This window comes from Hydrogenophaga sp. 2FB (genome assembly GCF_005503365.1).
GTDB lineage: Bacteria > Pseudomonadota > Gammaproteobacteria > Burkholderiales > Burkholderiaceae_C > Hydrogenophaga.
The window spans coordinates 57,672-113,581 of the sequence record NZ_SCML01000002.1 but is presented as its reverse complement, the minus strand read 5'-3'; the positions used below and the strand labels follow the sequence as shown (position 1 = coordinate 113,581).

At 58.5% G+C, this 55,910-nt stretch carries 62 protein-coding genes (1 of these 62 only partly in view); 34 read left to right on the top strand and 28 right to left on the bottom strand.

Annotation, left to right across the window (positions count from 1 at the left end):
- Nucleotides 1–83 precede the first annotated feature (83 nt).
- From FFS09_RS01565 to FFS09_RS31480, 9 genes are all read left to right on the top strand, one after another.
- Entirely contained in the window at nt 84–722 is a 639-nt protein-coding gene (locus FFS09_RS01565; protein ID WP_137917110.1) for a hypothetical protein, read from the top strand.
- A 154-nt stretch (nt 723–876) separates the two neighbouring features.
- On the top strand, nt 877–1,857 hold the full coding sequence (locus tag FFS09_RS01560; RefSeq protein WP_137917109.1) for an Ivy family c-type lysozyme inhibitor: 981 nt from the start codon (nt 877–879) through the stop codon (nt 1,855–1,857).
- Between the two features lie 33 nt (nt 1,858–1,890).
- A complete protein-coding gene (locus tag FFS09_RS01555) occupies nt 1,891–2,535 on the top strand; it encodes a hypothetical protein (RefSeq protein ID WP_137917108.1) in 645 nt (214 codons plus the stop codon).
- Nucleotides 2,536–2,833: 298 nt separating this feature from the next.
- Nucleotides 2,834–3,637, top strand: a complete 804-nt coding sequence (locus FFS09_RS01550) for a hypothetical protein (RefSeq protein ID WP_137917107.1) — start codon at nt 2,834–2,836, stop codon at nt 3,635–3,637.
- A gap of 490 nt (nt 3,638–4,127) precedes the next feature.
- Nucleotides 4,128–5,045, top strand: a complete 918-nt coding sequence (locus FFS09_RS01545) for a nucleotidyl transferase AbiEii/AbiGii toxin family protein (RefSeq protein WP_137917106.1) — start codon at nt 4,128–4,130, stop codon at nt 5,043–5,045.
- Nucleotides 5,042–5,683, top strand: a complete 642-nt coding sequence (locus FFS09_RS01540) for a hypothetical protein (protein WP_137917105.1) — start codon at nt 5,042–5,044, stop codon at nt 5,681–5,683. The genes FFS09_RS01545 and FFS09_RS01540 overlap by 4 nt, the downstream gene beginning before the upstream one ends.
- On the top strand, nt 5,683–6,021 hold the full coding sequence (locus tag FFS09_RS01535; RefSeq protein WP_137917104.1) for a hypothetical protein: 339 nt from the start codon (nt 5,683–5,685) through the stop codon (nt 6,019–6,021). The genes FFS09_RS01540 and FFS09_RS01535 overlap by 1 nt, the downstream gene beginning before the upstream one ends.
- A gap of 256 nt (nt 6,022–6,277) precedes the next feature.
- The gene (locus FFS09_RS01530; protein WP_137917103.1) at nt 6,278–7,078 is read left to right on the top strand and encodes a hypothetical protein; all 801 of its coding nucleotides are present in this window, start codon (nt 6,278–6,280) and stop codon (nt 7,076–7,078) included.
- Between the two features lie 137 nt (nt 7,079–7,215).
- Nucleotides 7,216–7,509 (top strand): SWIB/MDM2 domain-containing protein, encoded by a 294-nt coding sequence (locus FFS09_RS31480; RefSeq protein ID WP_354595860.1) that lies wholly within the window; start codon nt 7,216–7,218, stop codon nt 7,507–7,509.
- A 55-nt stretch (nt 7,510–7,564) separates the two neighbouring features.
- On the opposite strand, the gene FFS09_RS01520 is transcribed toward FFS09_RS31480, so the two are convergent.
- From FFS09_RS01520 to FFS09_RS01490, 7 genes are all read right to left on the bottom strand, one after another.
- Nucleotides 7,565–8,404, bottom strand: coding sequence for a PLD nuclease N-terminal domain-containing protein (locus FFS09_RS01520; RefSeq protein WP_137917102.1), 840 nt, complete (start codon nt 8,402–8,404; stop codon nt 7,565–7,567).
- A gap of 52 nt (nt 8,405–8,456) precedes the next feature.
- Nucleotides 8,457–8,816, bottom strand: coding sequence for a hypothetical protein (locus FFS09_RS01515; RefSeq protein WP_137917101.1), 360 nt, complete (start codon nt 8,814–8,816; stop codon nt 8,457–8,459).
- Nucleotides 8,817–8,851: 35 nt separating this feature from the next.
- A complete protein-coding gene (locus tag FFS09_RS01510) occupies nt 8,852–12,454 on the bottom strand; it encodes a class I SAM-dependent DNA methyltransferase (RefSeq protein WP_252374190.1) in 3,603 nt (1,200 codons plus the stop codon).
- 97 nt (nt 12,455–12,551) lie between these two features.
- Nucleotides 12,552–12,983 (bottom strand): PH domain-containing protein, encoded by a 432-nt coding sequence (locus tag FFS09_RS01505; RefSeq protein ID WP_137917100.1) that lies wholly within the window; start codon nt 12,981–12,983, stop codon nt 12,552–12,554.
- 71 nt (nt 12,984–13,054) lie between these two features.
- Nucleotides 13,055–14,296, bottom strand: coding sequence for an NYN domain-containing protein (locus FFS09_RS01500; protein ID WP_171019823.1), 1,242 nt, complete (start codon nt 14,294–14,296; stop codon nt 13,055–13,057).
- 26 nt (nt 14,297–14,322) lie between these two features.
- Nucleotides 14,323–15,138 carry a ubiquinol-cytochrome C chaperone family protein gene (locus FFS09_RS01495; RefSeq protein ID WP_137917098.1) on the bottom strand — a complete coding sequence of 272 codons (816 nt, stop codon included), beginning with the start codon at nt 15,136–15,138 and terminating at the stop codon, nt 14,323–14,325.
- Nucleotides 15,139–15,167: 29 nt separating this feature from the next.
- Nucleotides 15,168–15,785, bottom strand: a complete 618-nt coding sequence (locus tag FFS09_RS01490; RefSeq protein WP_137917097.1) for a hypothetical protein — start codon at nt 15,783–15,785, stop codon at nt 15,168–15,170.
- 369 nt (nt 15,786–16,154) lie between these two features.
- On the opposite strand from FFS09_RS01490, the gene FFS09_RS01485 reads away from it, so the two are divergent.
- Nucleotides 16,155–17,303, top strand: coding sequence for a Fic family protein (locus tag FFS09_RS01485; protein ID WP_137917096.1), 1,149 nt, complete (start codon nt 16,155–16,157; stop codon nt 17,301–17,303).
- Between the two features lie 153 nt (nt 17,304–17,456).
- Here FFS09_RS01485 and FFS09_RS01480 read toward each other — a convergent pair whose 3' ends face one another.
- The 5 genes from FFS09_RS01480 to FFS09_RS01460 all read right to left on the bottom strand — a co-directional run bounded on the left by FFS09_RS01480 (nt 17,457) and on the right by FFS09_RS01460 (nt 21,097).
- Entirely contained in the window at nt 17,457–18,029 is a 573-nt protein-coding gene (locus FFS09_RS01480) for a hypothetical protein (RefSeq protein WP_137917095.1), read from the bottom strand.
- Between the two features lie 317 nt (nt 18,030–18,346).
- Nucleotides 18,347–18,859, bottom strand: a complete 513-nt coding sequence (locus tag FFS09_RS01475) for a protein-tyrosine phosphatase family protein (protein ID WP_137917094.1) — start codon at nt 18,857–18,859, stop codon at nt 18,347–18,349.
- An 86-nt stretch (nt 18,860–18,945) separates the two neighbouring features.
- Nucleotides 18,946–19,773, bottom strand: a complete 828-nt coding sequence (locus FFS09_RS01470; RefSeq protein ID WP_289509286.1) for a nucleotidyl transferase AbiEii/AbiGii toxin family protein — start codon at nt 19,771–19,773, stop codon at nt 18,946–18,948.
- Nucleotides 19,760–20,257 carry a hypothetical protein gene (locus FFS09_RS01465; protein WP_137917092.1) on the bottom strand — a complete coding sequence of 166 codons (498 nt, stop codon included), beginning with the start codon at nt 20,255–20,257 and terminating at the stop codon, nt 19,760–19,762. The genes FFS09_RS01470 and FFS09_RS01465 overlap by 14 nt, the downstream gene beginning before the upstream one ends.
- Nucleotides 20,258–20,344: 87 nt before the next feature.
- Nucleotides 20,345–21,097 carry a hypothetical protein gene (locus FFS09_RS01460; protein WP_137917091.1) on the bottom strand — a complete coding sequence of 251 codons (753 nt, stop codon included), beginning with the start codon at nt 21,095–21,097 and terminating at the stop codon, nt 20,345–20,347.
- Nucleotides 21,098–21,287: 190 nt separating this feature from the next.
- On the opposite strand from FFS09_RS01460, the gene FFS09_RS01455 reads away from it, so the two are divergent.
- Nucleotides 21,288–22,256 carry a hypothetical protein gene (locus tag FFS09_RS01455; RefSeq protein ID WP_137917090.1) on the top strand — a complete coding sequence of 323 codons (969 nt, stop codon included), beginning with the start codon at nt 21,288–21,290 and terminating at the stop codon, nt 22,254–22,256.
- On the opposite strand, the gene FFS09_RS30525 is transcribed toward FFS09_RS01455, so the two are convergent.
- A complete protein-coding gene (locus FFS09_RS30525) occupies nt 22,242–22,379 on the bottom strand; it encodes a hypothetical protein (RefSeq protein WP_171019821.1) in 138 nt (45 codons plus the stop codon). The two genes, FFS09_RS01455 and FFS09_RS30525, sit on opposite strands and share 15 nt — an antisense overlap.
- Nucleotides 22,380–22,634: 255 nt before the next feature.
- On the opposite strand from FFS09_RS30525, the gene FFS09_RS01450 reads away from it, so the two are divergent.
- On the top strand, nt 22,635–22,937 hold the full coding sequence (locus tag FFS09_RS01450; RefSeq protein ID WP_252374189.1) for a DUF7673 family protein: 303 nt from the start codon (nt 22,635–22,637) through the stop codon (nt 22,935–22,937).
- Between the two features lie 8 nt (nt 22,938–22,945).
- On the top strand, nt 22,946–23,188 hold the full coding sequence (locus FFS09_RS01445) for a hypothetical protein (RefSeq protein WP_137917088.1): 243 nt from the start codon (nt 22,946–22,948) through the stop codon (nt 23,186–23,188).
- A 29-nt stretch (nt 23,189–23,217) separates the two neighbouring features.
- On the opposite strand, the gene FFS09_RS01440 is transcribed toward FFS09_RS01445, so the two are convergent.
- From FFS09_RS01440 to FFS09_RS01420, 5 genes are all read right to left on the bottom strand, one after another.
- Nucleotides 23,218–23,961 carry a hypothetical protein gene (locus tag FFS09_RS01440; protein ID WP_137917087.1) on the bottom strand — a complete coding sequence of 248 codons (744 nt, stop codon included), beginning with the start codon at nt 23,959–23,961 and terminating at the stop codon, nt 23,218–23,220.
- 128 nt (nt 23,962–24,089) lie between these two features.
- The gene (locus tag FFS09_RS01435; RefSeq protein WP_137917086.1) at nt 24,090–24,851 is read right to left on the bottom strand and encodes a hypothetical protein; all 762 of its coding nucleotides are present in this window, start codon (nt 24,849–24,851) and stop codon (nt 24,090–24,092) included.
- 72 nt (nt 24,852–24,923) lie between these two features.
- Nucleotides 24,924–25,700 (bottom strand): hypothetical protein, encoded by a 777-nt coding sequence (locus tag FFS09_RS01430; RefSeq protein WP_171019820.1) that lies wholly within the window; start codon nt 25,698–25,700, stop codon nt 24,924–24,926.
- 124 nt (nt 25,701–25,824) lie between these two features.
- On the bottom strand, nt 25,825–26,184 hold the full coding sequence (locus FFS09_RS01425) for a hypothetical protein (RefSeq protein WP_137917084.1): 360 nt from the start codon (nt 26,182–26,184) through the stop codon (nt 25,825–25,827).
- A 31-nt stretch (nt 26,185–26,215) separates the two neighbouring features.
- On the bottom strand, nt 26,216–27,781 hold the full coding sequence (locus FFS09_RS01420; protein WP_137917083.1) for a hypothetical protein: 1,566 nt from the start codon (nt 27,779–27,781) through the stop codon (nt 26,216–26,218).
- A gap of 274 nt (nt 27,782–28,055) precedes the next feature.
- Here FFS09_RS01420 and FFS09_RS01415 point away from each other — a divergent pair, with 274 nt between their 5' ends.
- The 4 genes from FFS09_RS01415 (at nt 28,056) to FFS09_RS01400 (ending at nt 32,767) form a co-directional block, all read left to right on the top strand.
- Nucleotides 28,056–28,874, top strand: a complete 819-nt coding sequence (locus tag FFS09_RS01415; protein WP_137917082.1) for a hypothetical protein — start codon at nt 28,056–28,058, stop codon at nt 28,872–28,874.
- 364 nt (nt 28,875–29,238) lie between these two features.
- Nucleotides 29,239–31,254, top strand: a complete 2,016-nt coding sequence (locus FFS09_RS01410; RefSeq protein ID WP_171019819.1) for a hybrid sensor histidine kinase/response regulator — start codon at nt 29,239–29,241, stop codon at nt 31,252–31,254.
- 270 nt (nt 31,255–31,524) lie between these two features.
- Complete coding sequence (locus FFS09_RS01405; RefSeq protein WP_137917080.1) at nt 31,525–31,956, top strand: hypothetical protein; 432 nt, start codon at nt 31,525–31,527, stop codon at nt 31,954–31,956.
- Between the two features lie 100 nt (nt 31,957–32,056).
- Nucleotides 32,057–32,767, top strand: a complete 711-nt coding sequence (locus tag FFS09_RS01400) for a hypothetical protein (RefSeq protein ID WP_137917079.1) — start codon at nt 32,057–32,059, stop codon at nt 32,765–32,767.
- A 43-nt stretch (nt 32,768–32,810) separates the two neighbouring features.
- On the opposite strand, the gene FFS09_RS01395 is transcribed toward FFS09_RS01400, so the two are convergent.
- Nucleotides 32,811–33,317, bottom strand: coding sequence for a hypothetical protein (locus FFS09_RS01395; RefSeq protein WP_137917078.1), 507 nt, complete (start codon nt 33,315–33,317; stop codon nt 32,811–32,813).
- Between the two features lie 164 nt (nt 33,318–33,481).
- On the opposite strand from FFS09_RS01395, the gene FFS09_RS01390 reads away from it, so the two are divergent.
- On the top strand, nt 33,482–33,853 hold the full coding sequence (locus FFS09_RS01390; protein WP_137917077.1) for a hypothetical protein: 372 nt from the start codon (nt 33,482–33,484) through the stop codon (nt 33,851–33,853).
- 37 nt (nt 33,854–33,890) lie between these two features.
- On the opposite strand, the gene FFS09_RS01385 is transcribed toward FFS09_RS01390, so the two are convergent.
- Nucleotides 33,891–34,820, bottom strand: a complete 930-nt coding sequence (locus tag FFS09_RS01385) for an AcrVA2 family anti-CRISPR protein (RefSeq protein ID WP_137917076.1) — start codon at nt 34,818–34,820, stop codon at nt 33,891–33,893.
- Nucleotides 34,821–35,017: 197 nt separating this feature from the next.
- The gene (locus tag FFS09_RS01380) at nt 35,018–35,368 is read right to left on the bottom strand and encodes a hypothetical protein (RefSeq protein WP_137917075.1); all 351 of its coding nucleotides are present in this window, start codon (nt 35,366–35,368) and stop codon (nt 35,018–35,020) included.
- A gap of 198 nt (nt 35,369–35,566) precedes the next feature.
- Here FFS09_RS01380 and FFS09_RS01375 point away from each other — a divergent pair, with 198 nt between their 5' ends.
- Nucleotides 35,567–36,085, top strand: a complete 519-nt coding sequence (locus FFS09_RS01375) for a helix-turn-helix domain-containing protein (RefSeq protein WP_137917074.1) — start codon at nt 35,567–35,569, stop codon at nt 36,083–36,085.
- Nucleotides 36,086–36,137: 52 nt separating this feature from the next.
- Nucleotides 36,138–36,827, top strand: coding sequence for a nucleotidyl transferase AbiEii/AbiGii toxin family protein (locus FFS09_RS01370; protein ID WP_137917073.1), 690 nt, complete (start codon nt 36,138–36,140; stop codon nt 36,825–36,827).
- A 26-nt stretch (nt 36,828–36,853) separates the two neighbouring features.
- Here FFS09_RS01370 and FFS09_RS01365 read toward each other — a convergent pair whose 3' ends face one another.
- The 5 genes from FFS09_RS01365 to recJ all read right to left on the bottom strand — a co-directional run bounded on the left by FFS09_RS01365 (nt 36,854) and on the right by recJ (nt 41,937).
- Nucleotides 36,854–37,708: a hypothetical protein gene (locus tag FFS09_RS01365; protein WP_137917072.1), complete on the bottom strand. Its 855-nt coding sequence runs from the start codon at nt 37,706–37,708 to the stop codon at nt 36,854–36,856.
- A gap of 181 nt (nt 37,709–37,889) precedes the next feature.
- A complete protein-coding gene (locus tag FFS09_RS01360; protein ID WP_137917071.1) occupies nt 37,890–38,837 on the bottom strand; it encodes an NUDIX hydrolase in 948 nt (315 codons plus the stop codon).
- Complete coding sequence (locus FFS09_RS01355) at nt 38,838–39,188, bottom strand: Rap1a family protein (protein ID WP_137917070.1); 351 nt, start codon at nt 39,186–39,188, stop codon at nt 38,838–38,840.
- A gap of 75 nt (nt 39,189–39,263) precedes the next feature.
- Entirely contained in the window at nt 39,264–39,581 is a 318-nt protein-coding gene (locus FFS09_RS01350) for a hypothetical protein (RefSeq protein WP_137917069.1), read from the bottom strand.
- A 16-nt stretch (nt 39,582–39,597) separates the two neighbouring features.
- Nucleotides 39,598–41,937, bottom strand: a complete 2,340-nt coding sequence (recJ, locus tag FFS09_RS01345) for a single-stranded-DNA-specific exonuclease RecJ (RefSeq protein WP_171019815.1) — start codon at nt 41,935–41,937, stop codon at nt 39,598–39,600.
- Between the two features lie 1,986 nt (nt 41,938–43,923).
- On the opposite strand from recJ, the gene FFS09_RS01340 reads away from it, so the two are divergent.
- The 7 genes from FFS09_RS01340 to FFS09_RS01305 all read left to right on the top strand — a co-directional run bounded on the left by FFS09_RS01340 (nt 43,924) and on the right by FFS09_RS01305 (nt 48,008).
- Entirely contained in the window at nt 43,924–44,808 is an 885-nt protein-coding gene (locus FFS09_RS01340; protein ID WP_137917067.1) for a zinc ribbon domain-containing protein, read from the top strand.
- Between the two features lie 793 nt (nt 44,809–45,601).
- On the top strand, nt 45,602–45,964 hold the full coding sequence (locus FFS09_RS01330; RefSeq protein ID WP_137917065.1) for a hypothetical protein: 363 nt from the start codon (nt 45,602–45,604) through the stop codon (nt 45,962–45,964).
- Nucleotides 45,965–46,132: 168 nt separating this feature from the next.
- Nucleotides 46,133–46,417, top strand: a complete 285-nt coding sequence (locus FFS09_RS01325) for a hypothetical protein (RefSeq protein WP_137917064.1) — start codon at nt 46,133–46,135, stop codon at nt 46,415–46,417.
- Nucleotides 46,418–46,434: 17 nt separating this feature from the next.
- Complete coding sequence (locus FFS09_RS01320) at nt 46,435–46,707, top strand: hypothetical protein (RefSeq protein WP_137917063.1); 273 nt, start codon at nt 46,435–46,437, stop codon at nt 46,705–46,707.
- 14 nt (nt 46,708–46,721) lie between these two features.
- The gene (locus FFS09_RS01315; protein WP_137917062.1) at nt 46,722–47,219 is read left to right on the top strand and encodes a hypothetical protein; all 498 of its coding nucleotides are present in this window, start codon (nt 46,722–46,724) and stop codon (nt 47,217–47,219) included.
- Complete coding sequence (locus FFS09_RS01310; protein WP_212745032.1) at nt 47,216–47,686, top strand: A1S_2505 family phage non-structural protein; 471 nt, start codon at nt 47,216–47,218, stop codon at nt 47,684–47,686. Before FFS09_RS01315 ends, FFS09_RS01310 begins: the two co-directional genes overlap by 4 nt.
- A 4-nt stretch (nt 47,687–47,690) precedes the next feature.
- Complete coding sequence (locus tag FFS09_RS01305) at nt 47,691–48,008, top strand: hypothetical protein (protein ID WP_137917061.1); 318 nt, start codon at nt 47,691–47,693, stop codon at nt 48,006–48,008.
- Between the two features lie 76 nt (nt 48,009–48,084).
- Here FFS09_RS01305 and dinG read toward each other — a convergent pair whose 3' ends face one another.
- Complete coding sequence (dinG, locus tag FFS09_RS01300) at nt 48,085–50,481, bottom strand: ATP-dependent DNA helicase DinG (protein ID WP_137917060.1); 2,397 nt, start codon at nt 50,479–50,481, stop codon at nt 48,085–48,087.
- 149 nt (nt 50,482–50,630) lie between these two features.
- Between dinG and FFS09_RS01295 the strand changes: the two genes are divergently transcribed.
- Together FFS09_RS01295 and FFS09_RS01290 are read left to right on the top strand one after the other, a co-directional pair.
- Nucleotides 50,631–51,035 carry a hypothetical protein gene (locus FFS09_RS01295; RefSeq protein ID WP_137917059.1) on the top strand — a complete coding sequence of 135 codons (405 nt, stop codon included), beginning with the start codon at nt 50,631–50,633 and terminating at the stop codon, nt 51,033–51,035.
- 87 nt (nt 51,036–51,122) lie between these two features.
- Nucleotides 51,123–51,380: an SWIB/MDM2 domain-containing protein gene (locus FFS09_RS01290; RefSeq protein ID WP_137917058.1), complete on the top strand. Its 258-nt coding sequence runs from the start codon at nt 51,123–51,125 to the stop codon at nt 51,378–51,380.
- A 42-nt stretch (nt 51,381–51,422) separates the two neighbouring features.
- On the opposite strand, the gene FFS09_RS01285 is transcribed toward FFS09_RS01290, so the two are convergent.
- A complete protein-coding gene (locus tag FFS09_RS01285; RefSeq protein WP_137917057.1) occupies nt 51,423–52,055 on the bottom strand; it encodes a hypothetical protein in 633 nt (210 codons plus the stop codon).
- Nucleotides 52,056–52,237: 182 nt separating this feature from the next.
- Between FFS09_RS01285 and FFS09_RS01280 the strand changes: the two genes are divergently transcribed.
- The 5 genes in view from FFS09_RS01280 to FFS09_RS01260 are tightly spaced (at most 33 nt apart) and all read left to right on the top strand, a layout consistent with a single transcriptional unit that may run on beyond the window.
- Complete coding sequence (locus FFS09_RS01280) at nt 52,238–53,188, top strand: hypothetical protein (RefSeq protein ID WP_137917056.1); 951 nt, start codon at nt 52,238–52,240, stop codon at nt 53,186–53,188.
- 13 nt (nt 53,189–53,201) lie between these two features.
- The gene (locus FFS09_RS01275) at nt 53,202–53,918 is read left to right on the top strand and encodes a hypothetical protein (RefSeq protein ID WP_137917055.1); all 717 of its coding nucleotides are present in this window, start codon (nt 53,202–53,204) and stop codon (nt 53,916–53,918) included.
- A 2-nt stretch (nt 53,919–53,920) separates the two neighbouring features.
- The gene (locus FFS09_RS01270; protein ID WP_137917054.1) at nt 53,921–54,751 is read left to right on the top strand and encodes a hypothetical protein; all 831 of its coding nucleotides are present in this window, start codon (nt 53,921–53,923) and stop codon (nt 54,749–54,751) included.
- Between the two features lie 13 nt (nt 54,752–54,764).
- Nucleotides 54,765–55,736 carry a KfrB domain-containing protein gene (locus tag FFS09_RS01265; RefSeq protein WP_137917053.1) on the top strand — a complete coding sequence of 324 codons (972 nt, stop codon included), beginning with the start codon at nt 54,765–54,767 and terminating at the stop codon, nt 55,734–55,736.
- Nucleotides 55,737–55,769: 33 nt separating this feature from the next.
- Nucleotides 55,770–55,910 carry the beginning of an ATP-dependent helicase gene (locus tag FFS09_RS01260; RefSeq protein ID WP_171019814.1) on the top strand. 3,348 nt of this gene lie beyond the right edge of the window, so only the first 141 of its 3,489 coding nucleotides appear in the window; its start codon is at nt 55,770–55,772; the stop codon falls past the right edge of the window.

Here is a 55,910-nt window from a genome sequence, read left to right as displayed (position 1 = left end):
CCCAAGCTTCACGCGCACGCACAGTCTTCCCCGCGGCCACTTCGGAGCGGGATGCTGCGAAGCATGAGTATGACCAGGCCCACTTGCACCACGAACTCTTCTTCAAGGTGTTCAAGGCCGGCTACAGTGCCGCCGACATTCACGGCATGATGCCGCGGTTGATGGGCTTCATCGACAGGCGCATCCCGATCTTCTACCCGACCACGCTTCGTGACATCACGCAACGGTCCATGAGAAAGTTTTTCACTGATGAGTGGAAGCCTGGTGCCGAGGAGGACGTGAGAACCTTGTTCAAGGCATACGTCACCGCCGGATACATCTCGCTCGCTGACACCAACTTCTCTCGCACCGGTGATGGGCCGAACACCAAAGAGTGCGGCACCGTGCTCCAGCAGGCGATCGAATACAAGCACACGTGGTCTTCATCGATCATCACCGCGCTCCTCGAGGCCGGCGCCGACCTCGACAACGTCCCGATGACGGACCAGCCAGGCGTGATCTGTCGAGTATTCGGGGAAACCTCGGTGACCGATGTCAGCAAGGGAGACATCCTGGGGTTTACCGCAGCTGTGCACGGGTCCGCAAGCTTGATTGGCGACCTGGTGAAGGAGGCCTTGATGACCCGGGCTGTGGCCAGTATTCAAGCCGGGCGCGCCGCATTGGTGCCAACAGGCTCAAATTCGGCGGACACTCCTGCGCGGTCTCGCCGTATTGGTCTCTGAAAGAGTTGGAAATGACGCCGGCCTGAAACATTGGGAACGCCACCCCTCGCCGCCCAATGCAGAATACGGCATCTAAATCTGCTCAGGAGGAAGCGTGGGGAAAACGACGACAGGACTCTCGAAATCGCTCATGCACGTCGCGAGGCGGCTTGCAATGGCCGTATTCCTGGCTACAGGCGTTGGCATCGTCACGCTGACACCAGTTCATGCCCAGGCGCTGCCCAAGGCGGATTTCAGCTGGAGTCCCAATGTCGGCGAGTACCAGTCGATCGATGCAGTGACATTCGCCAATGGCGCTGAGATCCGCAGCGAGCGCGACTCGACGTCACAACGCTGCGATTTCTCGCGACTGGTCTCTCGATCGCCGACATCGACCTCATTCAACGACACCAGCATCTGCGACTCCATCGTGCACATCAACGCCGCATGGCCGAGCGCGAAGAACGCGAAAGTCGCGATCGTGTCAGCCAACTGCGGGGGCTCCATCTGTCACACCTACAGCGACTACTATGTCGTGCTTATCGACCAGAAGAACCTCAGAATCTCCCAGGTGGGCACGGCTTTTATCGGTCCGAGGGGGAAGCCAACCACCTTCGGCTTCACCTTCCAGGGCAGTGAGATCAAGCAATCGGTCATCAGCAACCTCTACGGCGGTGATGTCAACGACCTCGGTGACCTGACGGCCACGAAGCGCACGTATTTCAAAGGCAAGGGCTACGTGCACGACAAGTTCAACTCACGGTTTCTCAGCTTTGTCGGCGAGCACCCAGAGAGCTTCATGGAAGATGAGGTCCAAAGAAAAGGCCTGGTTGCGAGCACTGGCCCGAACAACTTCCGCGCCATTCGCGCCGCCCTCAGTGGCCCAGGATCCTCTGGACTCGTCGACGGCCGCTTCGTGCTGATGGAAGCCTGCCAGAAAAGCAACTGTGACTCGGTCTGGGGTGCGGTGGTCCTCGACGGCTTCACAGGGGACGCCTTTGCCGTCGTCCTGCAGGACCGAACCACTGAGGTCTTTCACTACGGCACCAGGCCACTGGACTCGGGGGTAGATCGCAGATGGATCGACATGCTCGAGGCCGGCGATGGTCGGTACCTTTCGCTCAAGGACGGGCGCCTCCTGCTGAATCGCCCTTGATCACGGGCCCGCAACAGAAACCGGTGGCCACCGATGACCCACGGGACAGATCCATCACCATGGCAGATCCAGAAGACCTGCGACATCGCCACGGTTGAGCAAGCCGATGAGATCGAGCGCATGGTGGCGGAATCAGCCCACCAGGCGCTCAGGGCGCTACGGAGGTGCGAGCATGCCGAGGAGAGCCTTTCGCTGCTCTGGAAGCTCAAATCGGGCCTCGGCGGCCTGGATCCGATCGATCCCAAGAGGCCATTGAACTTCATCGAGCAGCTCAACCAGTCGTTCACATACCTGGCCAGTGCGCGAGCGGCCAAGTGGCTCCTGCAGCATCACCCTGAGCTCGGACCTTTTTCGGTGAACCTGGGAACGATGAAGGGCCGCGATATCTACAGCAAGGCCGATCCCACCAAGCTCCATGGCGAAGTCTTTGCCGCGGCGAATGTCACCAACAACCAGAAGCTCAAGCGGGACATTGCCTACTTGAAAAAGAACGGCTCTGAGCTCCAGTACGCGTTCTTCATGGCGCCGCAACACGTCGAGGGCCGTCAGCCAGCACTGGAAGCGCGGTTCAGCTCTGAAGGCGTTCGAATCGTGGCGCTCAGGGCCCCTGAATGGACGGCTACGCCACCCGGACTGGCCGAGGTCAGATCAGGCCGGGAAAGCGCGGCGTCTACTTGACGATCTCACCTGTAATCTTCCACTCGCCGGCGTCGAGAAAGCTGTACGGATCCTCATCCGCATTGGCAATGTCAATCTTCAACATGCTTTCGCTGTCCTACTGCCCCTCGGGGTAGTTCACGGGATCGGCGTCGTACTCAACCGTGACCGTGAACGTCAGTTTGAGTTTGGTTTTGTCTGTCATGTGGAGCCCGCGTTCAATGAGTTGTGCTGCCTATAAAATATCCCATAGGCAGCTTTTCGACACACCGCCCGACTGGCTGGAGCTCACCTTTCGGTTCGCGATTCCAGTTCACCTATGGCAAAAGACTTCAACCACACCACCTGGCATCACGACGCTGATTTTCTGAAGTCGCTGCTTCGCATCAAGCCCACCAGGCGCCTCACCTTCGCGAGGATGGCGGTTCATCACCATCGCCTGCTCACGCACTGTTTCTCCCTCGCCAAATTGAATGATGGCTTTGGTCCTTGGGGATCTCTGTATGGGTCTGACATCGAGGCCGTGACAGCTCGACTCATGCGAGTCATTGAACTAAGGATTCCATACTGGAGCAGTGAGACCGACACTTCACACGGGATTCCGAGCGAGATTTTTCGCCGTCGCAAACACCTCAAGGACTTCACCAGAAACTGGGAGTCGCTTCCCAAAGGTGTGATCACAGATCGGTTTGAACTGGTGCTCCGCGCCTACCTGTCGAACCTCTTCTTTGACTTGGATGACCACGAAGCACTGCGCGACACTGGAGAGGAAGCATGCGCTCCGCTGGAAGTGCTTCTTTCCCGCGGTCCACTGATTCCCTTGGCCATGCACTTCATCGAGTTCGGCGCTGACACACAGGGCATTCCCAAGCATCGAAGAATGGGCCCTGGCAACAGTCATATCGAGGCAGGAGATTTCGATCGCTTCGTGATCTCGAAGATGGGCAGCGACCCCAATGCCCACCGGCGAGTGCTTGCACTTCAGATGAAAGGCGCCATCGCTCGCGCTTCATCTGCACCCCCTGTCGCAACGCCACCGGGGTCTCACGAGACTGACACGCCAAGCACAGCGGCCACGCCGCGGCCGCCGTCCCAAGCACGTCCGCGGCGCGCGGGGATCTGACATGTGGCTCACAGCGTTGCGGACTCAGGGTTTTGGTCTAAGCGCCGGAAATTGCGCGTTTTGGCACAACGGAACATGGCGAATGCCGTTTTCGCACGCAAGCGTAGTTCGATTGCCTTATTTCGGTGCTCAGTACCGGCATCGGATTCGCGATCTTTCGAGCATATGAAGACCCATTACATGTCAACTGTCGAAATCTCTCTGGCTGCGAATACCTTTTGCCTCACCTGCATCTCCGCAGCCTCATGCGCATGCATGTCGGCCACCCTCATCCGATATTAAGTTAATCATTCTTGGCGCAATGTTGTGACATGGTTTTCAGATGAATGTCGAAAATGCAGCGCGAGCTTCAACCTTCCTCCTAACGCCGCCCACATGTCTGCCCGTTTTTTCAGCACTTCTGCAGTGGTTTCCACCGAATCCAGGAACACCAAGGTGAAGTCGCGCTTTCCTATTGATATTTTGGTTAACTTATAAGATAATCACAATCATGACGACGATGCTGCCACCTGGCCGAAAACGCGAAGCACTGAGCGCCGACCTCTCCACTCAGTGGGCGCAGACTGCGCACCTGCTGTTCCTGGACGCGCTGATGAAGGCCGGGGGCTGGAACCAGGGCGACCTGGCCTTTCACGGCGGCACCTCGCTTCACCTCTCGTGGCAGTCGACACGCTATTCCGAGGACCTCGACTTCCTTCTGACGCGCGCCGATCGCGACATGGCCAAGGCCGTCGGCACCGCGGTCAAACTCATGCACGAGCAATTTCGCCGCATCGACCCCGGCTTCGAGGTCACGCTGCGCGACAAGACGAAGGACGCCGATCGCATGCTGGTCTATCACCTGGTGGTGTCACACCCCCGGGTGGTCGGCAACACGATGGTCAAGGCCGAGTTCTGGAAGACCGATCGTGAGTACCTCATGAGCTACCCCACGGAGCTGCGTGCGCCGCGCGCGCCTGGCGACTTCCTGGGCGTCGTGTCCTACCCCGTGCCGGCGGCAAGCCTTCAGACCGCATTCGCCGACAAGCTGGTCGCATTTGCCACCCGCCCTCACCTGAAATGGCGCGACATCTACGACCTGTGGTGGCTGGGCACACAGTCCACTCTCAAGGTCGATCGTGATGCCGTGGCCAAGCAGTTCCTGCACAACGTCTCCGCCTACACCACCCTTGGTGGAAGGCCTGCCCATGTCGCCCTTCTCGGCCTGCTGGATCGCGATCGCAAAGAGGTGATTGCCCAGGCGGACCCGGACCTGAAGACCTGGCTGCCTGCAGATCTCTGGAAAGCGCTCCATCCCGCCGGCGTCGAGCAGATGGTCGACTACGCACGCGCGACCCTGCAGGCGATGCACGACCACATCGCTCAAGCCGACAACACCTCGAAGCCCATCAAGAGGCGGCGGCCATGAAGGCGTTACCGGTGCAGCGCACATCCGTCATCGAGCACCTTCAGGCGATGCCCGATGTCTTTGACCTTGGGCTCTTCCTCCTGACCACTGGCGTTTCGCGCGGCTCAGCCAAGGTCATGATCTCCCGCTGGGCGAGCAAAGGGTACGTCGAGCTGGCCGGTCCGAAGGCGGGGCTCTACCTCAAGCGCCTCGGCGCCACCATGGACCGAAGCCAGCAGATTGAAGCCGCGGTGCTCCACCTGTATCCGAGTGCCACGATCTGTGGCGCCACGATCCTGCACCAGGCAGGCTGGACCACACAGATCCCGCGCGAGCTCCATGTGGCCATCGAGGAGCGGCCCAGCGTCACACAGCTCACCGGCGTCACGCTTTTCCAACGGCCGCTAAGCTGGTTTCGCACCGTTCACGATCACAAAGGTTTCGACGTCGATGACCGCGCGTCTCTCCTTTCGTTGCGCATGCTGCAGCCGCATTGGGCGTTGGCGGACATGATGAAGCACCGAGACGGATGGGTCCCCGATGAGGATGACCTGGACATCCCTGACCAGAAGGCAGAAAACGCCGTCGAGCTGGCCAAGCAGGCGCTGATGGGGCCGTTACCGGTGAGCAAGACGCGCGCGCGGCCGCGGATGCGGTGATGGATCTCGAACATCGAAAGCTCGCCCGCGAGCAACAAGTGCAGGTTGAGGCCGATCGACTACGGCGGCATGCAGACCTTGCCGCGGCATTGCTTTCTGCATCACCCGACGTCAGAGATGCAGTCATCGGGGAAGCGAAAGCTCGGGTCAACCGGTGGCGTGAGAAATTACTGTGCAGCGAGGACTTCATCACCAGGTGGGATGTCATCCTGGCGCTGCCAGTTGAGCGGCTGGCGGAAGAGATCGTGAGTGACTGTGATGGATGGGGGCGTGCGCTGCGGCAGAACACTCCGTTCACGCTGAATGGAGGCCCGGCGGCGGGATTGGCGTTAACTTAGCCATTTACCACCACTCTGCGGAACCACTAGGCCCGGTAATAAAGCAGCAACAGCAGAAATAGTTGCAGGATGAGAAACGCTGCAATGGCACAGGCAATTAATTTGCCTATGAGATATCCTATGTGCTGATATCTCAGTGCTCCCTACGCTCGCTTACCCACCCCGCCTCATGCTTCAAAATTCCCGCACGTCCTCCCTGGTCAATCTTGGCTCCACAGTACCTGAGCGACGTGCCCAACGTCGGGCAGCCCGCTCCGTGGTCACCACCAAAATCTCAGTCCGTATCCCCGAGGACCTGGTTGAAGCAGCCAAGAAGGCGGCTGGCGATGCCGGCCTGAGCGCCTTTATCGAAGACTCCTTGCGTGACTACCTGGCCGTCAGCGAGAAGCCGTCTACCGTCGGCATACCAAGTGCGACCCTCGACCTCGACCTCGACCTCAACAAACGCTTGGCGGGGCTCACCGATCAAGTCGATCAACTGAAGTCGTCGGTCGAGTCTCTGGGAAACCTCAAAGGTCAGGTCGAAGAAATCGGGGGGGATTTTAGTGCCGTAGCCTTGAATACAGCACAGGTCGTGGATAGCACCCGAGACCAGTTCCATGAGATGACTCTGATGCTCGCGCTTTTCGCGAAACCCCTGGGCTTAGATCATCTTGATTTGTTCAAGGGCATGGATGCAAGCGCTGGCATGCCGCCAGAACTCTGCGAGACTGCAGGCGCAAACATCGACCGTGAGATGCGATACGAAACCAAGAAGGGCAAGGCCGATCGAAGCGACCAACACCGCATCGCAAGGAGTCCACCGATGCTCAAGGGTGAACCCAAGGATATCCACCTGACACGTACAAGCGAAGAGGCCCTTGCGATTTGGACGAAGGCCGACCAGAAGGGCGAAATTCGCCCCACCGTTATCGTTACTGGAGGCGATGGCCGCATAGCCACCTCCCTCAAGACGAGTCGTGTGCTCATCGATCGTGCCAATACTGTCACCGTGCACTTCATGGCAATGTGTCCAGCTATCCCGGGCAGTTCCCCGGCGCCCACGCGGCCTCTTTGAGTCGACAGGTGTCGATTACACGATGGTCGGGATACTAGATCTGAAATCGTGCTTTCGCCTCATAAGACTCAGATGACCACTGCCAAAAGCAAACCGCCTTCAACAAGGCCCTGACACCCAGCCCCAAACTGGGCGCCGTGATCGGCGCGAAGCCCCTGCCTCGCACTGAAGTCGTGAAGCTGATGCGGGAGTACATCAAGGCCAACAAGCTGCAGAATTCGGCGAGCAAGCGCAACAATCTTGGCCGACGCCAAGGTCAAGGCTGTGTTCGGCAAAGACGAAGTCACCATGTTCGAGATGGCTGGATTGGTGGGAAGCCGTGGCTGCGGTTGGCACCAATGCCTCTGTGGTGTAGAAGCCCCTCAAGGGCAATTGAGCTTAGAAGAAAAAAAAGACCGGTCACTCTTTCGAAGGACCGGCCGGAGTGCTGAAAAAATCAGCTAGCAGTTACGAGTGTGCTTCTACACAAGTAAATTGTCAATTCGGTCAGGTGGAAGCTTCTCGACCCTCGTGCACTTCGGCGAGCCACAGAACAGATTGGGCAAGCTCATATTCCTGGCCCGGCAACTGAAACGCTGCATCGTTGTTCTGATCGTAGTCTTTCACCTCGTTCACGAACGGAGAGCTGTGCTTGGCGCCAAGCCAGGAGTGGTATTCAACACGGCCTAGGAGCATGACCGGAAGCATGCGGCCGTGCGTATTGTTGGCATACTCAATGCCTTTTTTCCACTCATCTGCAGGGACCCAGCACACCCAGGGAATGTCCTTGGACTGTCCCGGATCCACATAGAAACCGGCCTTCACGTCCTGCCGCACGAACTCCTCGGCGTTGTTTATGGTCGCCCATGCCCGATCAAAGTCGTCAGGTCTGCTATTCGAGAACATGACGGAGCGCAACAGCACTCTCTCTGCCGGCGCGCGGCCGTGATTCTTGACTGTGAATACGACTTCGAGGTTCATCCCAAGATTGCTGGGTTCGAAACTGCTGGCGACCTTTGCACTCACTGACAGGTACGGCCGCTCGGCCGCGAGCGTAGCTTCTTTGCTCGCTTGAACCATGAGCCTTTGCTGCTCCACAGCTCCTTCGAGCTCCTTGATTTGGAGCGTCAGCGCCTTGGTGTTCTGCTGAAGTTCCTCGCCCTGTTGGAAGAATCCTAGAACCAACCAGGCCACCGCCAATGGGCCAAAGGCGCCCGCCAATACGTCGCCCTGTTCGTTCAATTTCAGATTTGAGAACTCGTGCCATCGGCCCCAAGCAAGCCACGAGAGGAAGCCGATGTAGGCAAGCGTGAGGACTAAGCCAATCCACATAAGTCGTTTCGACAAGATGACACCTACTCGAAGTTGATTTCAACTACGCAGATCCTCTGCGTCGGTATCAGCGCTTGGACCGCCGCATCTGCTTCTTGAGGGCAGCGGCCTGGGCTCTTGCCGCTTTCATTCCATCGGCATCGAGCTTCTTGTCGCAGTAGAGTTGCTTGTTTCCCACGTCGCTCGAGTCGACGCTGGCATTGCCTGATTCCAGGATGACCAAGCGCCATGCGCACGCCAATACGGGATTGAGGGGCGGCGCCCCGCCGTTGCCACCACTGAGCCAGTAGGCGACGTTGCGTTGCGCCTGGTAGTCGCCTGACTTGGCGGCCTTCTCGAGAGCTTCAAACTCAGATAGTGAAGCTGCTGTCGCAGCTGAGGTCAGGACGCTGAGTGTGAGTCCGAAAACCCAATGACATGATTTCATGCGATTCCTACTATGTAAATTCACCCTGACTCACCTCACCGGCCGGCATCGATCCATCGCCCTGACTCATCTACCCGAGCACGGCCAATGGCAACCAGGGTGTCCAAGATCGTAGCGAGTCGCTCTTTCCAGCGGCCGCGGCTGTTGAAGCCCGCAGCAATCCATTCAATATCGACCGCACTTCCTGCATCCACAAGAGAGATTGAGACCGCCTTGATTTGCTCAGGGATGCCTGCTGGCCACGGTCGAACGTCCCTTTTCGCAGCAATCGCTGGCGTCGCTACCACTGCACCTTCACCAAGTTCTTCATCACTTTCATCGATGTCTTCACCACCATCGAGCTGCGCATCAGCTATCAACTCTGCCTGGTCAACACGCGACTGGTATTCAGGTCGGACCCAATAAATCTCACCTGAAGCTTCCGCCGCCGCGCGTCGCGTATTGAGGTCCACCAATCGCTGCAATACAACCTCTGCGTCTACCGATATATCGAGGTCACTCCATCCATAAGCCTTCAGCACAGCAGCATCGAGATCTTGGTGAAGCGACTTGAGCACGCTGACAAGACCTTGCTCGTTAACATTCTTCTCAGCCGCAGAAAGCTCTCCTCCCTCTCGCACCTTCACCAGGACGTTGTAGACCTTGGTCAACGTCAGGTTAGGGTGCAGTGCCAACCGATCCTTGCGGAAATGATCAAGCTGGAGAGCGAGTTCGCTGATTTTTTTCGCAACATCGAAGGTCATTCCGTCGCCTACTGTAGGGAACGGAAAGGTCTCGAAGCAGACTCCCTTGTTGTAGCGCGGATCGTTGCCAACGCCCAACCGTCCTCCTGCTGCTAAAGCCCAATTGACGTGCACGCTACTGGACAGAATGCCGAGCACCACAGGGTCATCGCTAGCAATCGCGATGATCATGTTGTCAGGCAAAACCTTGCTGTCCAAAAACTGAAAGATGCGGTGCTTGGCAGTCTCTGTAGTTGCGATGTACCGGCGTAGACCTGCAAGTTGATGCCGCATCTGTGGTCTTGGTTTACCGTGCACCCACCATTGTTTTGCATAACCCGCGCCATCCTTGGTGTCTGCTTTAGCCATCCGATCTGGCTTGACCCGCTCAAGCAACCACTGATAGACCGCGGGGAATCGCCCCCTCACCTCATTTTCGTCGAGCCCGAACATGTCGATGACCATGCCGTCCTTACTCTTCGCGGTGAGATCGCGTCCGCCCAGATAGTCTCTGATGTGCCGATCGAGGCCAGGCACTGCCCCCAATCCCAATGCACGAGCCTCCTCGCGTGTGACCTTGAAGCCTTTGCCGTGCAGCTTCACACCTGGCGCTGATATACCTGTGCTGGCCATCAAAGGCTTTGCTGCAGCAACATTTGCTCCGACGCGCAGGTCCGCATGCAAGATCCCACGGCTCTCAAGCAAGGTGACTTCAACCTCGCCATCTGTAGAGTCCCCTTCATGTGTGACCGTGACCAAGCGCCCCACTCCAGCCCCAGCCAAACCGTCTGACAAAGCTTCCCCAACGGTCATTGCGACCCTGACTGCGGCACCGTCTGATGCATCGACCCAAGGGTGATCCGGAATAGCGAAGGCTAAATTCAAGCCTGCATCCATTTCCGTTTGCACAACTCGACGATTGAAGGTCTGCTTGATGCTGTTGGTCGTGATCAGACCAAAACGAAGCGCCTTGCCCGATGACACGAGTGAAGCCGCTCTTTGCCACCAGTACATGACAAAGTCGGCACTTTCCGGCACATGGGGCCAGCATCCTCTTAGAGCTTCAACATACCCTTCACCGAGTGCCGCACGCATGGGTCCGGCTCCAATGTAAGGTGGATTGCCCACGATGAATTCGGCTTCTGGCCAAGGGGCTGGGCTAGGATTCTTGTAGACGTAGACCGGCATCGTCGCAGTCTCGTCAGGAACTTGCAGGCCTGTCACAGGATGAGCCTTAGTCGTCACTCCATCCCAGCGCGTAAGGGGGGCACCCGAAGCATTGAGCACAATTTCCCGAGCGTCGAAGTCGAGAACAGCGTCTCGGTTTTCGATGTTTTTGTAGTCATGCACCACGGGTTCGGCAACGCTGGCATCCCCAAAGGTCCGGATGTGCCATTGCAAGAAGCCGATCCACAGGACCAGCTCCGCCAAGGCAGCAGCGCGTGGGTTTGTTTCGATGCCCAGGAGCTGCTGCAGGGTGACTGTCTCCCCTGCAAGCCCAAGCGATTCCTGCGCCTCCCCCAAGGCCTTGAGCTGGTTGAGCACTTCGCCTTCCAAACGCTTCAAATGCTCCAAGGTGACATAGAGAAAGTTTGCGCTTCCGCAGGCCGGGTCTAGTACGCGCACGGTGCACAAGCGGTGGTGAAAATTCCTGACTTGCTGCCTGGCTTCAGACCACTTGGTGCGCACGAGGGCATTGTGTCGATCGAGCGCTCTGAAATCCTTCTTCGTGGTCACCGCCGGCGCGTTCGCCTCGAGCTCAGCTGCCTCGTTGGCAATCAACAGCGCGGCGGCCTGGGCCGTTCTCCACTCTTCGCGCAGCGGCTCCATCACGGAAGGCAACACCAGTCGCTCCACGTAGGCGCGCGGCGTGTAGTGCGCACCCAATGCGTGGCGCTCATCCGGATCCAGCGCGCGCTCAAGCAACGTCCCAAAAATCGCCGGCTCCACCTCACGCCAGTTCGACTGCGAGGCCTGCACCAGGAGGTCGATCTGCGCAGTGGTCAGCAGCAGGCTGTAGGTGTCATCCTCAGCCCCTTTGAAGAGCTTCCCGTTGAACCTGAGCACGTGCTTGACCAGTGCGGCCGAGAAGCCCCCTTTGTCCATGTCCGCCCACAACACGCGAAGCATCTGCCGCAGCGCAGCCGGATCACTGCGGTTGTCCTTCAGGAGTTTCAGGAAGGCGCTCGCCGGTAGAAGCCCCACATCCTCGGCGAACATGCTGAAGAGGCACCTGGTGAGGTAGGCCGCCACATCCTTTGATGCGTGCCCACTCTCTTCGAGCGATCGCGCAAGCTTGGCCAGGCGGTCTGACACTTCGCGGGTAACCTTGGCGCTGATGCGCGATGGGTTCAGGCTCTCCGGATCTGTCCAGATGCGACGCAGCCGATCCTGGATTTCCGGCTTCGCGAGGTCTGCAAGCGCCAGGCGATGGCTCCGCGGATCCGGGAAGGGCGTGTAGGTTGCCCCACTGCGGCTGAACTCAGCGTAAATCTCGATGACATTGCCCACGTCGACCACCAGGACGAAGGGCGGCCTACCCTCCTCGGCCGGCAGCGCTCTCGCATAGCTTTCACCCTGGCTGCGGGCCCGCAGAAGCCCGTCGTCGAAACCTTTGGTGTGGGCGCCAGCTTTGAGCTTCTTGGCCTCCAGGACGAAGTGACCACGCCGGTAGCAATCGAGGCGACCCGCGCTGGTGGATCCGTTGCCATGCACAAACGTCACCGGTCTTTCGAACATGTAGCCCCGGTCCGCTGTCGCATGCGGTTTTGGCACCTGCAGGAGCTCACACAGGTCGATTACAAAGGTCTGGGCTGTTGCGAGCTCGCTGGCTGTAACGCCTTGCCATCGCTTGATGAAGTCTTCTGGAGTAAGGCTGGATGTCGATGGCATGAGGGTCCGGTCGAATGATTTCATCCCTCATTGGGATGGCACCGTGAAATGTATCCACCTAACGGCTATCGACTCCGGACAAGCCAGAATGCAGTCATAACCGCTACGAGGCCGCGCACTATCAGTTCACGGGCGCCAGCCTGCGCTCGGAACCTTCCTGGGCGGAAATGAAGGCCTTGCGGAAATTCATGGGATTCGAGATGCCCATGACAGGTGCTTGAGGATTTCCTGCGCCGGCGACGATGATGCTGCCGTAGTTGAAGATTCGGCCCATGATGCTCTGGTCAACCCGAATGCTCTCGATCTTGGAGAGGTTGAGCTCGATAGTGTTTCGGCTGATCAGGCCGGTTTTGGCAATCACGCGCTTGTTCGTGATCGCAAGTTCCGTTGTCCAGTATCGAATCGCCGCGGTCGCCAGGAACAAAAGCCCGATGCCAAACAGCGGCAAGGTGATGAGACCCAGGAGGATCAATGAAAGCATGGACCACAGACTGAGCTTGCCCATGTGCTGGATGGTCTCTCCGGTGGTCAGCGAGCTCTGGACGTAAGACATGGATTCCCCTCTTGTTTGAAAGCTGTGGATTTTGGCATCGCTTCACCCGGGTGTGTGTCCGCATCTCTGTCCTAGCCCGTGTTGCGGGCCGTTCTATTCTTTGGGGCGTCGAATTTCGCCGAGATCTGCATTGCATGTACGTGGGAGAAGCCGTGAAGTGTTGAGTGGGTCACACGGCGCTTCTTCTTTCCTGCCATCCTGTCAGGGAAGTCACGATAGACGTCGTTACTCAACACGAATGCATGCGGGTCATGTTCCGCCAGCTCCAGGATCGTGTCATCGGCCTGGGACTTGCTGGGTACGACATGAACCTCCACTGCTGGCGGAAATCTCTCTTCGATTCTCTGCTGGCTCAGCCCGGTGTTTCTTTGGATGCTTGCGTCGAAGAACAACGTGACCTTGTACTTTGCTGCAAGCATTGGCACCAGTGCCTCAAGCGCACCAAGCCCGATGAACTCTGTCCTGTTTGCGTAGCACAAGTTGTTGCCGTCGATGATGATGTGGCGGATGTCAAAGTCCGAAAACCGAACGATCTCGTCAATTTTTTCGTTGAGTTTGGCAAGTTTGCGCTCAACAAACTCAAGTTCATCTTCGCACTTTTGCATCACTCGTTCTGGGCTGCCATGTCCAAGCTCCTTCGCACACTGCTCATGAATCTGCCGTCGTTCGAAACTGTTTCTTGACGATAGTTGAGCAGCAAAATACTTTGCTCGGCAGATACGCTGGTTGATTCGGTCTTTCTCAGCTTCATCCGTTCGCTTGCTCTCCAGATGATCGCGGATCTTCACATCCAAATCATCGCTGCGAGCTTGAAGCACTTCGAGTTGTGGCTCGATACGCTCGATGGTCTCCAGCAGCGCAAGGGAGGCCGCTTGCGCAAGCAGTGGGTCGAACTCGCGCGCGAGGGTTAGCACCTCTCGGCAGTTGCGAACGTGGTGTGCAGTAGCCAAGGCTTCAAGTTCAACTTTCTGAACAATTGAAGCCTGATTTGCCAGCAACTTCAGCGAAGCGGCCAGTTTGACTTTTGCGATGCCTCGCTCGGACGAGAACCAGTACCTCGGATCCATGCCCATCCGGGTTTTGGCCTCATGTGCGGTATGTGACGCAGCCAAGGCCCAACTCTCCTCGCGCGATAGTTGGAGCTGCGCCTGCGCCGCCTCCGCCTCAGCCACTGCCTGCCGAAGGTCGAGATTGGCCTGGTCGATGCTGAAGCTCTGGTACCAGACCAGTTGCTTCTGCCATTTATCAAGCTCACTTTGGGCCTGGTCGTGTTCGGCCTTCAGTTCACGCAGTTCCACGGTGAATGGGTTCACGCTCAATTTATGCTCCTCGGTCGCGATCAAGAGGCAGGAAGCAGCAGCGCGAGAGGGCTGCCGCATTCGCCGCAGAACTTCTTGCCTTCATCTGCATGCGCTCCGCATGCCGGGCAGGTGCGGAACGCGGCTTTCTGCCGCATGTACGCGATCTGAATCACGCATGGCAACGTGACCCGGTAGGCCGGGCTGCCCAGTTCGAACACGGTCCAGATCGCGGTGATGGCCCAGCCGATCGGTCCCGCAAATGCGCTGATGCCGCGCATCATTCCACCGGCGGCACCAAACGCAAGTCCGCGGCCAAGGATGGCTCTGGACACCGCGTTGGCCACTACCGCTGCAAGTTTGAATGCGCCGAAGCCTGATGCCTTGATAGCCGCCTGGAGGGCTGCCATCGTGGCCGGGCCGGCACCGGTGGTGTACCGAGCCCCGAACTCTTCGAAGAGGTCGGCCTTTTCTTGCTCCGACATCTTCGAGAAGGACTGCTTCAGGACAGCATGAAGGATCGCGATCTCGATCGCACCGACGTCACCCTTGGGGTTGAAGTCGGCCTTCACGTGGCGTGCCACGTCGCTAACGATCACCCTGTAATCGATCCCACCACCTCGAATCACGTTGGCGAGTGAGTTGCCACCGAAGCGCCGCAGCTCCTCAGCCACGAGAGCGCGGATCGCGGCACTGATGGGCGTTTCCTTGGCCTCGAAGAGCGTCTTGCAGGTTTCGCTGGCCAGCGAGACCCTGCCATCCCCCTTGTCAGTGATGTGGTCGATCAACACGCCAAGGTCATCGGCGTCAGCGGTCTCGAGCAGAGCAAGATCAGGGTCGGAGATTCGTACGTTCATTTTCAGGTCCTCTGGTTTTCGGGGGATAGTTAGTCGCCGGGGTTGGTTGGTGTCATCTCGTGGGCCATGGCTGATGCAAGCGCCGTCAAGGCAACGACATAGTCGCGATCGCCACGGCCTGCAGGTTGTGCCAACGCCGAGAACACGAAGCTGTAGCGCTGCCTCAAGGCGTTGCGTGCCTCAAGCCTCTTGATCTCAACCTGGTTGGGAACGTCCTCGTGGATCTTTTGATCCGGATGGACTTTCAGGACCTTGAGCACCTTTTCGGCGAGTGCCGGATCGCGGAGTTCGTCGGTCACGATTCCATTCGCAGCGGCCTTGTAGTCAGCAAAGGATGTGGCAACTCTGGAGAGGGCTCGCCAGTCATCTTGTGTCATCAGCAGAAAGGCCAGTGGCACACCCAGGGTTTGCGCGACCTTGTTGATGGACTCCAGGTCAGGGCTGCGGTCTGTTTTGTCGCTCACCTTCATAATTGGCCTGAGGGTTGTGCGCGACATGCCGGTTTCACGGACAATGTCGATTGCGCGCAGCTTGCTGGCCTTGCCACGCTCGTCCACACCAGCGACGCCCATCGCAGCAGTGACGTTGAGTGCGAGTTGCTGTTTGAGATTGCGGCGACTGAATGGTGATGACGATGTGGTGCTCATTGGCGATGTGGTTTGTCAAAGTCGATGGGTCGCAGGATATGAGCGATTCGGGGACTGCAGCTGGCCCAACGGATCGCAAACAATCAATTGCCAAATCAAAGTGATCGACTTCGATCCACGGAACTTGAGTCCGTGACGGAGTTCACAGTCCCCTTGCCGCGACTTCATCTCGGATCGCCGCGGCGATCGCCGACGCACCGTCAACAGACCGGCCAGGTTCATCAAGCTGGTGGAGGGATGCACCGGCGCATGGGGCGGACTGTGTGGCGGGAATGCGCGCCCAGCTACTAAAGGCAGCTTTAATTGCCCATCTTTGTATTAAAGGATGGTTTAATTTGATGGCCGCTCATCAAACCGTTCTTTCATCCCATGCGCCAAACCGGAAGCTACGCCACCTCCAGCACCCTGGGTGAATCCGTCCAGGCCTTCGTGCCGAGCGCTCTGCCGCCAGCGGCCCCACCCCTGGATCCCACGGCGTTCCTGGTCCTGAATCAGCGGGCCGAGCTCGCCCTGGCGCGGCTCGCGGGTGTGTCAGGCCTGGTGCCCTCGGTGGACTGGCTGCTCTACAGCGCCATCCGAAAAGAAGCCCTCCTCACCTCCCAGCTCGAAGGTACCCAGGCCACGCTGACAGACCTGTTCGACGAAGAGGCAGGCTTTGCGGTGAGCAACACCGACGACGTGGAGGAGGTCACCAACTACCTGCGTGCCTTCCGCCTGGTACGCGAGAACCTGCGCGATCCGGCAGGTCTGCCGATCAGCCTGCGCCTGCTCAACGATGCGCACCGCCTTCTGCTGGACGGCGCGCGCGGTGCGGGCAAGCAGCCAGGCGAGTTGCGTCGCTCGCAGAACTGGATTGGCGGCACCCGGCCCGGCAACGCTGTGTTCGTGCCACCGCCGCCCGAACGCGTCGGCGAGCTGCTGGGAGACCTGGAGCACTTCATCCACAACGAAGACCAGCCCACCCTGCCGGCCCTGGTGCGCGTGGCGCTGGTGCACGCCCAGTTCGAGACCATCCACCCCTACCTGGATGGCAACGGGCGCATCGGTCGCCTACTCATCGCGGCCCTGTTGGAACACTGGCAGCTGCTGGCCGAACCACTCATGTACCTGAGCGGCTACCTGAAGCAGCACCAGGCGGAGTATTACCGGCGCCTGTCGGCCATCCGCACCGAGGGCGACTGGGAGGGCTGGGTGAGCTTTTTCCTGGAAGGCGTGGAAGTGGCCGCCCATGAAGCCGAACGAGGCATCGTGGCCATTGCCAGCCTGGTGGCGGCAGACCGACGCCGGCTTCTGGAATCGCCCAAAGCGACACCGGCGAGTTACAGGCTTTTTGAGATGCTGCCCATGATGCCCCGCTTCAGCATCGAGAAGGTGCGCCAGCGGCTGGGCACGAGCTTTCCCACAGCGACGGCCGCAGTGTTGTTGCTCGAAGGCCAGGGCATCGTGACCGAGCTCACCGGGCAGAAGAAAAACCGCACCTACAGCTACCAAGCCTACGTGGACCTGCTGACGCGCTGAATTGCCCGGCCCGAGTCAATGCCATCTCTCGTCCGCCGCGTCGACGCCAATCACGGCCGTGCGTAGTGCATGTCGGCCAACGCGTCTTCGGGCCCCGCGGCCTGCAGGAACTTCTCGAAGAGGAAATTGACCCGCCTGGCGGATGAACCAAGCTCAACGCATGCGCAGTTTGCGCATCGCAATCGACGATGTCGACTGAGCCATCACGCTCTCGACCACGGCGTCGCGGGAGACTTCAATAGGCGCACCCTGAAGTGGCCTGGGATAGTTGCCGTATACGGCCTCCAGCATCCACTTTATGGCGTTGTGGTATGCGGTCTCTTTGCCGTCCCCGTGGGAATTCCCCACTGTTTCCTCCAGGGCCGGCACTACAACATTCCGTCCCACCCACTCCATCTGCGCCGCCAAGTATTCGGACTTGATCAGCTTGCCCCGCGAATCAGAAAAATCACCAATTTTGGAGGCGTAGCTCACCCAATCCAGGTATTGGTGACTCACACCGCCTACTTTCGTCACATTGGTCTCTGGCTTTATCCACTCCCAATTTGGATCCCGCCATGGACTCGCCTCAAGAAACCTTGCTACTCCCACCGAATTTACTTCGTAGGCCGTGTTCGTCTGCGTCAAACCTTTGACGAGCTTGAGTTGATTGATGAAAGCTCGATCGCCCTCCTGCAAACGAGTTGTGATGCGAACGAGGTTGTTGAGGCTCTGGGGGACTGACATTTGAACTCCATCGAAAGCATGTAATGAAGGAGTTATCTTACTGCGTATGTAATATCCTGTAAACGTATACTCATTTCTCATGCTCTTGACAACATTAGCGTCAACGCGCCCCTTCGCCAAGCTGGAAAGGTGCCATGAAATGACCCAATCACCCCTACCGCCCTCTGCAGATCAACTCTTGGGTGTGAGGATCCGCAGCACTGAAGTGAGCGACTGGAGCTTCCTTTCAGAAACCCGATCAAGTCAGCCTGTGGTTCGCCGCCTGGCAATTGGCCAACAGGCTGTTGGACAATTGAAGCCACAACACCCTCACGGGATCAGCACGCACCTGGCCGCGCTGACTTCAGCATCGCAAAGGCTTTTCTCAGCAGCCGCATGACGCGTGGATTCGCACCATCGAGGTCATGGATGCCATCGTCCAGCTGCGGCAACGGGGCTTGATAGGTCATCCCCGCCCATTTCGCCACCGCGGCTGATCGGCTGACGCCGCCATAGCAGTGCACCACCAGGTTCACCGGCTCCGATGCCTTGTGGTACCGGTCGATGAATTCAACGATGCGCTGCGCATCGCCGATCTCAGGGGCTTTCCCGGTCTCCATGGTGCACGCAGCAACGTGCTCCTGCGCCGACATGATCTCTGGCCATTTGGGGGCACCAGGGCGCTCGTAGACGTCGACGAAGTGCAGTTCGATGGCATCGCGAAACTCGTGGAGCCGCTTGGGCCGGCACCCCTCCTCCGTGGGGTCGAGGATGGAGATCACGACGGTGCCCCAGTCTGGTTCGAGAAAGCCTGCCTCTCGGTGGCCCATGAAATGGATTTCTTTGAGCATGTGCAGTAAAGGCTATCTCATGCACTCGCGCCATGCCAGGCAAACGGCTTTACTGGTGTGGATGCAAATAGAAGCCGCCCGCTCGATCAGATCTTGCGTCGACGTGAAGCTTTGCTCTTTGCGGTCGGGCCTACCTCAGCTGCCGCTGGCTGGGTGGGCGCATCGTTTTCAGGCGATACGCCAACGACCTCACCCGCGGCCGGCGCCTCGGGTGCGGGCATCGCCGCTCTTGCCGCTGCCTTCTCAGCCTCCCTGCGCACGACGATGAAGTAGTCGCGCATGTCCTTGATGGACGGCGGATCGCTCATCAGCGACTCATACCCTTCGTCGTTAACCCCTGGCACGCCTGAACACAGGCGCATCATGGCGATATCGAATTTGCTTGGGGCGCCGGAGCGAACGAACGCGTTGAAAATGTCGACCGGCTGAAACAGCTCCTGCTTGAGCATGAGGTACAGATCGAACCAGTCTCGCGTCTTCGATCGATCGGCGGCGACGATGCATTTCAGGCGAAAGATCTCCGCCAGGCTGGCCACGCGCGGGCCCGGCCCTGAAACCGGCTCCAACTGCCTGGCGCTTTCCGGCTCCGGCGCGACGAAGGTGACCTTCACCGTGCCTGATGCAATGAAGTCCTGCTGGAAATCACGCAGGTCATATCCGGCTTGCTCAAACTCTTCAACGCCCAGCGGTGAGTCGTTCGACTGAAGATCAATGCCTTCGGCCGCCAAAATCCTCCTGAGGAGATCAAGGCGCTCGCGCGGCAACTTCTTGCCAAGGTACATGAAGTCGAGGTCCTCGCTCAACCGGTGGTTGAGGTGCATCGACAGCGCCGTACCGCCCACCAGGATGAAGCCGTCCAATGCTCGCTCATCCCGCAAGCGATGCCAGAGCTTCTCGGTGTCAGGTCTTAGCACTGGCCATGCCCTCTTTGATGTTTTGGAGCTTGCGCTCGACCTCAGCTTGCGCACCGGCCTTCAGAGTCGACTTGACGGCCTCCCATTGCTTGAGCACCTCGCTGAGCCCGTGCGCTTTGACGGCGACCAGCAACACGGCAAATCCGCCCTTGAGAAGGGCGCTGCGAATCAGGGTCTCGGTGCTGATGGCCGAGTTCGACCATGCCAGCCCCCACTTGGGATCGGCAAGCGGTGATTTCATGGGCGCTGACTTCACGCCGGCACCGGGCAACGGTTCAATGGCGGCGAGTTCAATCCTGAGACCAGCCGCCTTGGCCAGCGCCTCGAGCGTTCTCAGATCCAGCGAACCGCGGCGCTTGGCGCGCGAGATCGTTTCAGGCGCCAACCCCGCGGCGTGCGCCAGGCGAGCCTGGTCCATGCCGGCGCACTGGGCGGCAACAAGCACGTTGTTCAGGAGTTCGCAGCCAATTGACATGATGATCAATCATGGCACCAATTGATAACATGGTCAATTCCTCCGGCTACCCTGGCGCATACGCTCCCTGGCGCCGAGCCGATCGCGGTCACATGGCTACCGGGTCATGCCCGATTCAACGATGACCCGTGCTGCCTGCGACACCGCGGCATTGCTGTTGAGGCCTCCAGGGCCGCCTGAGAGGTGCGGAAGCACCACCAATGGGACCACCCCACCGGCGGACACGAACATGCGCTTCTTGCGGCCGTTGACCAGGAAGCTGTGCTCGAGCATCGTCGGCGCCTTGGCCACGGCCTGAAAATCCTGCAGGTGGGCCATCCCGGTGGCGATGAGCAGCTTGGGGCGGTGCAATTCAAGCTGGGAGGAAAGCACGGGGAAGCGGACCTGCCTCACCCAGGCCTGGTAGGCGGCCTTGGAGTCGAAGCCCGTGCTCCGCTGGGCGTCCTCGTCCCATGCCTCCAGGTTTTTGAAGGGCACGGGGAACAGGTTGGCCTTGAAGTAGCCCTTGGATCCACGTTCGAATGGACGCGTGCGCCTGGCGAATTCGACATAGTCCTCAGGGGCTCCGCCATCAATGGCGCTGAGAAGCTTGAAGGCGGTTCTGTTGAATGGCCACCCGAGCTGAAGGTCGACGGAGTAGCTGTCATCGAGGTCCCGCGGCGCGACGACGCCCTCTTCCTTGCGGAGCTGGTCCCGGAGCGACCAACCAGGCTCCAAACCCATGAGCCAGGTCGACGGTGAAGCGACCGATCCGATGTCGCCGCCGTCGCAGGTCTCCAGGAATCGATGCGCCGACGAGACCAACTCGCGGAAATCTGCTGAGTTCAGCACTTCTTGTTCTGATGTCATTCGGCCCCTTTGGATGCGTTTCAAATTCCAGCCCGCGGAGAGTATCAGCGGCCGCGTGACGCAATGAGCTTCGGTTTCGCTCCAGCTATATTCGATGGCGATGACCTCAATCCCGCTTGATCGAGAGCTGCTTCCATTGCGCCCATCAAAGCTTCTTGGAGACCGCCTGCGCTTTCTGCGGTGCACCCTCGTGAGCTTCGAGCCCGATGCGCTCCTGCGTGTGATCATGGAAATTCCATTCGCACGGATCATGGAGGACCTCAACTACGAGGGCTACCTTGCAATTGTGGCCTGGGGTCGATCGGTGGATACCGGTTCCCAGATGCAGCAAGGAACGCGGGAAGAGTTGGACGAAGTGTTCATGCCCGTGAAGTCACGCGGCGGGGTCAAACGGACGCCGGATGATCTGCGATTGCTGCCGCCGGGGCTCTCGAAACCATGGCGTCTGACTCGATTCTCGTATTGGGGTAGCTCGGGCAGGACTGGTCGGCGCCTGCTCACTCGCCTGGCCTACTTCGAACGCATGGCTGATAGGTTTGCCAGGCTACCTCAAAGCCGCAAAGAAGAGCTGGCACCAGAAATCGCATCCGGCACAGACCGGTATTGGAAGGGCACCGGGCTGGGCCTGGTGCCGGGCGCGATTCTTTTACTGGACGCAACACTGAATCACCTGGCGTGGCTGGACGATGAGTTCAGCCGAAGTCCGGCGTACGTCGAGGCAGGCGCTGTGATCGCGCTCGCAGATCCACGCAAGCGGTCAATGCGAAACTGGTTCAACCTGCTGCTGAAGTCGGTGAAATGCGCCAACCTGCTCGAGCTCCACGCACTGGTGGACAGAAGGGGTGGCCGGATTCGCGACGAGATCATCACCCATGGTCGGCTCAAGAAGTGGGCGAGCTCAAGCACCGTCTTCCCATTTGAGTCCGCCAAAGTAGTCCTGACAGCGTGCTACGGCGATGACCCAGGAAGTCACCCCGAGGTCGGCCTGCTGTGGTGCGCCAAGGTCCTCACGTTCCTCACAGAGATGGTGATGGGCTTCTCTGCTGGGCCGGTGGCACCCCTGGTTGCCCAGGGTCACATCCACGTGCGCCTGCAACATCTCCGCGAGGAGCTGCGGGCCACCAAGGGTGCGCGTCCCGAGGAATTATTCTTCCTCTGATTCGCCCTGGTACCGATTGTTGTTCGGGTTGAGCTGGTCCGAGTGGTTGTCTTGAGCGTCGTGGTACGCGTCGTTGTTGGGGTTCATCGAGTCGCTGCGGTCATCGTTGGGGGTGCGGGACATGTTGCTTCCTTGCCTGCAGAGAATGGACGGTGGGGCGCTGCGGGCCCGCTTCCCACCGCGTGCCGCAACGCGCGGCACAGGGAAAAGTCTCCCTCGCACCGGCGCCGCCCGAGTTCCCCTTTTCCGATAAAACCAGTTTCGCCGGTTCCAGATCCACGATGCGGGCCCGCTTTCATGGCGACCGCGGGAGACAGTGGGCTGCATCTCCACCATCGGCTCCTTGTGCACTATTGACCGGTCATCCCATAATTGGTCATGAGTTCCACTGAAACACCTGTCGTCGCAATGTCCGCCATCGAGATCCGCAGCCTCGAGCAGCTGCTGGCGGTCGCGCGAAATGACACCGGACAGAGCGAGCGTGTCGCTGACTTCCTGTTGAGCTGGTGGAATGCCGTTGAATGCGGAGGCTGGGACCCGACTGCCTTGTGGAGCCTGGACCAGGAACTGGCCGACGCCATCCTGGTGGTCCTGGGCTACATCCACCGGGCCCGGCGCTATCCGGACTCACTGGGGTTTGGGCCAGAGTTCGAGGCGCTGCATCGCCGCTGGCGGGCATAGGAGGGCACATGCAAGGCATCTCCATCGAACTCACGCAGGCTGAAGTTGATGAAGCCGCGCAGCTGCTCGAAGCCCATGGCCAGGTAGGCCCATATTCCTTCAGCGCCATGCGCTACACACCCGATCTCGGTGCGGTCACTGAAGTCGTCAAGGTTGCGGGCCCGGTGCATGGTGAGTACCCGCGGGAGAACGGCGGCTGGGTGCAATGCCTTAGGGATGATCTCGCAAACGGACTGTACTCATCGCGCTAGTCGAGCACCCTGAACCCGAACCGGTGTCTTTAGCCAGCGCTGCGCTGAAGTGATTTCTCGATCGATCCCATGTCGTCGGCCGCTCGGTTGAGGATCTTCGAGATATCCGCTGCCATGGACATCAACGCGTCTGGCCACCCTTCTCGCGGCTGCAGGAGGGGCTGACCATCGCCCTGACCGTTGCCAGGCTTGCGCGGCTCTTCGAGGGTTCGGATCAGCTGCTCGAAGAAGCCTGTCACCATGGCATGGACCTCCATCTGAACCAGTGCGGACCTATGCATGTCGGCGGTACTGCTTCGAGGTTGCGTAGCAGCATGCCTGGTCAACTGCGGTTCAATGCCGGCAATGAGTTGATCAACCGGCTCTTTCACGGCCTCGCGCCATGCGTGCTCCGACTCGCGGCGTTGCATCGGGTTGGCGTCGCGCAGTGCCTGCATCAGTCTGCTCACCAGCCTCAAGGCGCCGGGACTCGTGAGGTTGCGCAGCCAGCCATTGCCTTTGGCGTAACGAACGATCTGCGCGAGCTCGATAACCGGAGGCGTGGTTGCACCTTGTCCGTCCGTTTTCCAGCGCCACCAGGCCTTGCGCATGGCCGCCACCGCCCGGGGGGATTCTCGAGGCCCTGCCGTGGCCACCGCGAGCAGCTCGAGCATCTGGGTGATGTCGCCTCTCAGTGGCGTGCCATCTTGTGCGAAAGCGTTTTGCTCGATCTCTTCAAGAATCTCCACCATCTCAGGCCGATGCTCAGCCAGCCACGTCGTCGTTCGTCCCATTCGCTTCACCAGGTGCTATTGATCGATACAAGGTACCGCATGGCAAGCGAGCATGCAAACGCCGAATCTACTTGTCCTGCCTATTTGTCCTCTCAGTACATAGCCATGGGCAACCCATAGGCCCCTCTTCAGACCCTCGTGCAGACGTGGGCCAGGAACACCACCCCCGGAAACACCCGATCGCCCCCGCTGCGCCTATCCCTCTTCCAGCCCGACATGATCTGCATCTCCCTGGGGAACTCGTACTTGGCCACAAAGTGGGCGCGAGCAAAGCTCTTCACGTTCCCGCCCAATGTCAAAGCACCCTCGTTGAAGTCCTTCAGCCCCGCCTGCAGGGCCTTCTCGGCCTTCTCCTCTGGAGAGACGTTCGCAGCCACACGGACCTTCTGGCTCACACGCACCATGAGCAGCCCAATGGAGATCGGGTGACGGAATCTGACCTTGTCCTCCCTCATCAATGCCAGGCGCCGCTGGGATTGCTCGACGACACTCTTCCAGCGTTTCTCGAGCGCCACCACCTCCGCAGCTGAGGTGATCGACTCGACGCTGACCTGCTTGTTTTCCAGGGCGATCTCTCGCTCACCGTAGGTCACCATGAAGTCGACCTCACCTGCCAACGGGAACTCAGGCCTGAAGACGGGACAAAAACCGGAGAGCGCGGCCGAGAACAGCCCGGAGATCTGCGCCTCGTTTTCCAGCAGCGGTGAGTGGCATGCACTCTGAGGATTCCGAAGCCCCGCCTGGCGCGCCTTGCTCAGGTGGTCATTGAGGAAGTAGCGGTAGTTCGCCGCGGCCACGTCGACCAGGAGTCGCTCGAGGAAGTGCTGCACGCTCCCGTAAACCGGATTCCTGGCGCTGGCCAGGTTCATTTCCTTGATGATCGTCAGCACGCCTTGCCTCTCCATTGTTGTGAAGTGGCAATTCTGGACGATGAACTCATCACCCGAGCCAGTGACATGAGATCAGGTCGGCCAGTCTGGATGCTTCCCCGTGCAGACCTTGGCGCCATCATCGATCGGTTGGTCGACTTCCTCTTCCGCCTCTTCTTCGACGTCCCCTTCGGTCCACGATTCATCATCAAGATCACGCGACTCATCTCTCACAGGCAGAGGAATCAATGACGGGTCCCGTGGGGGCCGACTGTTATGGGGCGACAGCTGCGGCCTCACCTGTCTGTGGACCCTCAGGATGAGCTGCTCCGCGAGAGACATGTAGATCTCCGCCTCACCAGCTCTCGCATCACACCCGGGTGCGTCTTCATGGGCGACGCCAGGCACTTCCTCTTCTGAGGAAGCATCACCAGTTTCGACATCAGGCACGGCGGCCATCGATCCCGTTGCGGCATGGCCGGGCTCGAGGCCGTCAGTGGGCGTCGCAGAAGCATTTCCTTTGCCGCCGCGCTCCCATGACATCATGAATCTCGGCTGCAGTATGAGCATCGTTCTCGCAACCTTCAGCAGGGGTGACTTGACCGCCAAGTTGGTGCGATCAAGCAACATGTTGATGGTTCTGAGATCTGTGCCATGGCGTATTGCCCACCACCTGGCCAGCGGCCCGAGGTTCTCCACGAATGTCCGCGCGAGAGGGAACCGGGATGGGTCAAGCACCCCAACGCCCATGAGAATGCCGGGCTCGTAGAGGCCTTCGATGTCGACCACCAGCCCCAGTTCGTAGGCAATCCTCCAGGGCACGGTGCCAGGCTCTTGGAGTCGGGCTCCATGTAGAACGCTGTGAACCATGGAAGAAGGGAAGCCATGGGCACGAGACCAATCTTCCAGCGTGATGCCAGCAAGCTCGAAGTGCTCCAGGACCTCCTTGCAACGGTCTGCGTATCGAACTGGCATCATGGCGCGATCACTCGGCTCACCGCTTGGAAGCCTGGTGCTCCGCCAGGATGCCCTTCAAACTCAAGTCCCGGCCGCGGCCGAACACCGTCCACACACCCTTGGGTCGCCTGGCGCCCTGCTCCGTCTCATCCAGCAGCCCCAAATCCTCAAGGCGCTCGGCCAGGTGCATCTCTTGGTGGATTCCATTGATCACCGCGTAGCGGTAGATGGCGCCGGCTTCGTTTTTGATGGCGATGACCGCATCGCTGGACCCCCCAAGCTTGCGCTTGGCCGCCGCCAGGGCTTTAATGATGTCGGAGTCTTTTTCGTGCGGCGGCACACCCACTACAAGACCGGTTTTGGGCATCGTTTTCTCCATCTGATGAATCGAAGTCATGTCGAGTGCTGCGCACACCACACGCGGGCTGTCAATGTAAATCGAGATCCGTAGGAAGTGGATGGTCGGCCAAGAGGACCTGCGCAAAATGGATTGCTCGGCCTCGGGCTTTTTCCGACCATTGAGACCATTCAAGCCGGCCAGAATTCACGCCATCACAAACAGGCATTCTCAAACGAACAGCCCGAACTTCTGGTGCCCAGCGCTTGTCTGCGACGATGCCGCTGAGCCATGCGTTCAACTTCTCACTGCGGTTGAAAACTTGCAGGATGGCGGATGTCTTTTCTCTGAGGTTTTCTGACCACGTTGGCCCCCCAAATGGATCGCTCTTGTCGTGGAGCATGGATTCAAGCACGTAGTAGACGATCTGGCTGTCGTGAAAGCAAGCCGAAACGATGTCAGCCAGGCCAGCCTCGTCTCCTAGCACAACAAGCGCAGTTCCTGCTGCCAGCATTCGCGAGGCCGATTCCTTGCCCCTGATCTTTTGAATGGCAGCGCGGGTCTTGGGTGAGTCACCCTTTACAACTGCCTGGAGAACCAACTGCTGCTCGCGAATTCCCAATCCAACATCGGGGCAAATTCGCATGAGCTTGTTGGCCCGTCTCAGCGCATCCTCCCATGAATCACCGGCTTCCAACCCTATGCACATGCGCTCGGCCAGCATCGCAATGTAATCTCTGTTTTCATCTTCGAGATACGGGATCTTTCCTCGAAATCCCGCCGGCACCAATTTGTCAGCCGCCTTCGTCGCTCTGATGATCACTTGCTCAGAATACCCATCCGGTAGGAGATCTTCTCCAAGGTCTGGGAACCATCTGAGCAGCTCGACCACATTCAGGGCGCACATCAGCATGCTGTTGCAAGTTTCGAACATGCCCAAGTTGTCGAAAAAAATCTTGCGGTGCTCTTCCGTAAGCTCTGAATCCTTGTCAGGGTAGTGAAGAGGAGACGGGAGGCGTCGTGAGACATGAACACCCTCCTCCGTCAGTTCAAAGCGACCATATGACGATGCCTTGGAAAGATCTCCAAAAACAACGAATTTCATCAACGCCCGACCGACCTCTACCTCCTCGCTGTGCACAGCTTGCCAGTCGTCCTGCCCGATCCACGATCTGGCCATGCCGTCAAGCAATGCGGGCTGAGAATACGGAATGTGCTGCGCCAGGCGTGCGCAAAACTCTTGCAAGAAGTCAATGTCGAAGGGGCCAGGTACGAGAGCTTCTTCGATGCCGAAGCCAGTGTCATCGAAGTCCTCCGTGGCTTGGGCAAGTCTGAACAGCGGAACCAGTGCTTCGACTGCTCCGAAACGGGATCGAACAGCCTCATCAAAGTAGATGAGACCATCGTCGATCAGTCCTCGCAAACCACGGATGGTTTCCTGAAGTGCATGGGTGTTGTGAAACCCCAAGGCCTTGGCCATCGACTCCTGAAGCTTCATCAGCTTCGGCGTCGAGTCTTCCTTGGGTAGCTCGCGCTGCAGTGTTTTGGCGCGCGACTTGAACACTTGCTCAAGCGCGTCGAGTGCATTGGTGCCGGAATCAGTAAGGCTTGCGCGCAAATCACTGCGGGCGCGATTCAAGAATGAATCTGAAGACATGGGAACTCCATCGGCAGCATTGGAGAACAGCTCACATGTTCAGCGCCACCATGGGGTTTCCAAGGGGGTGTTTGAGGTTCGAAAGGCGCCACCTTTTGCCGATGTGAGCAGCACTCAGGGGATGGAGTGCGGCTAGTTTAGTTCTCAATTTTCCCGCTGTCTACAAGGCTCTCGCTGGCAATCACTATCGCCTGGGTAGGGAGCATCATGGGGAAATATGGTGTAGGCGATATACTTTCCGCATATCAAAGTTCCCACTACACCAGGCGCACCGATGACCATTTTCCCCTTGGCAGCCCATTCCCAGCAGAAGCTCAACGCTCACCTGCAGGAGTGCGACGACTTCCTGAATGCCACGATTTCCCCCGAGAACAAGCCCAATGCCGATGAGTTGCGCGCAGCCCTCGCACCCCTCCCGTATGCGGACAAGGTTCGCCTTCATCGCGATCTCCTTGCGCAGTACACCAGGGACGCCTTTGAGAACGCAACGCGAGACGAACCCGAGATGGCCAATCTCAAGGCGATGGGGAAACTTCTAGTTTTTATCGCCGAGGGCATCCCGTTTGGTGATGAGCGCAATATCGGGGACTTCGACGAAGACCCAGAGTTCATTCGCCTGATCGGCCCCAAGTTTCAGGATTCCAGCGACGCCTTGATGGCGGAACTGATGAGCGCCAAGTATCTGAGACTTCCACTCTTCTCAAGTCATCCTGGAAATGTGGGCGAGGGTTACGTCTTCCTCTTGCAAGCCTACGTGATGGCCGGATACAACAGCGGGCGTTTCAACGGTCAACAGACCGCCCCTGGAGCCATGATTGCCCTTCCCCACGAGAGCGTGGAATCAATGCTTCATGGCGGCAACACGCTGGGGCTGCTGGCCATCGTCCGCGCCGGTGCCGATGTCATCACGGGCTTCCCAGGTGGCATCATGAACGAACTGCCCAAGAAGCCACTCAGCAAACTGGATCCCACGGTCCTGCAGACGATTGTCGAGACCCTGAAGGCACGAGTTGACAGCGCGAATGCCTCCCAGGCGGTGGACGCCGAAGCTTCTCAAGAGGCACCAAAAAATCGGCCCTCGATGCGGCGCTGATCAGTCCTCGCGGTGCTGCCCCAAAGGCCGCCGCTGCCGCGACGTTTCAAGCTGGAGAAAAGGTGTGCCGGCTGATTCCTGACTGGGTGAAGAGACGATCTTCATGCGCGTTGTTTCGCCCCAGCAGCCTCGCGCAGACATCCCACGCTGCACGCCTGGTCGAATGAATGCCAGTACATGAATTCACCGATATTTCCCATGAAGTCATCGCCCTCGGCAATGAGGTGCGCAGGTGAGCATCGATGGAAAGTTAGAGCGGCCGCATCTCCTGTGAATTGATTGGCGCCGGCTTTTCCAGTGCAGGAGCACAATGGGCCAGCATCTGTCACCGAACGAATTGCCCAGTTCTGTAAGGAGACCCGTCGTGCCCAAGCTCGATCGACCTGATGAAATCCAGAGTCCTGGCGAGTCCTCTTGCCAGAAAATGGTCGCGAACATGCCAGGCGCCCTGCTCCAGTACGCCGTGGGCCCAGACGGCAAGTTCGAGTGCCGATGGCGAAGCCCCGGGTGCCTGGAGCTCTGGGAGGTTCATGCTGACGCCTTCGAGAACGACGCATGCGCGCTCTGGGACACCATGGAGCCGAAGGACATCCAGCTCATGCGGGCGGCGCTGAAGACGGCTGCGAACACCGTCTCCGACTGGACTCAGGAATGGCGAATCACCACGCCGTCGGGAAAGCTGAAATGGCTCCGCGGCGTTGGCCGCCCTCAAATCGAAGCTGAGGGCTGGATGGTGTGGAACACCGTGGTGGTGGACGTCTCGGACAGCAGGCGCGCCAATGAGAGCATGCGAGATAGCGAGGCACGTTTTCGCCAGCTGCTCTCGTACGTGCCCAACGTCTCGGTGCAGGGCTACGGAATTGACATGACCACCCGGTACTGGAACCACGCATCCGAGCTCCTGTACGGTTTCACCGCCGAAGAGGCGATCGGCAAAAACCTCCTCGACCTGATCATCCCCCCCGAACTGCGCGAGGGCGTGGCCAAAGCGGTCGACGTGATGATCGAGTCCGGTTCGCCCATTCCGCCGGCCGACCTGTCGCTGCTGCGCAAAGATGGCACGACGGTTGACGTATTTTCCAGTCACGCCTACCTCGACATCCCTGGCCGCGATCCCGAGTTCTACTGCATCGACTTCGATCTGACCGAGCGCCGCGAATCCGAGGCCATGCGAGACCTGCTCCAGTCTCAGTTGCGCGAGTCGCAGAAGATGGAAGCGCTGGGCACCTTGGCCGGCGGCGTGGCCCATGACTTCAACAACATCGTGGCCGCCATCATCGGCAACGTGAAGCTGGCCATGGACGATGTACCGGTGGACAGCCCGGTCTACGTCTGCCTGACGGAGATCCACAAGGCCAGCAGGCGCGCGCGAGACCTGGTCCAGCAGATCCTTGCCTTCGGCCGGCGCCAGCGCCTGGCGCGCAACGTGATCGCCATGCCTCCGGTCGTAGTCGACTCCGTCCAATTGCTGCGCGCTACGCTGCCCGCGGGACTGGAGCTGCGAACCCAGGTGGGCGACAACATCCCACCGGTGCTGGCTGATGGCTCGCAGATCTCACAGGTGCTCCTGAACCTGTGCACGAATGCCTGGCATGCGATTCAGGCAGCCGGCCTGGCTGCAGGTCAGGGTCTCGTGGAAGTCCAACTGGATGCTCATCACGGCAAGCTACCGTCCTCAGACCATGAGACATGGGTAAGGCTGATCGTGCGCGATAACGGGCATGGCATGGATGAGGCCACTCAAAAGCGCATGTTCGAGCCCTTCTTCACCACCAAGGCCCCAGGCAAGGGGACGGGCCTGGGCATGTCTGTGGTGCACGGCATCCTGCGAGACCACGATGCCATCATGAAGATTGAAAGTGCACCAGGCCTGGGCACCACGTTCACGATCTACTTTCCCGCGGCCATTGGCGATTCGAAGCCTGTCGTTGGCAACGGGGTGGATTCACCGGCTTCACATGGTCAGGGGAAAGTGGCCGCCAAGAAGAACATCCACATCCTCTACGTCGATGACGATGAGATCATCACCTCGCTGATGGAGCGCCTGCTGCGGCGTGAGGGCTATGAAGTCACGGGGTTCGCTGACGCGTTTTCAGCTCTGGAGGCCGTACGCGATGACTCGATGTCCTTCGACCTGGCCATCACCGACTACAACATGCCCGGCATGTCCGGACTGGACTTCGTGCGTGACGCTCGAGCGCAAAGGCCTGGCCTGCCCGTGGCCATCACCTCCGGGTACATCTCGGATGATCTGCGGGCCCAGGCGCCTGCGTTGGGTGTCACCGAGCTGATCTACAAGCCCAACTCCGTCGAGGAGCTGGTCGCTGCCGTGCACCGCCTGGCGCAGGAGGTCATCGAGAACGCACAGAAGAGTGGATAAGAGGTCGTTTCCGCCCGTTATTCGGTTCCGTCACACGCCATGAGGTCACCGATCTGTCATGGGCACCACCTATAATTGCGATGCGCCCGCCGGTCCTGACGGGTGAGAAGTATCGGGACGCCAATTTCGAAAGCCGCCAGTGAATGCTGTGCGGCTTTTTTGTTGCCTGATCGCCGGATCTGCCGCATCGTCGTGCACACCAACCCACGCTTCAAGATACGGCTTATGTGATATCCTTTATGCATACCAATCTGTTTTTAGGAGCTCGAAGTGAAGTATTCGTTGAAGTCCCTCATCGCTTGCGCTGCCGTTTGTGCTGCACCCATGGTGTTCGCTGGAGAGTTCTACGCCCACGTTTACGGCGGTCGGTCGGCTGAAGGTGCAAATCTCATCAAGGGAGTCGTCACGGACAAATTCACTGACCATTTCCCTGCGGCGAAGTGGAAAATTGTGATTCTCTCTTCTGCATACATGACATCGAGCGGCGGGCTTGCCCACGCCTCTGTGGGCATCTCGCCGAAGGGACCGAAGTCGGACGTCCCCCGCCGATTTTTCAGTGCCTATGCCACCAAGTCTGACAACGCCTCGCTGACTCCAGCACAACTCTCAGAGCTTGAGCGCCTCGCCATTCGAAACGCCACCACGGAAATGATGGTCGCCTGCGAAAACGAGGCCAAGTGCGACGTGTACAAGCCGTACTGATCAAGGCCCCAATCGAGGAAAGCCGCCAGGATTGCTGAGCGGCTTTTTTGTTGCCGCTCATGTCGGTGACATTTACTGGACCTTTGCTTAACCAATCACCATGAAACGCATCGTCATCTCCAACCGCTCCGGCAACACCGGCAAGTCCACGCTGGCCAAGCACTGGCTCAAGCCTCGTATGGGTGCAGGTACTTTTTGCGTGGCGATCGAAGGGCGCAACTCGACACCACTGGCCTACGCGGACGAGACGATCAGGCATTCCGGCAACAGCCTCTACGACACGCTCGAACCCATTCTGATTCGATGCAGGGCGAGTGACACACCTCTCTTGATCGACGTCGGCTCTTCGTGTGAAGCCAGAGTCACTGACTTCCTGTTACCTGTTCATAGCTTCATTGATCTGTTCGTGGTTCCATCGATGCCGGACGTGAAGCAGATCCACGACACGTGGGTGCATGTCTCGCATCTTCTCGATCAAGGTGTACCCGCGAAGAAGATCGTAGTGGTCCGCAACGGCGTTGAATATGACCCCGAGTGCGACGTTGGTGCATACGAAATCCTGGAGAAGGGTGCGTCTGATCTGGGTTACAGCGTGCTCAGCAGACCCATCCACTGGGATGTCTTTTTCCGATACCTGTATGGGCGCGCAGAAACCACTGGCGAAATGGCAAGGCTTCCGTTCCTGACAGTGCCTGGCAAACCCGCCGTGTCAGAAGATGAAGCCTACGATCGGAAGTCCGCCATCGAATTCGAGACGATGTTCGATCGGGCCTATGCCGGTCTGCAGAATCTGGTCAAAGCTCAAGCTTGAGGAATCTCCGGCCGGCGCCATCACGCAGATCGTTGCAGCCGTTCTATCGACCTCGATCATGCAAGCTTCCATCACTCCCGAGCCAGACACCATCACTAAGGTAGACCTCGTCATCTGAATCGTCCACTGCCAACACTGAGTAGATATCCCTCATATCGTTGACAGTCTTTGGCTCTGCTGGATTGTACGAGTCGAAGATTCTAAAGAAGTCTTCGACCAGTTCGTTCATTTCTGCGTTCGTTTCAGATTCAGATCCGGGCTCAAACTTCGCGTTGCAAATCCAAATATAAGACCTGCCAACGGTGTCAGTCATTTGTGATGACGTATTGCCACGTTCATGCCTAAGCAAGACAGCAGATGCAACGAGCTTAGACTTGTCGCTGCAAACCCAATAGCTGCCATCGTCTTCGCTTGCAGTAGCGGTCACAAGATCATCGCTGTCCCCTTGCTTGATCATTCTCAGATAAACAGTTTTACCTCGCGTGATGATGCGGCTACCTTCAGGCAGCCCTCGCTTGCGGGACGGATGAAGTTGAAACTCTTGGCGCATAAATGATCCTCTGAACATGGTTTTCAGACGCGAAGTCTAGCCATTCTCTATAGGCTCGACTTCTGCTCTTTCAGAACCTTCCCTGATGGGTTCGTTTCCCATTGTTTCTCTCAATGCGATATTGGTAGCATCGTGGTCACGCAGATCATGTTTTGGAGGCAACCATGGACGGCCCAGATGAGGATTTCGAAGCGAAGAGGATGCGCTTGCTGCGAGAAGAGATTGCACGTCGCCCTTCGCCACCGAAGCAGTCGCAGAACTTCCTCTGGGGTTTCATTGCGCTGGCACTGTGCGCGGTATTCGTCTACATCAGCGCGAAGAACGATGACGGCTCGAGTCGCGCTGCCGGCAGTGAGCCCCTGACACCAGCCGCACGCAAAGAAGCCGAAAAGTGGGAGACCGTGAAGAAGGTCCGTGATCAGCTTGATGCGATGCAGCCCGAGATCGATAAGCAGCGCGAGGAAAGCATGCGGGCCGCCAAAGCGCGCCAAGAGTTGGAGGAGATGCTCCAGCGCAAGCCTGGATCCGGCCAGTAGAACCAGGTGCCAGGCGCACGTCCATGGCCAGGCCCGTCTATCTCATGCCGCCAGACAACCGCCCGACCATGCGCACCTTCGAATACCCCGCGGCCGTGATGGCGTCAGCGATCGCTTTCCTGGCTTCAGGATCAACGGCGGCGCGCAATGCATCCAGCGCCTCAACCGGGGTCCCGCGGCCCCAGGCAACTTCGACGTCCTGAGGCACCGCGGCCAGGTAGAGCAGCGTGTTGGACAGCAGCTGCACGGCCCTGATCAGGATGGTCTCTTTGGAGCTGAGGTCCTCGATCCCCGCACGAACGCTCACAGGCTTGCCATGCTGCCTGGCGAGCATCGCCTCCATTTCGGCGATCTTGGCCAGGTTGGCCCGGTTCACGAACATGATCTGGTCGATCGAGCTCACAACTGCCTGGGCCACAGGCATCGACTTGTCGGACAGGATGACGGGCACGCCGATCATTGGCTCTCCCATGCGCAGCGTCCTGAATCCCTGCTGGCCGAAGCCAGAAGGCGCCAGGTTGATGATCATCCTGTCGCCGGCGTGGTGGACGAAAGCCCCCTCGATGGCCATGCCGCCGTCGTGAAGCCCCGCGTCGGCGCCAAAGTGCACGTAGAAGCTTCCGCAGGGAAACACCAGGTCACCGCAGGTGGTCGCTGCGCCGGCGCCGTGAACCAGTGACTGGGTGAGCGTTTTCGCGATGTCGTAGATGACCTTGCCACCGCTCAGGTAGAAGCCAAAGATCTGGATGTTCACCATCTCACTCTGCGCCGGGCCCGGACCATTCGGCCCAACGCCAACAGCCTTTTCAATTTTTGGCATCAGGGACTGCTGCATGAACTGCAGGCGCGCGGCCTCCCCTCGCTTGTCCGCCTCCATGAAGGCTGCGCCGAGCTCACGCGAAAAAGGGCGTGACGCCTCGTAGCGGATGGGTGCGTAGGGGCTTTTGGTGTTGGCGGGCAATTGCATGCGGTCTCCTCGGGAAAGCGTTCAGCTCAGTTGCAGCCGGTCAACATCTTCGCCGCTTTCGGACCGAAATGACGCCCCGCTCGAATCACCTGGTGATGGACAGGCGCCACCAGGCGGGCGGTGGACTCAGCAGCCCCATGCCAAGCGCAACCACTGGGTGAAGGTGACCATTTATGGGACGGTGGCCACCATACGTCTCACTGCTGCCCGGCGGGCTTGGCGCAAGGAAAGATGTGCATGAGACCGTTCAGGTACATCATCTCCAAAGGAGCTTTCCCCGTGAACTCTGGCTGCATCTTCGCCGCGGCCGCCAGGACGGCGCTCGCAGTGTTTGTGTTGACCCGCTCTGTGGGCGGCATGCAGAAAAGCTGCTTGCCCGTTTCGTCCTTCATCGCATAGTGCGTCGCCATGACGCCTCCGATCATCCCGAGCAGGTAGTTCTTCATCTCCTTGGTGTCTTTCATGGGCTCGTACATGTCGTACGTCAGCTGCGCCCAGGTGGGCGTCGCCATCAGAGCGGAGCAAAGGACAAGGGCTTTTGGGTTCATCGATCAAGGGGCCTGGTGGGGTTCAAGGGTAGTTTTGCCGTCGACAAAACATGAAGCTGGAGCGCGCCGGCCTTCAGAAGAGGCATCGCACACATTCCCTCGAGGATACCTTCCAACCACGACATCCATGAGACAGGCGGTCTCGGTTCTGCATATTTAAGGATTCATTTTCCCGGTGTTTCGTATAAAATACGATGCATGCCCACCTTCACAAAGGTCGATTCCGAAGATGCCGGGCTCCTGCTGGACCTGGGCGCCCGACTTCGCCTGGCGCGTAAGCGCAGAGGCCTGAGCGCAGAGAAGGTGGCGCTGGCCGCCGGCATCACTCGAGTCACCCTGAATCGCCTCGAGGTGGGCGCGCCTGAAGCCGCCACCCTGGGCACCCTCACCAAGGTGCTCGGCGCACTGGGTCTGTCGGCTGATCTCATGCTTTTGGCACGTGATGACAAGGTTGGTCATCGTCTGCGCGACACCCAGTTGCTGGAGCCGAAGAAAACACGCTTGCCTTCGCTGATCTCGCTCCAGGACCTCCCTCACCTGCGCGAGGCGGCCGCCTGGCACATCAGGAATCCCGATGCAGCGCTCACCCCCGCCGAGGTCTACGAGCTCTACGAGCGGAACTGGCGTCACATCGAGCCCGGAAAAATCGTTGGCAAGGAAGCCAAGCTCCTCAAGCAGCTGACCAAGACCATCGGCAAAGGCGTCCTCCTTGTTTGAACGAGACCACCACAATCGAATCGCCGCCCTCCTGAGGAGCCTGGACGCGACCATGCTCCTGATGAATCGCTGCTTCTTCGGTGGCGGCACTGCGATCGCTCTGTCACATGGCGAATACCGAGAGGCGATCGTCATCGATCTCATCTGCTCGTCGGTCGACGGCTACCGCGAAGTCCGCCAGTCGGTGAACGTCCTCGACCAGGCCTGGCTCTTCAAGCAACCGGTGCAGCTCGTGCGGGTGCCGCGAGTCGATCAGTACGGCATCCGGCTGGCCGCCGCGGTCGACCAGGTCCCGGTGAAAATTGAAATCGTCTTCGAAGGACGAATCGACCTCAAGGATCCGCTTCCCGAGGACGTGATCGAGGGCGTTTGGTCCCTCACCCAGGAAGACCTGGTCGCCACCAAGCTCATGGCCAACGCAGACAGGTATGCCGATGAAAGCGTGATGAGCCGAGACCTGATCGACCTCGCCATGCTTTCGCCAGATGGCCGCCTGGTCGGCGCCGGCGTCGCGAAGGCTCGACGTGCTTACGGGGCAAGCATCGACAAGGCGTTCATCAAAGGGCGGGAGCTGCTGCTCCACCGCGAGGGCCACCTGGTCAAGTGCATGAACGCCATGCAGATGACGATGGTGCCGGATGTCCTGCGCGAGAAAATCTTGAGCCTTCACCTGGACCCCTTTGACCAAAGGCAGAAGCCAGAGAAGGCATTGAGGCCAGCGAAGCCGGTGAAGCCCCGATAACGCAACCAGGCTGACTGGCGCCTCGGTCAGCCGTCAGCAGGCGCGTCCTTGATGAGCCCCAAGAGGCGAACAAAGTTGCCCTGCTCGTCGTCACTTTTCCAGCGATTGACGAAGCGCGCGACAACTTGGAGGTTCTCGGGCTCGTAGTGCTTGTCGGAGTCAATGCGATCCAGAGATGGCGCCCGCTCAGGATCGCTGCCGGTTATGTCCAGCCATACGCCTGAGAGAGCGCAACGCTCAGACTTCCACAGCAGGTCCAGATGGGCCCGCAGCTCCTCAGCTGATGCGAACCTCACCTGCTTGTCCTTGGCAACGCTGGTCCGTTCCAGGCCGGACTGATCTCGAGCTGAAAATGCCATCGCGACCATGTGAGCAATCGCCCGGGCCCGTTGCTCTTCAGGATCCACAGGTAGGAGCTGCACTTCCGCAAGCTCGGCCGCGGCCGCCGGCACCGGTGCCGACACACTCCACGGCGCCTTGGAAGGCGATTTCAGCATCTCGTCCATGAGGCGCCGCAGGAAGGTCTGCGCCTCCGCAAGCTTCAAGCCAATCCGAAAGACTTCCCCTTTGTAGGGCCCTTTGTGCGGGGCGTGTTCGCGGTGGCTGAGTTCGCCGCGCACCGATTCGAGCCATTTCATCGCCGGGCCGGCCAAGCCCTCAGGAGCAATACGCGCAGGCGCAACAGCAATCTCGACGTCGTTGTCCACGTTGTGAACGTTCCTGAACAAGGAAATCGCCCAGTCGCCTCTGTTGTTGAGGATCTCAACCCCCTTCACCAGCCGAGGATCCTTTTCACTGCCAGGATTCCTCCGGAACCTGGTGTACCCGGGCCGAAGCAGTTCAACGACGACCTTTTCGAGCTGTTGCTCACTGATCTCCATGAATTCTCTCCACTTGACTGGTCACTTGTTCGATCGGCCGCGTCACAGCGCCAGGGGGTCGGGAATCCTCGGCCTAGATGACTCAAAAAATTTGCAGTAGCACAGGAAAATTTTCAGTTTCTCCCATATCCCGCATTTTTTCTAAAGTCCAAGGCGCGGCCAGGCATAGGCGCAAATGTGGTCAATGACCAGGTCGCCCCTTGCGCTCGCGCAGGTGATTGAACATGAGCCTGTTCATTTGAGCCCCAGTCACCAAGCCTCGCTCTCGAAGCGCAACGAGCGTCTGCCCCACCTGGTCAAGCCTGATTTCGTCACCGGACAACCTGCTGACCGCCTCCGCGAACTCATCGAGCTTCGTCCGAGTCGCATGCACGCCATGGCGCCGAGCAAAGTCGATCACGAAACGCCCTACGTCAGCTACCGGCAGCACCTCGGGGAGCTCTGGCGCATTCGCCGCGGCCGCTGAAAGCTTCAGCGCTGCGATCACCTTGGCGAAAATCCGTCTGTTTCGAGCCACCTGGTCATGTTCCAGGTCGACCAGGCGGCGCCAGGCAGCTGCGTGCACTTCGGTTTCCTGGGCAATGGGTGTGAAATCGTGACCAGCAACCCCAAGGAACATGAAGTCATGGTGCCAATGGCTGAGTTCACCTTTGCTCGGTCTCGCAGGGATAGCGTGGGTATCGATGTCCAGCAGATGCATCCCCAGCCCCGGAATCACCTGCAGGTCCCGCAGCCCCGTTTCTTCAGCGACTTCGCGCCAGGCTGACTCGTGAAGGGTTGCACAGTCTTTCTCGTGGTGGCCACCTGCAGGGATCCAGATGTCGTACGTCTTGTGGTGGATGAGCAGTGCGCGCGACATCGCTTGGTTTAGCACCAGGACGCTCGAGGTGCAGTGGCCAGCCATGTTCTGGCGATCGAGAAGGTTTCCCGGCTCCGCGTCGGCGGCTTCGAGCTGCTCGAGCAGCTGCCTGAGGGCGGCCCGCTCCTCGGGGAAGCGCAGCAGATACTCTGCAACCACTGACTTCAGTGATTCCTTGCCTGAGTGCGCCGGTGCCGTGCTCATTACCGGCGGCGTCGAGCTGCTTGAGCAGAAGCCTGATGTGGCGCGGTCATCAAGGAGTCGTGTCAATCAACGTTGACCTGCAGGTGTCGGGCACGGGTACTTGGCCATGATTCCCCCCATATACAGGTTTTCAATGGGCAGGATCCTCGAATTTGGAGACCGCTTGACCTCCGCGTCGAGGATCTCTCCAACGAAGTCCGATCCAATTCGCACGTCATCCGGGATGCAGAACAGTTTCTGGCCGGTTCTGTTGAACATCACCCCGTTGGCGGCCATCACCCCCCAGGCGAGACCATATAGCTGTCCGGTCATGGCGGGGCCGTTCTTATGCGCCACATACGTGTCATAAGTAATATTGGCCGCCCAGCCTGGCGTGGTGAGAAGAGATGCGCACAGTAGGACTGGTTTCAGGTTCATGAGAACGTAGTGAAAAAAGGTTTAGAGGTTGGCGGAGGTAACGAGCCATCAGGCTGTGTGCCACCGAAAGCAGATTCACGCTCGGAGGTGACTGCCAGCAGTGAAATCACGAAGCTTCTCTGAGAGCATATCCCGCAGCCGGGGCAAGCTTGTGACCCACCCTCGATCGAAGGCTTCGTCAAAGCTCACCGTCGTTTCCGGGTTGTTGGAGAAATACTCCTCGGCTGCAGCCTTGAGCCGGGCCGACTCTTGAGGCAGCCGACTGCGCAGAACGGATCCAGCGAATCGGGCCAGATTTGCATCGGCTGCACTTTGCACCGTGCCTTTGCGACCAAGTGCCAGGTCGAAGCAGAGATTCAGCATCTGCGCTTCGCCGGCTCTCGATGTAGTCATGGCGTCCTGACTGTTTTCAGGCCAGGCGCCGAGCGCGCGGGATGTACCGACGCGCCGGCAGTGGCGCCGGAGACACCAAGGTGGCGGAGGCCTCGCCGACGGCCGCCCCTGCCTCACTCACATCGGCCGGACCCGAAGCCCCGTCATTCGCACTCAGGGTGCCAGCCTCACGAGCCGCGGGAGCAACTGGCGCCATCGCAGGTGCAGCCACTGCCGAAACTCCATCCGACGCTGCCGCCGCCAAGGCCACCGTTTCAGCCAGCCCCCTACGGACCAGAACCCTCTTCTCCCCAGCTTGATCAGGATTTTGGCCCGGGGCGACAGCCCCGTCCCCATCACCACCTCGAGCAGAAGCCACCTGGTCTCCCGCCGCAGCGCCCCCTTGAGCACCTGATCCTTCGACCCGAACCTGATCCCGGCTCTGGGCCTGAGCATCGGCCAGATTCTTGGCCTTCGCCTCAAGAGCACCCTTCACATCAAAGTCAGGCGTGGCCACCGTGATCTTGACCGGGTCCTGGCTCGGGTTCAGCGCCAGCTTTTCCTGGCGCATCCGCGCCACCCGCACCAGCTCCTGCTGTGTCTTGATTTCCTCGTTTTCGGCCAGGATCTCATCGAGCCCCGGATTCAGGCTCTCCGGAACGTGGTCGATCAGCAGCTGCAGCGTCGACTCACCACGGAAGTTGTTCACCTGGGGCTTGAAGGCGATCGAGATCTTCTCCGGCACGCATTCGGCCAAATCGCCCAGGCCAAAGCCCAGCACCGTTGCCGTCTGCCCATGGAGAGCGCCATCGAGCTTCAGGTGGTTCTTGAGCTCGCCAATGAGCTTCACACCGGTCACATCGATCTCGTTGACGAAAACCGGCTCTTCAAAGCCCTGGCCCCACACCTCCATGGAGAGCATGCGGACGTCCTCGACCGTGAAGGCCTCCGCCGGGAACTCACCATCGTGGCGCAGCCGCTTGATCAGAAGCTCGGGCGCGATCTCATCCCGGCAGACGCGCTCCAGCGCTTCCTTGAATTCGTCCAGCCGCGCCCGGTCAATGGTCATCCCCGCAGCCATGGCGTGGCCACCGAACTTCTTCAGGATGCCAGGGTGCTCGATGTTGATGCGGTCCAGCGCATGCTTCAGGTGGAAGCCCGGGATGGAACGGCCAGACCCCTTGATATCCCCATCCGAGGCGTCGCACATCACGATGGTCGGACGGTGACGGTCTTCCTTGATGCGGCCGGCCACGATGCCCACGACGCCTTCATGCCACTCGGGGTCGTACGCCAGGATCGAAAACAGGGTCTCTCCCGCCTCCCCAGCATCTGACAGGTCAGCCTTCACCTGGAGCACGGCCTCATCCACGATGTCCATCTGGATGTCCTTGCGCTCCTCATTGGTCTTGTCCAGGCGCTTGGCCAGCGTCTGGGCTTCGACCTCATCCAGGGTGGTCAGAAGCTCAATGCCCGCTTTCATGTGATCAAGTCGGCCGGCGGCGTTGATGCGGGGTCCGATGCCGAAGCCAATGTCCGACGTCGAAAGCGTACCGATGAACTTGTTGGCGACCCGCGTCAGCGCGAGAACACCAGGTGCACAGTGGCCGCGGCGAATCATGTTCAGGCCGGCGCGAACCATGTTCCGGTTGTTCCGATCCAGCTTCACGACGTCAGCCACCGTTCCAATGGCGACGTAGCTCAGCAACTCATCAGGGTCAAAGCCCGGGTCCATGTCCCGGTTCACGAGCTCCTGCACCATCGCCTTGGCGACGTACCAGGCAACACCGCACCCGGCAATGTCCTTGGACGGGAAGTCGCAACCCGGCTGGTTCGGATTCACGATGAGCTTGGCATCGGGCAAAACCTCCGGCGCCAAGTGGTGGTCGGTCACCAGAACTTCGATGCCCAGTTCATTGGCCCGGGCGACGCCACCAGTCGATGAGATGCCGTTGTCCACCGTGATGATGACGTCGGGCTTGATCTCCAGCGCAGCCGCCTCCTCCACGATCGCAGGCGTTAGCCCGTAGCCGTGGATCGCCCGGTCGGGCACAAGGTAGTCGTAGTTCATGCCGCTGGCGCCGAACGCCATGCACAGCACCGCGCAAGCAGTAGCACCGTCACAGTCGTAGTCGGAAATGATCAGCACACGCTTGCGCTGAACAACGCAATCGGCCAAGTAATTGGCCATCGCCGTCACGTTTTTCATCGACGATGCCGGAAGCAGGCTTTCGATTCCACCCATCGCATCCGACGGCGTAGAAACTCCACGGGCCGCATAAAGCTTGGCAATCAATGGGTTCATGCCTGCACCCTTCAGGCGCTCTACATGACGGTCGTTGAAGGGACGCTGCTCAAGCGCGATTTCGGTTTTCATCGGGGCTCCAAGATTCTGCATATAGCATATCTTATGAACAGTGGTTTCGCAACACCCAATGATGTGGCGTCAGGGCAATTCGGAGAAGCAAAAGGAACCGGAAACTCTCAGTCGGCGCCGTTAACCAACGGGGTCAAACAATGGGCGTGGTTCCGGGGCTTTACGGTGCATCAGCGGGCCTCGAAAAGTTGTCCGCAATCCCCTGTATGTTGATTGAGGCCGGGGCTTTAAACGGGCAATCACAGGCCCCAATGGAAGGGCGCCAGTGGCAATAAATTTGACCCAAACACTCCGGGCTTCGGCGCCCGGGCAGAGCGCTCCGCGCCGGTCGCGGGACATGCACCGCCACCAAGAAGAGGGCCGGCGCCGCAGAGTCGGAGATAGCACACCAGACCAAGGCGCCACCACCGACCCGGCCTCACGCGCTCACCCGAGACCCTCCACCACCCAGACCGCACCATCTCTCGGTGCCAAGAAAATCTGCACCACCAGGTACTACTTCGACCGGAGGTTGGTGTGGGCGTTGAAAAAATCCGTGGAACCGGGCTGGAGCCCTATTTTTCGATATCTTTAAAGTGCCTCTCTGTCAACCAAAAAAGGTGTCCGGTTCCGGCAAAAAAAAGTTGTACCCACGTTACAACTACCCCAAGGTTGTCAACCCACCCTCAGGCGTTACCAGTCTACGTAGACATCCAGCGATCCTTTTTTTCGGTCAGTTCAACGACGGCCGCTTGCGAAATGCAGACTCTCAACATCGGCAGTCTGAGTACCAAAATATTGATTTCCATGAATAAATTCGAGACGGTTTCATTTTCACCAGGGACTGATGTGCTTTCGAGGCAATTGTCAACCAACATGCAGTCCAATGACATTGACTTTTTTGGCGATACCTTTTATCTGCCATGCTGTCAACTTTAAGACCACGAGTGGTCCCAACTTGGTCCCAACTTGGTCCCAACTTGGCGCCAACTTGGAACCATGTTGGGACCATGACTGAATTCATCGTCCACAGAGGTCAGCGTGGCGCCAACTTGGGACCAAGTTGGGACCAAGTTGGTCCCAACTTGGTCCCGCCGAAGTTTTTGAGGGGTACAGGATTAATTCCAGCGCCAGACTGCCAGGCCGAGACCGTCGCTAGTCCCATGTTGGGCCCAAGTTGGGCCCAACTTGGCACCAAGATGGGCGGACATGCCATCAGCACTAGGTCCTTGATTGATCTGCGTATGACGCAAACGTGATCCCAGGTGAAGCAGCAAAGCCAGCAAGAGCGGCGACATCCGCCGGCCACCTACTCGTTGGCTCATTGTCTAATGGAGCACGCTGCGATTCAACGCGATTACTGACTCGCTTTGCGACGTACCAATGTCTGCCAATATTTAGCTGCAATTATCACGTGAAACCCAAACTCAAGGACGGAGGGTTGGCTCAATGGGCTCTTGATGCTCCGGTGCACCTAAGGAATCATTGAACTTCATTGGAGCTTCAACTCATCCGAGCGATACCACTACGGATGCAAGTTCAATACGATATTGAAATTGCCAAGAGGCTCAGAGAATTTCAGGCAAGAAAGTCAAGACCGCAGAAACACCTTTCGCGGGCAAATATGCGAACATTTTTCCAGAATATTGGAAAACTCCCTGGTAAAGCGTGAATAACTAATGAGCGCTTTGAGTGTAAGGATGGGCCCTTGATTAAATCTTGGGCCAGACTTGCCAATTGCAATTTTTTGATTGGTGATATGCGTGCCAGATCGTTGGCAAATCGGCAAGTACATGGACTAATCAACGAAAAACATTCAGCCACAGATCCCAGCCGCAAGAGGATGGAGGCGAAGTGGATGCAGGCCATGGCGCATGCCAGGCGAACATCAAGAGCCCGAGAAGAATATTTCAAGGCCAAAACAGCGAAAAAATGGGCGTAATTATGTTTACGCTTTCATGCGTTTAGACCCAGAAACGAGCGCCAGGCAAGCGTCAACTTCGATTTTTGGCTCTCAAGTCGTGCAATCGAAACAATTCTTTCGGCGGCAAAAATGCGCTTCAAACAACAAATTGCACGACTCATGGGCGTATTCCGGGGGTGTCGACGCCGCAGGGGTTACAGACACTGCTTTTGCAGATGGCGGGCACCGAAGCACCGTTGTCCGCACCGCTCTACGGCAGTGGGCTGCGCCTGCGCGAGGCGCTAGGCCTGCTATGCCTCACCCTTCAGTCAGTAGAAGGAAGGCGCAGATCCGCGATAAGTGGCACTGCCCCGTCGAGCTGGAAGGACAAACGGTCGGCCGGTCGTTGGCTGGCTGCACAAGGAGCCAGCAGGGTAAAGGCGGCGCGATACACGAACATCAGCGCCGCCGAGACGGTCGACGCGCCGGGCAAGAACGTGCGCGCAACGGCGGGGCTGAACCGCGGCATCCTGGATGCGGCACGGGGCGAGTTCACGAGCCAGATCACCTACAAGGTGCAGTTGCGCGGTGGCCAGGTGATTCTGGTCAACCCGGCGTACACAAGCCGCACGCACCGCATCCGTGGCCACGAGGCTGCTGAGAACAGAAAGACCCAGGCGGTCTTCACCGGCGTGGCCAGCGGTCACACAGAGGACGAGGAACGTTCATGCCGCGAAGAACATTCTGGCCACGCGGCACGCGGTCTGGCTCAAAGCAGAAATTCAGCGAGCCGCCTGTGGAGGAGAGGTCAGTCGTGCAGCGCCCAAGCGTCAAGCTCGGGCGAGGTGCGCAGCTCCAGCGAAGCAGGAAGCCACCGAAGCAACGGCCCTGGTATGAGGTTGTCTCACACGGGATCCACAGCAGTAGGAATCCTCGGTCTTCAGGCCGGGGAGGATGTCAAGATCCTGGCAAGCTGCAGGCTGGGATGAGGATCAAACAGCGGACTGGATCGCGTAAATGAAGCGACGTAAGTGAGAGGTCCGATCGCGAGGCCCGCACCCTGGTTTCGTGAGCCGGCGCAGATCGACTGCAAAAACTCACAGCTGGTTTGGAGAAAGCCCAAGATCTCGATCAAAACTGGCGGCTGGACGGCGGCATCTACTCTGCATCGCATCGCAGGACGCACCGGCCTTGGCCAGAGACTCAGCTCTCAGCTATAAAGGAGGCGTCGATTGCCACATATCTGGAGACTGTAGATGGGACTTTTTGACAGCTTGATTGGCGCTGCGAAGGGTGCAGCCGGAGAGAATTTCTCCAGGCTTGTCCACGGCGTAATTATGTCTGGACGCAACAAGAATAAGGGTGGCCACGATCACCGAACGAACAGTGGCGATAACCGAACGCCAGCGCAAAAGGCCGGCGACGAAAGCCGAAGGCGGCCCAAGTAAGGCGTTCCGCACCCCGGAGGCTTCAACTCGAGCTGATGACAAGCTCATAGGTCCGCTGGCAGATCGGGATCTGACACAGAGCCCGGAACTAAAGAATTCTTTCGCTTTCGGTGGACACCGGGTCAAAACGAGCGCCACGCCGGCGTTAAGTCCGCTTTTCGAGTGGCTTTGCGCCAAAACTAAAGAATCCTTACGCTTTGCATGGAGCCGATTTCACTGCGAGAAGACCGCCAGAATCACTTGATTTCATGCTGCACCGGCATGAACTGAGGTTGACACCCTGGTTGGGCTCATGTCATCAAGGCTACGCAACGAGGGCACGACGCCAAGCTAGATGCGCCAATTCGAGATCGATGACATAGCCAAGGCGGCCGCTGGAGATGCAAGCGCACAACTTCGCGTCCAGCGGCGCAAGGACATCCTCAATCTCATCTCGCAACAGCGCAAGGACGCTCAACAGCGCGCCACCCCGTCTTGGGCAAACCAAAAGGCCATCGACGAGATTTACGCGCAAGCACGCGAGATTACGGCCTCAACGGGCACATTGCACGTGGTCGACCATGTAGTGCCACTTCAGGGGCGCAAGGTTTGCGGTCTGCACGTTGAGCACAACCTGAGAGTGATGACCAAGGCCGGCAATTCCAGCAAGGGCGCCAAGTTCGACGACTGGGGCAGCGCATCGCGCAACTCGAAGTAGGCGTGGAAGTTCCTGCTGGCGATTGACAAGCCCCGCGCCAGTTGCATCAACGCGCACTGGCAACACAAAGGTTCCGCCGTCGATTTGTCCGCCCCACGGGAGAGCGACGACAACTTGGTTATTCTTGTATATGATATCCTTTTCACATACTTATCGAGGCCACGAGTCATGTCTCAAGTGTCCAAGGATCCCTCCACGTGTCTCTCTGAGCTCCGCCAGTCTGGGCTTCAGCTCTGCCTGCTTCTGGAGAGGAAGTCTGATCTTGACGCCGCTGAGCGAAATGCGCTCTTCGAAACGATCGGTCAGATCAGCTACATCTCTGACGGAATTTCTTTGGCCATGTGTGTTTCCGGCCCCATGGATATTCCCGACTTCACGGCTCTCATCGAAAACGCAGACAAGCTCAACTCCATGGTGGGTAGCCTGCTTGCCGAAGAAGTGGCAGTTCACTGAGAACAGCTGGAGTCGAAATGAATCCACGCATCAAAGAGCTTTCCGAACATGCCCGGGCAACCGCGGCTATGGCTTCACCGCCAGGCCTGGGGGCGCATTCAGCGACCGCCATCGGCCGCGCATTGTCCAAGGCACTCTCCGATCAGTTCTCAATCATCCGCTCGGAACCACCGGTGCAAACTGCTGAAGCTGTGCGACAGCGACTCTACGCCGCATGGGACAACGCAACAAGTGATGTGCGAAACGAAGTGCCTTCAATCGCCACTCGCAAGAGTGTTCGTCCCAACTGATCGATAGGATCCACATGCGTGCTGTTTTTTCCCTCCTGCAGACCCAGGCACTGAAAACCAGTTTTCTTACCGAATCCATGGCTGCTAGCGTACGTGAAGATGTGCGCACGAACTGGCTCAAGGAGAGAGCCAGCCACCTCGGCTCCGAAATCAAAACTCACCAGGACTTGGCGGGGAAGAATTTGAAGCTCGCATCCGTGGGACTTGTTTCCGCAACGGGTGTTCTTCTTGCCGGCGGCCCCCATGAACTTGGGATTGCAGCCTTCCTTGCTGGATCAGCGTCAAGCGGTGCCGCCATCTTTCACCTGGCCACTGCGAAATTCGCGGAGATTCGACAATCTCTGGGAAACGGCATGAGTCATGGTCGCCCCCTGACTCAAGAAGAGCGTATTGTTCTTACGGAGGACGCGCGCAAGTTGACCATGGGCGTGTGGGATGACTCCATGAAAGAGTTGCGAGCACAAATGTTTGCAGCTCACGCCACCCCAAAGTCCGCAAAGTCCAAGCCGTGACGACTCAAATCGGCGGCCATCTGACGAAGGGCCCAAAACCCGTATTCGTGTTTGGCAGCAACCTCGCGGGCCGGCACGGTAAAGGTGCTGCAAAAGATGCGCGGCTCTTCTATGGTGCCATCTATGGAAAAGGGGTGGGGATGCATGGCAACAGCTACGCCATCCCAACCAAGGATGAGCAGCTCAATGTTCTCCAGCTTTCTGAGATCGCGGTACACGTTACCGACTTCCTGGATTTTGCTCGACGAAATCCACAACTTCAGTTCAATGTGACCAAGGTGGGCTGCGGACTGGCAGGTTACTTGCCGGAGCAGATTGGCCCCATGTTCACTGGCGCCCCTGACAACTGTTGCCTACCGCCTGAGTTCGAATCCGCCATCACCTCGATGCCACTCGCTCACACGAGCGCACCTGCCCCAATCCCCGCGACACCATCGCAACGCAGAAACATCCTCAGAACAAGGTAACACCATGGCCACGCAGAAATTCATCGAACTCCGAGAAGCACCAGGTCGCATGTCTCTTGCGGAAAGCAACATGAGGTATGAAGTCCTCCTGAATGGAAAGCACTTCGACGAGCTTTACTTCAACATCAGGGGATACGTCGGAGCTCTGCCAACACCTGAAGGGAAGCGCCTTGTTTTGCCAGAGTCCAGCATCACGAAATTTCGCGGTGAAATCGCGAAACTCAACCGTGAGTTTTCTGCCGCCGAAGCCAAGGCAGGCCACGCTCAGGTCGCCACTCCCTCCGCGCATTCGAATCCACGTCCAAGCCCGTTTCAGAACTAACTAGCTGATCACAGCTTCCGCAAAAAAGCCGGCTGAAGGATTCCCTCCTCGCCGGTTTTTTGATTTGCGCTAGATATCAGGCGAACATCTTCTTGCGCTGCGGCCGAGTCTCCGCAGCTGATCGGGACTCACTCCTGCTGTTGCTGAAATCACCAGCAGCAGACATGACTTCAAACGGGAAAGGTGGAAGACCATCAACGATCAGCCGCCCATAGCTCGAGGTCGCCAAACGAGTATCGCAGACGGTAATCACCGCTTTGTCCGTCACGGTCCGGATGCCGCGACCAACCCACTGAGCCAGCTTCATGGAAGCCTTGGGGACCGCGATCTCCGAGAACGGATCGCGCCCCTGACTTTCGAGCCATTCAGCCAACGCGGCATCCACAGGTGTGGTCGGTGGCGTGAACGGCAATTTGTCGATGATGACCTGGACGCATAGGTCACCAGGAAGATCGATGCCTTCACCGAGTGATTGGAGTCCGAACAGCGTGCTCGATTGACCGGCCTTCACCCGCCTGGCGTGTTCGCTGAGCATCTCATTTCGGGATCCTGTGCCCTGAATCAGCACTTGCGCACGAACAGCTGCAGGCAGTGAGTCGTAGCTTGACTGCATCTGCTTGCGGGATGTGAATAGAACAAGCTGTCCCCCACTTCGATCCTCGAGGAGCCTGGGCAGAATAGAGTTGAGTTCCGCCCCCCAGCCACTGGACTTCGGAGTGGTTGTCAATGGCGCCACACGCAGCAGGCCTTGAGTAGGATAGTCAAATGGAGACGCAACGATCGCACGACGGCGCTCTGGCATGCGGTTCAGACCAGTGAGGCGGTCGTAGTAGTCGAAGCTGCCGCAGGCGGTAATCGTTGCTGAAGTGCAAACAGCCGCCGCTACCTTCGACCAAAGGCCAGCAACGAGCCCGGATGCTGGTGTCAACGGACTCGCACAAACCTTGAAGTCGATGCCCCGGCCGGACGGCACAAGTTCGATCCACTTCACCAATGGCACCTTGTCATGCCGTGTCATGTAGTCGAACACCCTTGAAGCATCATCAAGGCGCTGAGCAGTCATGGCGATCTCGGTCGCCATCTTCCGTCGCTCATCCTTCTGTCCGAGACTGATAGATTCATCGTCACGCTTGAGGTCACTCACTACATTCCTGGCCGCTGACAGAGCTGCTGCGGTGGAGATCTTCGCGGACTCAAAAAGTGACAAGAAATCCTCGCTCACCTGGCCCTGATGAAACCGGAAAACTCGTTCGTCGGAGCCGAAGAGGTCTGCAGATTCAATCCCCATCCTGAGACTGGCAACAGAGTCAGCAGCTGAAGACAGCAGTCCTGTCATGGCGGCAAGCTGTTGCTGAATGGTCCCAGAGTTCTCTTTGGTCGCCTTGGCAAAAAGCGCCTTCAATCGTGGGAACACCTTTTCAGAGGCGGTCAAGCGAGCGTTTGCGGCAAACTGGTCGGCCGCGATGTCGGGGATGTGGTGCGCCTCGTCAAACACGAAGAGCTTTTCACTCGGAGACAAGACCTTCGCATTGCGAGACATCAAGGACAGAACCAATGCGTGATTGCCCACAACAATCGGAATGTCCTTGGCTCTGTTGCGAGCCGAGAAGAAGGCGCAACTGGAGTAGTTGGAGCACTTGTTGGCCGTGCACGTCGCTCCGTCAGCTTGAAGTTTGCGCCAGTCAGATGAATCCACACGTTCGGGGATCGAGTCAACTTCGCCGTTCCACTTCTTCGAATGAAGTTCGGCCGTCAAACGCAGTGCAAGACCAGAAAGCTCAGAACCACCATTCTTCCCAGCTTGGACTGCCTCGGCCTCATCTTCATCATCAAATAGGAGGCTCCCCACGGTGTTTGCCGCCACGTTCTCAAGCTTTGAGGCGCAGACATAACGACCACGTCCCTTGAGGATGTCAAACTTGATGCCACCAATGACCTCGGAAAGCCGTGGGAGATCACGCTCGATCAGCTGCTCCTGCAGAGCAACTGTAGCGGTCGACACCACAACACCCTTGCCAGTCACCTTGTGCGCCGCGATTGCTGCGAGCAAGTAGGCCACTGTCTTGCCGGTCCCAGTGCCCGCTTCCAATGTGGCCAGGTTGGCACCGCGAGTCTCGTCCTTCTCTTCCTTGCAGGAGAGGAAGGTGAGAAGCGCCGCTTCCATCATTTCGTTCTGGCCATCACGGGCGACAAACCCTGGCCATTTCTCTTTGACCTGCTCGTACATCGAGCCCATGATCTTGCGGGCTCGACCAAGCGCCGCCTCATCAATGCCATCCACACTTTTGGAGGCAGACGATTCCACTTCTGGATTGAAGGGTTCGGGCAAGCGTGGGGCCTGCTGGCGAACAGGACGCTGATTGGGCAAGAGGACAGCCGTCGTCATCTCGTCTTGAAGCGCGTGCGATCCGGCAAGAAGGCGGGAGCGCGCAGGGCGTACAGGCTGGGCAGACGAGTTGGCCGGATTTTGCATTTTCTGTCCTGCTATCTTTTACTGCTTATACGCAGTGTGTTATGGATATCTCTTACACATATTACCATGCGTGGTGCTTCTTCCAAACATCGCCAGACTCGGTTGACAGAAAGCGGTGTTTTGTATATCCTTTCCACAAAGGATCATGCATGTTTGAACAAATCCGCTCCCTCCTCTTCTCTTCATCGAAGACAGTACAACCTGCCTCCGCCAACCTGCTCAGCGCCCATGATCATCAAGATCTTGAGATTGACCCAACGCTGGGAAGGCAAGAGGCTGAAAAAATCACTTCAGATGTCGCAGTTGGACCCGCCATCTCGGAAGCTGAGACTGGAGTTGCTGCAAAAAAGCGAACCAAGTTGCAGTCTTCTGCCAAAGCTGGATCCACCAAGGTGCGGCAAAAAGAATCCGGCAAGAAGGATCCAGCCACCACGAAGTCGCGCGGAATCAGCTTCTCAAAGCTCCGCGGATCGGACTGGGTGCTCCCTGGCTCATCGTCAGCTCCGGCGAATATGGTGGTCAATCACCTCGACGTCTTCGCAGGGCCGCCCTGATCAGCATGCATCCTGGTCCTCTGGACATGGTGGCGGGAGTGCTCTGGCGGCCGACCTAGAATCTCGGTTTCAACTGATGAGACTCTGATGACCACTGAGAAGAAGCAAACCGCGTTCAATCGCTCCCTCACTCCCAGCCCTGAATTGGCCGCCATCATCGGACCGGCCCCGCTGCCTAGAACCGAGGTCGTGAAGCAGATGTGGGTTTACATCAAGGCGAACAACCTGCAGAACCCCAAGAACATGCGAAACATCCTGGCCGACGCCAAGCTCAAGGCAGTATTCGGCAAGGATGAAGTCACCATGTTTGAAATGACTGGCCTGGTGGGTAAACACCTAAGCTAAATGCGCCCACGAGTTCGGCGCCTCGCATCTAAGCGCCGAACCTCAGCCCATCGTTGCCCGGCCTCTCTTCGAGGAAGTGGATGAACGTTTGGCTTTTTCAATGAACTGCCTGGTGGCCACCCCGGGGTATGGTGTGCCATTCTCGTCCTCAAGCATGCCCATGACATCCATGCGGAAGGTGGATCGTGCACGCCGTGCCAAATGCTCAAGATCTGCCGGCGCAACCCAGTCGAACACGACCAAGTCAACCAGCCAGGACCGAATCCTCTCTTTTACGGAAGTTCGCGCCGTCAGATCTTCAAACAGATCGACCCCCTCAGGGAGGTGGTGGTTTCGTACAAAATCGCTGTCCTCCTGCTTGTAGCCATGCACTTGACCGATGGCAAACAAGGTCTCATCAAATTCTTTTCGCAGCGCGTGTTCTGCTGCTGCATCGAAGTGAGACATGAGGTCAACCTCGAGCGAATCTGCAGATGCAAACGTTGAGGTCTCCTTGTCCGCTCCCGTCAGGCCCTCCACGGCGGACGCCGCTGGCCTGCGTGTTTTGCGCCGCCTATCGTCCGTGACCACGTCTGTGCCGTGCGTACGCAAGGCCGCACCCCGAACGCCCGCCTGTGCGGCAGCCTGGCGATGCTTGATGCGATCCAGTCTTGAAGGTGCGGTGATTGTGCTCATGCTTTTAAGATATCTCTTACACCGCTTCTTCGCAACTGGTGGAACTGTTTTTCGACCAGTGGTTGGATTTCAGGCTTTTTTCTTCGAATCGGTGGTAGGTGTATTTGATATCTCTTATACTGCACTCAATTGATTCTGATCACGCCCTCAACATTCCTTGGGCACCGACGAGGACCGTCGAAATGTCCACGACATTCAACCCACTTCTGGCTTCGCTAGCCATCCGGACAGGTCCACCACCGCCGAAGCTTCTGGAAGGTGCACAGCGAACTCGCGTGCTCGAGCTGATCGCGGCTGCACTGAGCACCGGCAACATTGGCCAGGTGATGCAGGTTTTGGCGAAAGACCCGTCCATCGCCCATGAACACCTACAGATGAAACATGACAACGGCAGGGTCGGACCCATGCCGTTTGCCATTGCCTGCTTGCGCGAGCATTTTCAGGCGGGTGTTCTTGTGGCCTTGTCCTCGGGATACGACATCAACTCACCTTCCGAGACCGACCCACGATTCGGAGGTCTCATTCACGCAGCTGTTTCCAGCGACAGTGAAAAGGATGCCCTGCTGCTCCTGTCTCTTGGAGCTCGTGCCGATGAGATCTTTCCTGATGCAAAGGTGCCAGACAACGGGGTCCATTCCCTCCTACAGATCGCTTTCAACAACTGGGTCTTTGGCGGGGCAAAAGCCAAGCCAGTAGCCTTTCCAAAACTGTGCTTCGCGCTCATGAATGCCGGACTTGTTCCGGATCCTTACATGGCAACGGTACTTGTTCGTGAAGGTGACTGGAAAGAAGCTGCATTTGTGAAGGTGGCCATTCAGGTGCTGGCGCGGATGACAAAGGCCGGCCTGGATCTCACTGATGACTGGTCTGGGTCATCTGGACATCCCGTTTCGGCAGCTCTTGGTACCAAAAATGGCGTCGCTCTTGAGGCTCTCGTATCACTCGGCGCAAGGACTGATGGTGCCCTGGACATCTTTGAGCGGATGCGCGTCAACGACATGGCCGAGTACATCCCTTCCATTCAGGCCAAGGTGATGAATCGCACGATCCAGCAGGCAGTAGCTGCATCGCCATCGCCAACCTCAGCGACCGGCCAAGCCACGGTCAATCGCCGCCGCACGGCTTCCATCTAAATCGGAGATCCCCATGTCCAAAATCGCAACAACACTTACCCTCAACAACGGTGTCGCGGCCGGCTACAAACCCAATGAGCCGCTTCAGGCTGGAGTTCGTGAGGCCATCGTTGTCTGCATCAGCGTTGAGCACGCTGCCAAGTACCCCTTCGGCATTGTGCGCGCCGATATTGAAGGCGCAGCTTGGGCCGCATGTCACCGTGCCAATGCCGTTCCTGTGCTCCAGGCAGCGCTCAGTTCGGCAGGAGCCGAAGTCATGGCCGGCGCACAGCCCAAGGTCTTTCTGGATGTCTCCAGTGGCGGCATGTCGAACGCCCGCCTGGTGTTTTCCGATGCGGATGCAGCCATTGAGGCAGAGAAGCCCAATGCACGCAGTCTGGAGGTCCCACCAAACCTGCCTTACCAACTCGGTGGAAATGAGTCAGGTGGGTTTGTTCTTCTCTTCCGTCCTGAGAATGAACGAGGAATCAAAGTGCATTCCGTCCATCCTACGCAAGCCGAAGCGACGCAGGCCGAAATCAGCTTGAATGCTCGCGCGGAGGTGAAAACCGCAGTCATGGCTCTCCACACTCCCGTGACCAAGATCATTGCCGACGTGTTTGCCGGGAAGGTCTACAAGACCGCCTTAGATGCTGAATCCGAGCTCGAATTGGCGAGCGCGCATGGTCTCTCAGCGGATCGTTCGACCCGAACCCTGCTTGGCACCCCCTCGCCATTCACCGGAGTTTGACAATGGCACATCACGCTTGCGTTTCAACCGTCAACGCAGAAGATGGTTCTCTGAGTCGAATTGTTCGCGTCCTCGCGCCGGCAAGTGGCACCACTCATGGCGCCCTGGTTCAGCCTCAGCTCCAGTCGGCCGCTGAAGTGATCAGCATGTACGAGTCAAGAGATCTCGCCACGGACACTGTGTTTCGTGATCGCCATTGGCATATCGATGCAGCGCTGATGCCATTCGATCCGCGCAATGTGCAATCTGGCTTGAAGATTTTCGACGATCAGTGCAATCGCAGCGGCGGTTTCATGCGCGGAAATGTGTCGAGCAACACGCAGTTCTCGACCTTCATTCGGCCGAGAAGCCAAACTCATTGCAACGGCTTCAACTTCGGCCTGGGTGATCTGCGCAAGAGTGACCTGAAGTATTTCACCGAAGCGCGCGGATGGCAGCCTGGGCTTGCCGACTTCCTCAAGATCATCAACAGCCCCGAGAACGCTGACAAAACTCTCGTTGGCTACCAAGTATTTCACACCCAGGCAAAGAAGGACGAGAACGGAAGGTCCGTACGCAAGATTCATGGCTGGGTGGTAACAGACCACCTCGGCGCTCTTGTGGGAACAGTCGTGCCCGAGGGCTTCGTGAACACGACGCGCAGCGTCATGGACAGAGCGGTGGCTGCTTTCTCGAACGATTTCATCGGCGAGACGATCCCGCTCATTCGAATTGATGGTGGCGACTTGAACTTCATCGCCAAAGAGGTCCAGGAGTATCGAATCTCTCAGGCTCAGATTCGGGTCGAAGCCGCGCCAGCGGTGCCGACGAAGTCCCGTACGCGACCACACTGAAAAAGGATCATTCATGCAAGTCACCAATCCCACCCTCGCAGCCAGCCCGATTTCAGCGCGAAAGTCCGGCGCCATTGATCGAAATGCGGACGCCTATGGCAGCCTCCTTGAGTGGGCGCCACCTCATCGCGCCCCCCAAAGCTCAGGAGCCTTTGTCACGCGACCGGAGATCAAGGCCTCCGCCATCACCACGCGCGTGCTGTTTGTGGGCGGGCTGTGGATGACGGACAAGCCCGTGGCAGCTTGGCGACCCCTTGTTGCCGAAAACCCGATTGAGCGCAAATTCCGTCCTGTCGTCGATCTCTTCAAAAGCGAACTGGTTGAGCGCAGGGTGGGAGAGTTCAACGCGCCGGCGAAGGCGTCCAAATTTGAAGAGCTGGCACTGGTTCCCATTGAAGGTGATCTTGATCCTGAGTTGGCCGCCGTCCGAAAACTCTCTGAACTCGAACTCAAGATCGAAATCGTTCGGTTCCTCAAGCCTGCAGCGGCTGCCACTGGCATCACGAGCGGCAAGCTGCTGGCCGTTTCGGAGAACTACTCAGCGCAGTCCATCGACGGCAACAGCGTTGTCATCCATGAAAACATGGCCCTGGAGCGTGAGGTCAAGCCCGGGGAGTTGGTGACCCTGGCATACGACGGCGCGGGTAAGGCTGCTGTGTTCGAGGGTCTCGCACACGACATCCATATCCAGGCTGACTGGATGCCGCGCGAGCAGCACAACTACATGCGCATGGTGATGTTTGACGCCCTGTCGATGATGCAAGAACCCCTTGCCGACGATGAGCGCGTCAAGAAAGCCATGCACTACGCCCTTGAAAGCACCATCAACTATTTCGGCCTCGAGCAAACCCGCTTACGCCTGGCCGATATCGAGTTGACGGTGAATGAGTTTGTCGGCCCCTCGTTCGGCGATCTCGACCTTTCGTCCAAAGCTGACTCGACTCAACTCTCGGCCCCCGCAGTGGCGCGTCGCAATCGCCCCTGACAGAGCACAACCAGCGGTCCTTCTATGAGCACAATGTTTGACGATCCCTTTGGCGACGACGCATGGGGAGCCCCCGACCAGTATTTTGAAGCTGGGGCATCTCTCGCTTCGCCATCAATCGCTCCAGAAGGATCGACTCAGCCACCAGAGGAGGACACAGCTGCCGCATTCGCG

Bases quoted from the DNA above. Each gene is read 5' to 3' on its own strand.
- FFS09_RS01355 (WP_137917070.1), bottom strand. From the start codon at position 39,188: ATGAACCTGAAACCAGTCCTACTGTGCGCATCTCTTCTCACCACGCCA.
- FFS09_RS01545 (WP_137917106.1), top strand. From the start codon at position 4,128: ATGACGACGATGCTGCCACCTGGCCGAAAACGCGAAGCACTGAGCGCC.
- FFS09_RS01495 (WP_137917098.1), bottom strand. From the start codon at position 15,138: ATGAACGTACGAATCTCCGACCCTGATCTTGCTCTGCTCGAGACCGCT.
- FFS09_RS01325 (WP_137917064.1), top strand. From the start codon at position 46,133: ATGTCTCAAGTGTCCAAGGATCCCTCCACGTGTCTCTCTGAGCTCCGC.
- FFS09_RS01375 (WP_137917074.1), top strand. From the start codon at position 35,567: ATGCCCACCTTCACAAAGGTCGATTCCGAAGATGCCGGGCTCCTGCTG.
- FFS09_RS01370 (WP_137917073.1), top strand. From the start codon at position 36,138: ATGCTCCTGATGAATCGCTGCTTCTTCGGTGGCGGCACTGCGATCGCT.
- FFS09_RS01555 (WP_137917108.1), top strand. From the start codon at position 1,891: ATGACCCACGGGACAGATCCATCACCATGGCAGATCCAGAAGACCTGC.
- FFS09_RS01380 (WP_137917075.1), bottom strand. From the start codon at position 35,368: ATGAACCCAAAAGCCCTTGTCCTTTGCTCCGCTCTGATGGCGACGCCC.
- FFS09_RS01490 (WP_137917097.1), bottom strand. From the start codon at position 15,785: ATGAGCACCACATCGTCATCACCATTCAGTCGCCGCAATCTCAAACAG.
- recJ (WP_171019815.1), bottom strand. From the start codon at position 41,937: ATGAAAACCGAAATCGCGCTTGAGCAGCGTCCCTTCAACGACCGTCAT.
- FFS09_RS01350 (WP_137917069.1), bottom strand. From the start codon at position 39,581: ATGACTACATCGAGAGCCGGCGAAGCGCAGATGCTGAATCTCTGCTTC.
- FFS09_RS01295 (WP_137917059.1), top strand. From the start codon at position 50,631: ATGTTTGAACAAATCCGCTCCCTCCTCTTCTCTTCATCGAAGACAGTA.
- FFS09_RS01440 (WP_137917087.1), bottom strand. From the start codon at position 23,961: ATGGGACGAACGACGACGTGGCTGGCTGAGCATCGGCCTGAGATGGTG.
- FFS09_RS01445 (WP_137917088.1), top strand. From the start codon at position 22,946: ATGCAAGGCATCTCCATCGAACTCACGCAGGCTGAAGTTGATGAAGCC.
- FFS09_RS01290 (WP_137917058.1), top strand. From the start codon at position 51,123: ATGACCACTGAGAAGAAGCAAACCGCGTTCAATCGCTCCCTCACTCCC.
- FFS09_RS01415 (WP_137917082.1), top strand. From the start codon at position 28,056: ATGACCATTTTCCCCTTGGCAGCCCATTCCCAGCAGAAGCTCAACGCT.
- FFS09_RS01315 (WP_137917062.1), top strand. From the start codon at position 46,722: ATGCGTGCTGTTTTTTCCCTCCTGCAGACCCAGGCACTGAAAACCAGT.
- FFS09_RS01285 (WP_137917057.1), bottom strand. From the start codon at position 52,055: ATGAGCACAATCACCGCACCTTCAAGACTGGATCGCATCAAGCATCGC.
- FFS09_RS01390 (WP_137917077.1), top strand. From the start codon at position 33,482: ATGGACGGCCCAGATGAGGATTTCGAAGCGAAGAGGATGCGCTTGCTG.
- FFS09_RS01395 (WP_137917078.1), bottom strand. From the start codon at position 33,317: ATGCGCCAAGAGTTTCAACTTCATCCGTCCCGCAAGCGAGGGCTGCCT.
- FFS09_RS01275 (WP_137917055.1), top strand. From the start codon at position 53,202: ATGTCCAAAATCGCAACAACACTTACCCTCAACAACGGTGTCGCGGCC.
- FFS09_RS01320 (WP_137917063.1), top strand. From the start codon at position 46,435: ATGAATCCACGCATCAAAGAGCTTTCCGAACATGCCCGGGCAACCGCG.
- FFS09_RS01475 (WP_137917094.1), bottom strand. From the start codon at position 18,859: ATGCTCAAAGAAATCCATTTCATGGGCCACCGAGAGGCAGGCTTTCTC.
- FFS09_RS01365 (WP_137917072.1), bottom strand. From the start codon at position 37,708: ATGGAGATCAGTGAGCAACAGCTCGAAAAGGTCGTCGTTGAACTGCTT.
- FFS09_RS01460 (WP_137917091.1), bottom strand. From the start codon at position 21,097: ATGACATCAGAACAAGAAGTGCTGAACTCAGCAGATTTCCGCGAGTTG.
- FFS09_RS01480 (WP_137917095.1), bottom strand. From the start codon at position 18,029: ATGTCAGTCCCCCAGAGCCTCAACAACCTCGTTCGCATCACAACTCGT.
- FFS09_RS01330 (WP_137917065.1), top strand. From the start codon at position 45,602: ATGCGCCAATTCGAGATCGATGACATAGCCAAGGCGGCCGCTGGAGAT.
- FFS09_RS01280 (WP_137917056.1), top strand. From the start codon at position 52,238: ATGTCCACGACATTCAACCCACTTCTGGCTTCGCTAGCCATCCGGACA.
- FFS09_RS01305 (WP_137917061.1), top strand. From the start codon at position 47,691: ATGGCCACGCAGAAATTCATCGAACTCCGAGAAGCACCAGGTCGCATG.
- FFS09_RS01485 (WP_137917096.1), top strand. From the start codon at position 16,155: ATGCGCCAAACCGGAAGCTACGCCACCTCCAGCACCCTGGGTGAATCC.
- FFS09_RS01420 (WP_137917083.1), bottom strand. From the start codon at position 27,781: ATGTCTTCAGATTCATTCTTGAATCGCGCCCGCAGTGATTTGCGCGCA.
- FFS09_RS01560 (WP_137917109.1), top strand. From the start codon at position 877: ATGGCCGTATTCCTGGCTACAGGCGTTGGCATCGTCACGCTGACACCA.
- dinG (WP_137917060.1), bottom strand. From the start codon at position 50,481: ATGCAAAATCCGGCCAACTCGTCTGCCCAGCCTGTACGCCCTGCGCGC.
- FFS09_RS01540 (WP_137917105.1), top strand. From the start codon at position 5,042: ATGAAGGCGTTACCGGTGCAGCGCACATCCGTCATCGAGCACCTTCAG.
- FFS09_RS01265 (WP_137917053.1), top strand. From the start codon at position 54,765: ATGCAAGTCACCAATCCCACCCTCGCAGCCAGCCCGATTTCAGCGCGA.
- FFS09_RS01430 (WP_171019820.1), bottom strand. From the start codon at position 25,700: ATGGTTCACAGCGTTCTACATGGAGCCCGACTCCAAGAGCCTGGCACC.
- FFS09_RS30525 (WP_171019821.1), bottom strand. From the start codon at position 22,379: ATGTCCCGCACCCCCAACGATGACCGCAGCGACTCGATGAACCCCAAC.
- FFS09_RS01550 (WP_137917107.1), top strand. From the start codon at position 2,834: ATGGCAAAAGACTTCAACCACACCACCTGGCATCACGACGCTGATTTT.
- FFS09_RS01510 (WP_252374190.1), bottom strand. From the start codon at position 12,454: ATGAAATCATTCGACCGGACCCTCATGCCATCGACATCCAGCCTTACT.
- FFS09_RS01535 (WP_137917104.1), top strand. From the start codon at position 5,683: ATGGATCTCGAACATCGAAAGCTCGCCCGCGAGCAACAAGTGCAGGTT.
- FFS09_RS01450 (WP_252374189.1), top strand. From the start codon at position 22,635: ATGAGTTCCACTGAAACACCTGTCGTCGCAATGTCCGCCATCGAGATC.
- FFS09_RS01270 (WP_137917054.1), top strand. From the start codon at position 53,921: ATGGCACATCACGCTTGCGTTTCAACCGTCAACGCAGAAGATGGTTCT.
- FFS09_RS01425 (WP_137917084.1), bottom strand. From the start codon at position 26,184: ATGACTTCGATTCATCAGATGGAGAAAACGATGCCCAAAACCGGTCTT.
- FFS09_RS01505 (WP_137917100.1), bottom strand. From the start codon at position 12,983: ATGTCTTACGTCCAGAGCTCGCTGACCACCGGAGAGACCATCCAGCAC.
- FFS09_RS01385 (WP_137917076.1), bottom strand. From the start codon at position 34,820: ATGCAATTGCCCGCCAACACCAAAAGCCCCTACGCACCCATCCGCTAC.
- FFS09_RS01400 (WP_137917079.1), top strand. From the start codon at position 32,057: ATGAAACGCATCGTCATCTCCAACCGCTCCGGCAACACCGGCAAGTCC.
- FFS09_RS01515 (WP_137917101.1), bottom strand. From the start codon at position 8,816: ATGAAATCATGTCATTGGGTTTTCGGACTCACACTCAGCGTCCTGACC.